Consider the following 45,568-nt stretch of genomic DNA (forward strand, 5'->3'; position numbering starts at 1 on the left):
GGCAGTCGCCACCCATCTTGTGGCCTTCCAGCAGGACCACATCGGCGCCCATCTGACTGGCCCCGGCGGCAACCGACAGGCCTCCGGACCCGGCTCCGATCACCAGGATATCGGTTTTCAGTTCGGTCATGGATCAGCTGTCCTTTTTGCCGCGCAGGGCTTTGATCGCAATCGGCAGAGCGGCCAGAAGGCACAGGCCAAGGATGGGGCCGATCACGAACGGTTCCCACAGCAGCGAGACATCCGGCGTTTCGCCCCGGTCGAATACGCCGCCCAGACCGACGCCGATCCAGGTGTAGACGATCCCGCCGGGAATGATGCCCAGCGCCGTGGTCAACAGGAAGTTGCGGAACTTTACGCCCACCAGCGCAGGCACCAGATTGGCCACGAAGAACGGCACGACAGGCACGAGACGCAGCAGGAACAGCACTGAAATCTCGTTTTCGCGCAGGCCGTCTTTCAGCTTTTTGACCGTGCCTTCCGAGGATTCCAGCCGCGCGGTCAGCGACTCGCCCAATCCCCAGCGTGCCGCCAGAAAGATCGCCGATGCGCCAATAGTGGCGGCGACAACGTTAAAGACAGTGCCAGCGAACAGGCCGAACAGGAACCCTCCGGTCATCGAGGCGACGGCCGCGCCGGGCAGGGAAAAGGCCACGATCACGATGTAAATACCGACAAAAGCCGCCGCCATCGCCCAGTAATGTCCGTCGCGCCAGGCCAAAAGCGCCTCGCGGTTGTCGCGCAGGGTCTCGAAGGTCAGGTAATCCCCAAGGGTGAAGAACCCGACGGCGGCGACCGTCAGGATAATCAGCAAGGGAATATGGCGCGCAATCCCGCTGCGCGGCGCCTGGGTGGTATCGCTCATGTCGCCGTCCGGCTTTGTCAGTTTCATCTCCACCACAAGATGCGCCGCCTGGGCATCAAGCAACAGAGGCTTCACGCGGCCTTGATCCATGTGTCGGTTAATGTGAGCGTTTCCGTGTGGAACACACCGATTCTGAAATCTTTTGGCCCGCCCGGTTACAGAATTGTTGCAAATAGCGACAAAACCCCCACCTAGGGGTTTGACTTACCCTGCCCTTAGCAGTAGAGGACGGGCTTCGAACACTAGGGCCAGGCGAATCCGCGCCGCACCCCACCGCTATAGATTGGAGACGGAGCGATGAAACGCACCTATCAGCCTTCGAACCTGGTTCGCAAACGCCGCCACGGTTTCCGCGCGCGCATGGCCACCAAGGCCGGCCGCAAAATCCTGAACGCGCGCCGCGCACGTGGCCGCAAGTCGCTGAGCGCATAAGCCTCTCGACCTTTCAGGTTATGAACATGACGCCGCCGGAGGCCCCTGAGGATGGTAACAACCAGCCGAGGGTGACGCCCCCGGCGGCGTCCGTTTGTTCGCGTGACACTCTGACCGTTCTGCAGAAACGGTCAGATTTTCTGAAAGCTGCGCGGGCGCGCAGGCAGGGCACATCCTCGATGATGGTACAGGCCCGCAAACGTGCGCCCGATGAAACCCCCGGTATTCGGGTGGGGTTCACCTGTTCCAAGAAAGTCGGCAACGCAGTCGCCCGCAACCGCGCTAAACGCCGGCTGCGCGAGGCCGCGCGGGCCGTTCTGCCTGCGCACGGGCTGGACGGATGGGATTACGTTCTGATCGGACGGGCCGAGGTGACCGACGCCCGCCCGTTTGACGCCTTGCTGGACGATCTGAAATACGCGCTGCGCAAGCTGCACGACACCGGGAAATGACGCTGTTTGCCCATATCCTCGCGCTGCCCGTCCGGGCCTATCGGCTGATCTTCAGCCCCTGGGTCGGGTTCAATTGCCGCTACCAGCCCACATGTTCCGCCTATGCGCTGGAGGCGCTGGAGAAACACGGCCCCATCAAAGGCGCGTGGCTCGCCGCCCGCCGCATCGGGCGCTGCCACCCCTGGGGCGGGGATGGCTATGATCCGGTGCCGGATCGCAAGGACTGAGACGCCTCAGACCAGCGCCAGATTGCCGCGATCCGTGCGCGCCCGGGTCGGAATGACCTCACGGTCCAGCTTGCCCATGAAGGTGTGAAACAGGTCTTCGTAGAACCTCGGCGCGTCGAAATACCAGCTATGCGAGGCGGATTTCCCGTCCGGATAGCTGTCTTTGGTCTTCTTGTAGAACGCGCCGCAATACAGGTTCACCGCCTTGTCCGCCCGATCCTCGGGCAAACCGACCCGCCCGGCCCGGCGTGAGACACCGATACGTTTGATTTCCGAGACCGACAGCGCCTCGTCAAACGGGCTGTAGTAACAGGTCAACCGTGCGCTGCGACGCAACAGGGATGAGGTTTTGGGGTTTCCGTCCCGGAAGGATTTCGACGACACATCCGCCGCCACAAAAGCCACCTGACTGGTTGTCCAACTGGTCTGGGCCGTGGCGTGGTCGTCATCGGCATAATCCATCGCCTCGCGCACCAGATAGGTGCCCATGGAATGCGCCAGAACGTGAATGTTGTACCGACAATCCGCCGTCTGCATGCGCGACAACCGGTTGATACCGTGCACAAACAGCTTGTCCGCCGACCGCCGCGCCTCGGCCCGGTCCGAATTGTAACCCAGAACCGACCCGTCGCTGGGCCAGTCATAGCTGATAACGACGCCCTTGAATCCGTGCGCCTCAAGCCCTTTGCGGATTTTGCGGTGACGTTCCAGCATCTCGAACTGTTCGGTATTGAAGCCATGCACAAACACGACGATATGGCCCTTGCCCTCGTCGGTCGCCCCCGCCGCGGCCTGGACGTCGCGCAGCCAGTCCGAGACCCGGACCTCATGTTTTCGCGCAGGCTGTTTCGCGGTGCCGGGGATCGCCAGATACCGCGCAGCCCCCAGTTTGTTCGAGTAGTGATCGCCCTTGCGGGCACGGACGGAAAAGAAATAGTCCATGAATTCGCTCCTGCCTGAAATGCTGGCTTCCTACCACATCCGGCGCACATCCCCAAACCGGCTGCGTTCAGCCTTGCCCGGGCGCATTGCTCGGTGTACGCACGGGCCCATGTTTGATGACGCAGACGATATCCACCCGCTGTTCGCCGGCGCGCCCTCGACCACCGAGTTCAAGAAGCTGCGCAAGCGCATCGTGCGCCAGACCCGCGAAGCCATCGAGCACTACGGGATGATCGAACGCGGTGAAGGGAAGCCCCCCCGCTGGCTGGTCTGCCTGTCGGGCGGCAAGGATAGCTATACCCTGCTGGCCGTTCTGCATGAGCTGAAATGGCGCGGCCTGCTGCCGGTCGATCTGCTGGCCTGCAATCTGGATCAGGGTCAGCCCGGCTTTCCTGCCACCGTCCTGCCCGAGTTCCTCGAACGCATGGGCGTGCCCCATCGCATCGAATATCAGGACACCTATTCAGTGGTTATGGATAAGGTCCCGCAGGGCCGTACCTATTGCGCGCTCTGCTCGCGCCTGCGGCGGGGCAACCTGTACCGTATTGCGCGAGAAGAGGGCTGTTCGGCGGTCGTGCTGGGCCATCACCGCGACGATATCCTCGAGACGTTTTTCATGAACCTGTTCCACGGCGGGCGTCTGGCGACCATGCCGCCCAAACTGGTGAACGAAGAAGGCGATCTGTTCGTCTATCGCCCGCTGGCCCATGTGGCCGAGGCCGATTGCGAGAAATTTGCCAACGCGATGAACTATCCCATCATCCCCTGCGATCTCTGCGGCAGTCAGGACGGATTGCAGCGCCAGCAGGTGAAACAGATTCTCGACCAGTGGGAAAAGAACAGCCCCGGACGGCGGCAGGTCATGTTCCGCGCGCTGACAAATGCGCGGCCATCGCATCTGCTGGACCCGAAACTGTTCGATTTCGCCAATCTTGCGCTGAAATCCGGTGAAATCGACGAAAATTCAGAAGAAATTCCGCGCTTGCGTTAACGACTGACTCAGAGAGGTTTCCTAGGGTCTGCCTTGTGCGATGTCAGCCAAGGCCCGGAAACTGATGCGAAATTCCCTATTTTTTCGACGATTGGTTCGATCCCTCTCAGGTGTGTTCGACAGCCCTTCCGCGCTGGCCTTTGTGCCCGCGATCAGCCTCGGGGCATTCTGGATAGGCGGGGAACGGGCGCTGGTGGCGGTCGCGCTGGGGCTGCCGCTGATATGGGCGGGTTCCGGCATAGCGGGGTCCCGGCCCAGGGCAAACGGTCGCGAATCATCGGGCGGGCTGCTGCCAAATGATGGCTTTGACGCTGCCCTTGGTGATGTGTTCTCGGCTGCCAATCGCAGCGGCGACGCCTCGGCCTGTATCGCGCTGGCGCTGGACAGCCACAGCCAGATCGTTGATCTGCACGGTCAGGCCGCCGCCGAGCATATCAATCAGCAGGTTTGCGCCCGCGTCCTTTCGGTGATCCGAACCGGGGATTTCGTGACCCGGCTGGACGGGCACAGGATCCTGATCGGTCTCAGCCCTGCGCAGCATCTGGATCTTGAGACCTGCATCCAGTTGACCGGGCGCATCCAGTCCGCAATCGAAACCCCGGTGATGCTGAACGAAGCGGGCGTGTACCTGTCCTGCTCAATCGGGTTCTGCCTCAGCACCAACGCCACGGACGGCACGGCCAGCGACTGGAAAGAAGCCGCATTCAGCGCGTTGTTTGAGGCGCAGCAAAATGGCCCCTCGACCATTCGGGCCTACTCCGCCGAGATCAGCCGCCGGTCGAAAATCAGGACCAACTTGCGCAAGGAATTTGACTCCGCGTTGAACAACGGGGAAATCCGCCCTTGGTTCCAGCCGCAGATCTCGACCGATACAGGGCAAGTGACGGGTTTTGAGGCGCTGGCCCGCTGGGAACATCCCAGCAAGGGCGTCCTCGGGCCGCATCTGTTCCTGCCCTTTGCCGAGCAGGCCGGGCTGATGGAGCGGTTTGGCCAGGCCATCCGCGAACATGCCTTTGCCGCCATGCGCGACTGGGACCGCGCCGGAATGATCGTGCCTCGGATCGGGATCAATTTCTCGTCGGACGAGTTGCGCGATCCCAGCCTGATTGACCGCCTGAAATGGGAGCTGGATCAATTCGACCTGACCCCGGACCGGCTGGCAGTTGAGGTGTTGGAGACCGTGTTCTCGCACCGTCCCGACGACGTGATCACCCGCAACGTCTCGGGTCTGGCGGCCTTGGGATGTTGCATTGATCTGGACGATTTCGGAACCGGCCACGCGTCAATTGCGTCGATCAAACGGTTCAAGGTGTGCCGGATCAAAATCGACCGCTCTTTCGTCACCAAGTCCGATCAGGACCCCAGCCAGCAGCAGTTGGCCAGCGCCATTCTGACCATGGCCGACAAGCTGAATCTTGAGACCCTGGCCGAGGGGGTCGAGACATCAGGCGAACACGCCTTGATGGCCCAGTTGGGCTGCAACCATGTTCAGGGCTTCGGGATCGGCAAACCCATGCCCGTCGAAAAAACCGTCGACTGGATCACCGCCCATCGCAATAAAATCGGGGGCGTCCCCAAAATCGGTCGACAAACCGGGTAGCGGGACGGAATTGCATCACGGAAAGCCTGTGCAAGGCGAATTTACCGGCGATTCCGCTTGACCTTTGGGCCAGCACTCTGTTGAACCCTGCGGGTGTCTTTCACTGCTCAAGGTGGCTGTCCCAGATGGACGATCAGAACAAGAATCTCATCCTCGCAACCGCGCTCAGCTTCATGGTGATCCTGGTTTGGTTCGTCCTGTTCCCTCCGCCGGAACCGGCACCCACAACCGAACAGGCCGAGATCGCTGCTGTCGAGGACACCGATGTTCAGACGCCCAGCGCCTCGGGAACCGGCACTTTGGGCGAGGCAACGACTGCCGCGGAAGAAACCCTGCCCGAAGAACAGGCCCCGCGTGTGCAGATCGACACGCCGCGCCTGAAAGGCAGCCTGTCGCTGTCGGGCGGCCGCATCGACGAGCTGTTCCTGAAAGATTACAAGGTTTCCATTGATGAAGGCGCGCCCATCGTTGAGCTGCTTGCGCCGGTGGGCTCTGAATCCGCTTATTACGCCCTTTACGGCTGGGCCCCCGGTGCCGGGCTGGAAGGCGCAGATGTGCCCGGCCCCAACACCCTGTGGACCCTGGAGCAGGGTAAAGCGTTGGGCGTGGACAGCCCCATCACCCTGCTTTGGGATAACGGCAACGGCCTGACCTTCCGCCGCACGATTTCGGTGGACGCGGATTATATGTTCTCGGTCACGCAATCCGTTGAAAACGGCACACAGGCCGAAGTTGGGATGGCACCGTATGGCATTCTCGCCCGCCATGGGATCGGCGAGGATGGCGATCTGCCCGGTCTGAAAAACTTCTTCATTCTGCACGAGGGCGTGATCGGCATGGCCGACGGTACCCTGTCCGAGGTCGACTACGGCGACGTGCGCGATTTCGACATCGACCCGAACGAACGAGCCCAGGCCGAAGTGTATCAAGTCAAGCAGGACGGTTGGATCGGCTTCACCGATCACTACTGGATGACCACGCTGATCCCCGAACCGGGCTCGGCCTTCAAGGCGGCGGCCAAATACGACTCGCGCCGCAAAATCTACCAGACCGAAACCGTTCTGCCGACGCTGACCGTCGCCCCCGGCGCTACGGAAGAGGTCACGACACGCCTGTTTGCCGGTGCCAAAGAATGGGAGACCATTCGCGAATACCAGAAGGAAGGCGTGCAGAAATTCATCGACAGCATCGACTGGGGCTGGTTCTTCTTCCTGACCAAGCCGATCTTCTGGCTGCTGCACAACATCAACGCCCTGATCGGCAACATGGGCTGGTCGATCATCGGCCTGACCCTGATCATCAAGGCAATCCTGTTCCCGCTGGCGTTCAAATCCTACGTCTCGATGGCGAAGATGAAGGAACTGCAACCGCAGATGGAGGCCCTGAAAGAGGCCGCTGGCGACGACCGTCAGAAGATGCAGCAGGGCATGATGGAACTGTACAAGAAGGAAAAGGTGAACCCCGCCGCGGGCTGTTTGCCGATCCTGATGCAGATTCCGATCTTCTTCTCGCTGTATAAGGTGATCTTCGTCACCATCGAACTGCGTCAGGCCCCGTGGTTTGGCCCGTTCCAGGACCTGAGTGCGCCCGACCCGACCTCAATCTTCAACTTCTTCGGCTTGTTGCCCTGGGCAGCCCCGCAGCCCGAAAGCTTCATGGCGCTGATCTTCATCGGAATCCTGCCGTTGCTCTTGGGTATCTCGATGTGGCTGCAGCAAAAGCTGAACCCGGCGCCAACTGATCCGACGCAGGCGATGATCTTTGCCTGGATGCCGTGGGTCTTCATGTTCATGCTGGGTGGTTTTGCCAGCGGTCTGGTGGTGTACTGGATTGCGAACAACACGATCACCTTCACCCAGCAATACCTGATCATGCGCAGTCAGGGCTATACGCCTGATGTGTTCGGCAACATTAAGTCGGGCTTCAAGAAAACGCCAAAGACGGATGACAAATGAGCGGCGCGGTCACCAGCCTGTGGCGGCACCCGATCAAAAGCCACGGGCGTGAAAGCCTTGATCACGTCACTATGACCCCCGGGCAGACCATGCCCGGGGATCGTGTTTGGGCCGTCGCGCATGAGGCTTCGAAAGCCGATGGCTCGGAATGGGTGCCATGCGCCAATTTCAGCCGGGGGGCCAAGGCACCCCAGCTGATGGCAATCTCGGCGCAGTTGCAGGGCGATACGGTGACGCTGCGCCACCCCGACCGCCCCGATCTGAGTTTTGAGCCGGACACCCAGCAGGACACGTTTCTGGATTGGGTCGAACCCTTGATGCCTGCCGATCGCGCGGCCTCGGCCCGCATCGTCCGCGTCCCCGGACGGGGTATGACGGACAGCGATTTCCCTTCGATCAGCCTGTGTAACATGGCCTCACACCGGGCAGTGGAACAGAAGCTGGGCCACGATCTGTCCATTGTACGCTGGCGCGGTAATATCTGGTTCGACGGCCTGCCGCTTTGGGAAGAGTTCGACTGGCTGGGCCGCGATATCCGCATCGGAGAGGCCGTGTTCCGCGTCCGCGAACGCATCACGCGCTGTCTGGCGACCACCGCCAACCCCGATACCGGCGAACGCGATGCCGATACGCTGGGAGCGTTAAAAAGCTGGGATCATCAGGATTTCGGTGTCTATGCCGAAGTGCTGGAGGGCGGCTTGGTCCGGACCGGCGACAAGGTGCAGATGCTATGAACGCGCTCCCCTTCCCCTTGGCCGAAACCCCCGATGAGTTTGCGGCGGAAACCGGCCGCAAGCTGTTTGCAGGCGAATCCGAGTTCGTCAAAGGCGTCGTGGCCATGGACGGGTTACCCGCCCCCGACCGGTTAGAGGTCTGCTTTGCGGGCCGCTCGAACGTGGGTAAATCCAGCCTGATCAACGCGCTGACCGGCACCAAGGGGCTGGCGCGCGCCTCAAACACGCCGGGCCGCACGCAAGAGATCAACTTTTTCACGCAAGGTCCAGAACTCTATCTGGTCGACCTGCCCGGCTATGGCTACGCCAATGCGCCGGTGAAGGTGGTTGAGAAATGGCAGCGGCTGCTGAAACAGTATCTGAGCGGGCGTCAGACCCTGCGGCGGGCCTTTGTTCTGATTGATTCACGCCACGGGGTGAAACCGGTGGATGATGAGATCATGAAACTGCTGGACACCAGCGCCGTGACCTTTCAATGCGTGATGACCAAGGCCGACAAGGTGAAAGCAAAGGACCGCGCGAAAGTGCTGGATCAGGTGCGCGGCGCGTTGTCCAAACACCCGGCGGCCTTCCCCGAGATCGTGCTGACCTCATCCGAGAAAGGCGACGGCATTCCGATCTTGCGCTCAATAATCGCGCATCTGGAATAGTCACGCCAGTTCCGGTTCTCATTAATAAGACTGATCGCCAATGTCCCAAGAGCGCCGAAGGCTAGGCAGGGCATCGGCGATTCTATGTAAACCGGAACTGCTTTAGGCCCTTGGCAGTGCCGCGCAAAGGTCCTAACACGGACTGTCAGAGGGACCTTAGCCATGAAGACACGAGACATGAACCGGGACTGGATCGCCACCGCCGCAACCCTGAACAGCGCCCTGCCCTATCTGCAGCGCTATGACGGCGCGATTGTCGTCATCAAGCTGGGCGGCCACGCCATGGGCAGCGATGAGGCGATGGACAGTTTCGCACGCGACGTGGTGCTGATGCGTCAGGTCGGCGTGAACCCGGTGGTCGTGCATGGCGGCGGGCCGATGATCAACGCGATGCTGGACAAGCTGCAGATTCAATCCGAGTTCGTGAACGGCAAGCGCGTCACCGACAAGGCGACCGTCGAGGTGGTCGAGATGGTGCTGTCGGGCCTTGTGAACAAGCGCATCGTGCAGGCGATCAACCAGCAGGGCGGCACGGCGGTCGGGCTGTCGGGCAAGGATGCCAATCTGATGACCTGCGATCAGGCCGACCCATCGCTGGGCTTCGTGGGTTCGCCCTCGGAGATGAACCCCAAGGTTCTGCACAACCTGTTCGCCCACGACGTTATTCCGGTGATCGCCCCTCTGGGTGCGGGCCGGGACGGTGAGACCTTCAATATCAACGGCGATACAGCTGCCGGGGCCATTGCCTCGGCGCTGAAGGCGGATCGCCTGTTGCTGCTGACCGATGTCTCGGGCGTCAAGAATGCAGCCGGTGAGGTTGTGACCGAGCTGAAAGCCGGTCAGATCCGTGAGATGACGATGGACGGCACCATTGCGGGCGGCATGATCCCCAAGACCGAAACGGCGCTGGACGCATTGCACAGCGGCGTGCGCGCCGTGGTCATTCTGGACGGGCGCGCGCCGAACGCGGTTCTGCTGGAGCTGTTCACCGAACACGGCGCGGGTTCGCTGATCCGGCCCGACTGACCCGATCTGCGGAGGAGAGATGACCGGACATCCCCCACCCTCCTCTTACATGGCGGCAATCAGCTATGGCTGGGTGGGGCGCGTTGCGCATCAGGCGGGTCTGATCGTCATGGGCGCGACCCATCCACGTATCAGCGGTGCCAAAGGACTGGACGGGGGGACCCTCGTCCTTCTGGGCGCGGGGTCGGCGTTTTGGCCCGTTCTGAAAGACTCGCCCGAATGGCAGCGCCCCGACCCGGTGGACCGCTGGTCCAGCCGTGTTATTGGCGGCATGGCGCAGAGGCTGGGTGCGCAGGCCCATTTCCCCTTTGGCGGACCGCCTTACGCCCCGTTCATCGACTGGGCGCTGAAATCCGGGCGCACCTTCAGCAGCCCGGTCGGCGCATTGGTGCATGACACGGTCGGCATGATGATCTCGTACCGCGGCGCGCTGCACTTTGCGCAAGAGTTCGACATCCCCGAAATCAACGCCCCATCGCCCTGCACAGGCTGCCCAGCCCCCTGCACGACAGCCTGCCCGGTTGGGGCGCTGAATGCCGAGGCTTTTTACAGCGTCGACGCCTGCCACGACCATCTGAACACGCCCGAGGGGCAAAGCTGCATGACTGGCGGTTGCCTGGCCCGGCTGGCCTGCCCGCTCAGCGCCGGGGCGGGCCGCGATCCGGAACAATCCGCCCACCATATGAAAGCGTTCCACCCGACATGACCCGCACACTGATCCTGACCCGCCATGCAAAATCCAGCTGGGACGCGCCGGTTGCCAGCGACCATGACCGCCCGCTGAACAAGCGCGGGCGCAAGTCGGCCCCGGCCATCGGTGCGTGGCTCAAACAAAACGGCTGGCTGCCCGATGAGGTCATCAGTTCCACCTCTGCCCGGACGCGCGAGACATGGGACAGGATGGGCCTGCAGGCCGCCACGGTCGGCTTCACCCGCAACCTGTACCACGCCGGACCGGACGAGATGCTGGCCGTTCTGTCCGGCGCGACCGGGGAAACGGTGCTGATGCTGGGGCACAATCCCGGAATCGCAGCTTTCGCACAGCACATTGTGCGGCAAGGCCCCGATCACACCAGATTCTACGACTACCCCACCTGCGCCACGACGGTGATCCGTTTCGACATCGCGAATTGGGCGGAGGTGACATGGCACAGCGGGACAGTGTTGGGTTTCACCATCCCGCGTGAGTTGCTGGCATAGAAAAAGGCGAGGCCAAGGCCCCGCCTTCCCTCGATCTCAATCGGATCAGTGGCCCAGAATCTGGCTCAGGAACAGCTTGGTCCGCTCGCTTTGCGGGTTGTTGAAGAACTCTTCCGGTTCGTTCTGCTCCACGATCTGGCCGGCATCCATAAAGATAACGCGGTTGGCGACCTGACGGGCAAAGCCCATCTCGTGGGTCACGCACAGCATGGTCATGCCTTCCTCGGCCAGTTCGATCATGGTGTCCAGCACCTCTTTGATCATCTCAGGGTCCAGGGCCGATGTCGGTTCATCGAACAGCATGATGCGCGGCATCATGCACAGCGAACGGGCAATCGCCACACGCTGCTGCTGACCGCCAGACAGCATGCCAGGGTATTTGTCCGCCTGTTCTGGGATTTTCACCTTTTCCAGGAAATGCATCGCGCGCTCTTCGGCCTCTTTCTTGGGCGTTTTGCGCACCCAGATCGGGGCCAACGTGCAGTTTTCCAGAATGGTCAGGTGCGGGAACAGGTTGAAGTGCTGGAACACCATGCCAACCTCGGACCGAATCTTGTCGATGTTCTTGAGGTCATTCGACAGCTCAATCCCATCGACGACAATCGTGCCCTGCTGGTGTTCCTCCAGCGCGTTCAGGCAGCGGATCAGGGTGGATTTCCCCGAGCCCGACGGGCCTGCAATAACGATCCGCTCGCCCTGATTGACGGTCAGATTGATGTCGCGCAGCACGTGGAACGAGCCGTACCACTTGTTCATGCCGTTGATTTCGATGGCGACCTCGTCGCTCACCTGCATTTTTGAGCGGTCGATTTCGCGTTCTACTGCAAGTTCAGACATGTGTTGAACTCCTTAACGATGATCTGTGGCAAGGCGACGCTCGAGCCACTGAGAATATTGAGAGATGCCGTAGCAGACGACGAAGAACAGAAGCGCGGCAAAGCCAAAAAGCTCCCAGTAAATGCCTTGCCACTCGGTCGACGCCAGGATGGGACCCCGGATCATACCCACCAGATCGAACATCGAAATGACCGAAACCAGTGTGGTGTCCTTGAACAGGCCAACGGCCACGTTCACAATCCCGGGGATCGAGATCTTCAGAGCCTGCGGCAGGATGATCAGACGCATGGCCTGCGGGTAATCCAAACCCAGACTGTCTGCTGCCTCGTACTGCCCGCGCGGAAGCGCTGCCAGACCGCCGCGGATCACCTCGGCGATATAGGCGGCCGAGAACATGGTGATCATGATCACGACGCGCAGGAACAGGTCGACCGTGCTGTCAGGCGGGAAGAAATAGGCCAGCATCACCGAAGCCACGAACAGCAGCGTGATCAGAGGCACGCCACGGATGAATTCGATGAAGATGACGCAGACCCACTTGATCAGCGGCATGCTGGACTGACGACCCAGCGCCAGCGCGATACCCAGCGGCACCGACAGCGACACACAAGTCACACCCAGCATCATGTTCAGCATGAAACCGCCCAGGTCACGGCTGGGAACGTAAGTCAACCAGGCGTTTTCTGACGCGCCTTCAGGGATCAGTGCCGCGCCTACATTCCAGATTATCAGTGCAATGACGATGGCACCAAAGAACCCGGCGGCAAAGCTGTTCTTACCCAGTTTCTGGAACACCGCACCCGCAGCGATACAGCCCACCAGCGCAACCAATGGCGCAAGGATGGTACCGCCCCAGATCAGCCAGAAGGCGATGAACGGGTAAAGCGCGGTAAAGATCAGCAGCTTGCGCGGTAGATCGAAGAACAGCACAGGGGCAAAGGCCACCAACATCAGCACAAAGGCCAGATTCGGGCGCCAATATTCCTCGGACGGGTATTTGAAGCCATAGATCAGTTGCGGCCAACGCTCGGTCAGAACGGCGAAACAGGCCCCCGTCTTACCTGCCAGAATCTCGCGACATTCCGCCAGCGAGTTCGCATTCCAAACTCCATTCAAAATCCACGGTAGCGTGTTTTTCAGAATGAGGTAGATCAGGATCAGCGAGATCACCGTCAGGATCGTGTTGGCTACGCCCGAGAACAAGTTCTCGCGCATCCACTTGACCACACCGACCTCGTTTGCCGGGGGCGGTGAAGGGGGGATTGTGCCTTCTGCCACGAAGGCGATCGAATTCGTCGTTTGATCACTCATGGCTCAGCGCTCCTTCAACTTGACGGACGCGTTGTAGATGTTCATCACCATCGAAATCAGCAGCGAGGCCGTCAGGTAGAACAGCATCAGCAGCAGAACACACTCAATCGCGCGACCGGTCTGGTTCAGCGTGATACCACCCAATGTTGCGGTGATATCGGCATAGCCAACGGCAATCGCCAGCGACGAGTTCTTAGTGATGTTCAGGTACTGCGAGATCAGCGGCGGGATGATCACCCGCAGTGCTTGTGGCAGGATCACAAGGTTCATAATCCGTCCGGGACGTAGACCCAGCGCTGCGGCGGCCTCGGTCTGACCCTTGTTGATCGCCTGAATCCCCGCGCGTACGTTTTCAGCAATGAAGGCACCAGTGTAGATCGACAGGGCGAACCACAATGCGATTAGTGGTGCACCGATTTGAAGACCCCCTCGCAGGTTAAAACGGTTTGCCAAAGGATCAGGCAGGTTCCATGACAGTCCCAACGAAAACAGAACAACGATCAGCGGCAAGATCCAAATCGCGGCGTTTACTAATAGGGTATTTGGCCTGACGCCTGTTTCCTCTTGCTTAATCTGAGCGTTTTTATTCACAAATCGCGTAGAGAAATAGGACGCGACCAACACTGCAATTACAAGCAACCAGTTCGCAACGCCGCCAAAACCGCCTGTAAAGTATGGAAGCGGTACGTAAATTCCGCGGTTGGTAAAGGCAAAGAGTCCGAGCACCATTCCACGCTCGGCATCCTCACCCAAATAGGCCCTTGGTGCGGGCATCGCAGCGGTGATGATGAAGAAGATGATAAGAATCCAGATCAGAACCGGAATATTCCGGAAGATCTCGACATAAAACGCCATCAGCTTTGAGATTAGCCAGTTGTTGGACAAGCGTAGAACGCCGGCGATCACGCCAAACACGGTTGCTGTGATACAGGCCAAAAAGGCCACCAGCAGAGTGTTCAGAATGCCGACAACAGCCGCACGTCCATGCGAGGATTGGCTGTCATACTCAATGAGGCGTTGGTTGATATCGTAACCGGACGGATCGCCCAGGAACGAATAGGAAATGTTAAGGCCAGCGGCCCTGAGGTTCTGGATCAGGTTGTTGCCCAGATACCAGATACTAAGCGCAATAACGATTGCCGCAATCACCTGAAATGTCATCGAGCGATAGCGGGTATCGTTTATGAGCATCGACAACCGAAAATCAGCTTTCGGCGGGTCTGTCATAGTCGACATATTTTGGAATCCCCGTAGCCTGTGGACTGCTTTACCCCGGCGAGGTTGTCCCCGCTCTGCACCCGTCCACAGCAGTTATTAGTGAAGAGGGCGCAGGTTGCCCCGCGCCCTCTCCGGTGGATGTCTTAGCGGAACGGCGGCGAGTACAGCAGGCCGCCATCGGTCCACTGCGCGTTCAGGCCGCGTGCCAGACCGATCGGGGTTTCTTCACCGATATTCGTGGCAAACACTTCGCCGTAGTTGCCACCCGCTTTGATCGCCTTGGCAGCCCAGTCGGCATCCAGACCCAGCATCTCGCCCAGCGTACCTTCGGTACCCAGCAGGCGGTTCACTTCCGGGTTGTCGGTGCCCGACTTCAGCTCGTCGATATTCGCCGAGGTCACACCCAGCTCTTCAGCCGAGATCAGCGCGTTCAGGGTCCAGCGGACAACATCGCCCCACTCGTGATCGCCGTGACGGACCAGCGGGCCCAGCGGCTCTTTCGAGATGATTTCAGGCAGCAGGACGTGATCACCGGGGTTTTCGAACGTGGCGCGGGTTGCGGCCAGGCCCGAAGCGTCGGTGGTGTAAACGTCACATGCGCCAGCCAGATACTGCTGCTGCGCTTCGGCGTTGGTTTCGATCGGAACCGGCTCGTAGCTGATGTTGTTGGCACGGAAGAAATCGGCCAGGTTCAGCTCGGTGGTGGTGCCGGTCTGGATGCAGACGGTTGCGCCGTCCAGTTCCTTGGCCGAGCTGACGCCCAGAGCCTTGGGAACCATGAAACCCTGACCGTCATAATAGTTGACGCCCACGAATTCGAACTTCAGGTCTACGTCGCGGCTGAAGGTCCAGGTGGTGTTCCGGGCCAGCATGTCGATCTCACCCGAAGCCAGCGCGGTAAAGCGTGTTTTGCCGGTGGTGGGCACAAACTCTACCGCATTCGCGTCACCCAGAACGGCAGCGGCCACGGCGCGGCACAGATCTACGTCAAAGCCTTGCCATTCACCATTTGCGTCAGGTGCAGCAAAGCCGACCAGACCGGTGGTCACACCGCAGTTCAGCGTACCCCGTGCCTTGACGTCGTCCACAGTACCCGCCACGGCTGCGCCAGCGGCCAGACCGGCAACTGTTGCCGCGCCCAAGATTACGGATTTTTTCATTTTTACCTCTTCCTGATTTTCCGCCCTCACAAAGGAACGGTTCTACCCGGCGATTTAACGCCGGAAAGGTTTCCCCAAAGGTGTCTCCCCTTTAGTGGGCTTGAGTTTGGGCGCATTCATAAACAAACGTCAAGGGCCGGATCAGAGAAAACGATGGGTCCGGCCAACAGGTTTTGGCAGGCCGGTCCCAATTTCTGGGGTAAAGGATCAGACAGATACGTCGAAGAAGCGTTTGGCGTGCAAAAAAGCGGCTTTCTTTGTTTCCGCTGCCGAATGGGCCTCGTCGTCATGGCCCCATTGTTCGATCTGCCAGCGTTCGTCCAGCCGCGAAATTTCCCAGATGACCTCGGCTTCGCGCCAGTTCATCGCTGCTGCAAAGCCCAGAACCAGCGAGCCCGAAAGGCTGACAAGATCGTGGAAGGCAGCCAGTTGGAAGGCATCCATCGCGTGCACCCGGCGGCGCAGCGCGATCAGGGCCTCCTGTGGCTGCGGCTGGTGCAACACCCCGGCGACCGGCAACAGCCGGGCGGAAAGCACCTCGGCCGCCCAGTCCAGCGCCGGGTCCCATTCATCGGTCTGTCGGTTCCGCAATTCCTGCGGATGGGTCGCGCGATAGCACAGCAAATCCGAATCGCCATAGTCAGCCAGCATGTCGGCCACCTCGGCATGCTGTATCCGTACCTTGTCGATCGCCGCATTGGCCGAGCGGGTAAATGGCATCGAGGCCGGGTCGACCTCGGTCTCCTGAGCGTCCCATTCGGCGGCCACAGCCTCGGCCATGGCGCGGGTCGGCAGGATCAGCGCGGCCTTGGCGGGGGTTTTGACCCGGCGTCCGTCCAATTCGACGGTAAAGCCGCACTCTGCCTCAACAACGGCGCTGGTTTTCCAGAAGCGTTTCGGTTTCCAGTCGCTCATGTCGTCAGGTCCAGAGGTTTGCCAGCGCACCGGGCAACTGGTCGAACGTTTCAATCATACAGGTGGCCGAGGTCAGGGCCGTCGGGTCGTGATAGCCCCAGGACACACCGATCCCCCGCACCCCGGCAGCGGCGGCCATATCCATGTCGTAGCTGGTATCGCCGATCATCACCGCATTTGCGGCCTCGACCCCGGTTTCCGCCAATGCGGCTTCCACCATCGAAGGATGCGGTTTCGACGGGTGATGATCCGCAACCTGCCGGGTGACGAAGTAGCGCTCCAGCCCATGCGCCTCGATCAATGCGTCCAGTCCGCGCTGGGATTTGCCGGTGGCAACGCCCAGCAGGATTTCGGGGACAGCGTGTAAGGTTTCGATGGCCTCGCGCGCGCCGGGATAAAGCGGTGAGCTGCCAGCGCCCAGTTCCAACCGGTAGGCATGGAAGGCCTCTTTGTAGCCTTCGACCAATCGCGCCTGCACCGCAGCAGAGTGTTCCGGCGCAAGCCGTGCAATGGCCTGTGGCAGGGACAGCCCCACAATCGACAGGATCGCGTCACGAGACGGTGCCTCGACCGAGGACGCCTGAAAGCTGGTTGTCATGCAATGGACGATGCTGCCCTGACTGTCGACCAGCGTGCCATCGACGTCGAACAGGACCAGCCGCAAAGGTTCGCTCATTGCAGGTCCTCGAACGGGTCGTCTGCGGCCAGATCCTCGGTCCAGCCGAAGGTGTCCCAACTGTGTTTCATATGCTCGGGCAAGGGCGCGACCACGGTGACGGATTTGCGCGTCATCGGGTGCTGAAAAGACGCGCGCCGCGCGTGCAGATGCAGCTTCTTGCTGATGATCCCACCCAATTGCGCACCCCAACCATCGCCAAGGTTCTCCTGACCCGAGCCGCCGTACTTTCCATCGCCGATGATCGGATGCCCGATCGCGGCCATATGCGCCCGCAACTGATGGGTGCGCCCGGTGATCGGCTCCATCGCCACCCAGGCCGCCCGTCCCGCAACGCGGTAGAGCGTGGCATAGTGGGTATGCGCGCGTTTTGCGCCCGGCGTGCTGTCGATCTCATCCATATGTACGGGGATCATCTTTTCCCCTTCGCCGTGCTTGCCGTGACCGGGGGCTTTGACAAGGCCCGTCTTGATCTCACCCAGATATGGCGTGGGCACCCCTGCGACCAAAGCCCAGTAAATCTTGCGGGTATCGCGGTGACGGAAGGCGGCGGTCAGGCCCTTGGCGGCCTCGCGCGTGCGGGCCAGCAACAGGACGCCGGAGGTATCCTTGTCCAGCCGATGCACAAGACGCGGGTTTTCGTCGTAACCAAACCGCAGCGCCTCGGACAGGCTGTCAACGTGGCGGGTCTGGCCGCTGCCGCCCTGCACCGGTAAGCCTTGCGGTTTGTTTAGCGCCAGTACGTGATCGTCGCGATAGATCACGCAGGACTGGATCATCTTGGCATCCGCGTCGGAAATCCGGCGCTTCACCTCAGCTGGTTTGTGATCCGCATCCGGCAGCGGCGGCACCCGCACAACCTGCCCGGCCTCAAGCCGGGTCGAGGCTTTGGCCCGGCTGCCATCGACACGCAATTCGCCCTTTCGGCACATCTTTTCGATCCGGCCCTGGCTGACATGCGGGAACAGGCGGCGCAGCCAGCGATCGACACGCTGGTCTCCGTCCCCTTCAGCAACTGTAATCATCTGCACGCCACTCATGCCATTGCCCCTTGTACCGTGCGGCTGACCCGCCCGGATTGCACCCTTGTCAGTGTCCCTGAAAACTTGCGCGTCTGTGGCCCGCTGGGGGCCAAGAGTCAAGCCGGGCCTACCGCGCGTTTCGCTGCGCCCGCAGTTTCGAGAAATAGTCCAGCCGCTTTTTCAACTCGCGCTCGAACCCGCGCTCGACCGGTTGATACAACTCGGGCCGCTCCATCCCGTCGGGGAAATAATTCTGGCCCGAAAACCCATCCTCGGCATCGTGGTCATAGGCATAGCCCTTGCCATAGCCCTGATCCTTCATCAGCGAGGTCGGCGCGTTCAGGATGTGCTTTGGCGGCGGCTCGCTGCCCGATTGCTTGGCCAACCGCATCGCCGCCTTAAAGCCCACATAGGCCCCGTTCGATTTCGGCGCCAGCGCCAGATACACCAGCGCCTGCGCCAGAGCCAACTCGCCCTCGGGTGAACCGAGGCGTTCGTAAGTCTCCCAGGATTGCAGGCAGATCGCCTGCGCCTGCGGGTCGGCGAGACCTATGTCCTCGACCGCCATCCGGGTGATCCGGCGCGCCAGATAGCGCGGATCCTCGCCCCCGGTCAGCATCCGGGCAAACCAATAGAGCGCCGCGTCCGGGTCAGACCCGCGCACCGATTTATGCAGCGCCGAGATCAGGTTGTAATGCTCATCCCCCGACTTGTCGTATTTCGCCGCGCGCCGCATCAGGCGGGTCGAAAGCGCATCGGGGTCCAGCGCGGCGTCAGTTTTCCAGGCCGAGACCTGCTCGATCAGGTTCAGCAGCGCCCGCCCGTCGCCATCAGCCATCTCCTGCAGCGCATCGCGCGCCGCAGGCGTCAGCGGCAGCGCCCGGCCCAACTCTTTCTCGGCCCGCTGGGTCAGCCGTTCCAGATCACTCAGGCTGAGGCGTTCCAGCACCAGCACCTGCGCCCGGCTGAGCACAGCGGCGTTCAGCTCGAACGAGGGGTTCTCGGTCGTGGCCCCCACCAGCAGGATCGTCCCATCCTCCATATGGGGCAGGAACCCGTCCTGCTGTGCCTTGTTGAACCGGTGGATCTCGTCGACGAACAGCAACGTCCCCTGCCCGTTCTGGCGTCGGATCTTCGCCGCCTCGAACACCTTTTTCAGGTCGGGCACACCGGTGAAAATGGCGCTGATCTGCACGAAATGCAGGTCCGTTTCCTGCGCCAGCAAGCGCGCGATGGTGGTCTTGCCAACCCCCGGCGGGCCCCAGAAAATCAGACTGGACAGGCTGCCCGAGGCCAGCATGACGCCCAAAGGCGCATCCGGGCCCAGTACCTGATCCTGTCCAATCACCTCGGCCAGCGTTTGCGGGCGCAAACGGTCGGCCAGCGGGCGGTGCGGGGCTGGTGCGGGCGCGGCGGCCCCGGTATCGAACAGATCGCTCACGGTATCACAAACGGAACCGCAGCGACATGGTGCGACTGCCGCGCTGAATATCCATCTGCACCCTGCGCCCCGGATCAGTCAGCGCGTCCACCACATCTGCGGGGCGCTGCATGTCGTCGCCATTGATGGCGCTCAGAACATCCCCGGCCCGCAGCCCTGCGCGCGCGCCGTAAGGGCCGGGATCGACAACGACGACGCCAGTTTGCGACAACAGCAGACCCAAGCGACTGATCACCGCCGGATTGACGCCCGAAACCGTCAGTTCCGGCAGCACGGTTTGGTCATCCAACGTCGTTTCCTCGGCCGCCGGGGTTTCCGGCGCCTTGATCAGCGCCACCTCGACCTCGTCACTCTGTTCACCACGCAGCCGGGTCAGGACCGAGGTTCCGCCGACCCCGGCAACCGACATGCGAAACTTCATCTCAGCGGGTGAGTTGACCTCATCCCCGTCCACATGCGTGACTACATCGCCAACCTTCAGGCCCGCATCGGCCAGCGGGCTGAGGTCGTGCAGATCGGAAATCACCACGCCAAGCGGAATGACCAGACCCAGCGACTCGGCGATGTCCGCGCTCATGTGCTGGCCCGACATCCCGGCCCAGGGGCTGACGAAACCCTCATTGCCCGCTTGCGCCTGCCGCAGGAACTCGGCCACCAGATTGGCGGGGATGGCGAACCCGATCCCGTTCGACCCGCCCGAACGTGTCAGGATCGAGGTGTTGATCCCGATCAGATCGCCGTTCACGTCAATCAGCGCCCCGCCGGAATTGCCGGGATTGATCGCCGCGTCAGTCTGAATGAAATACCCGCGCGCATTCCCGGTCGCCGTCCCCGTGCGCGCCAGACCCGAGATGATGCCCGACGACACCGTCTGCCCCACGCCAAACGGGTTGCCGATGGCCAGCGCCAGTTCGCCGACCTCAACCTGATCTGAATCGCGCAAACTCAGGAAGGGCAGATCGTCCGCCTCTTCCAACCGTAGAATGGCGATGTCGCTTTCCTCATGGCCCAGAACGACCCGGGCGGAAAACTCGCGCCGGTCGGTGGTGACAACGCGAATTTCGGTTGCCGAGCCCACCACGTGATAGTTGGACACCACATAGCCATCCCCGGACAGGATCACGCCCGAGCCCAGCGAGTTCTGCACCCGTTGCTGCGGCTCGCCAAACCCCCGGCCAAAGAAATCCCGAAAGAACGGGTCCGAGAACAAAGGCCGTGCGCGGCCCTGTCGGACGATCTTGGCGTAGATGTTCACGACCGCAGGCGCGGCTTGTTTCACCACCGGGGCAAAACCCAGCGATATCTCGGCTTGTGACTGGGGCACCCGTGTTTCCGCATAGGCGAGGGATGCGCAAGCGAGGGAAAAAGCGAAAAGGGTCGCGCGGAGCATTCAGACCTCAAACTTCTGTGGCCTGTTGGATATGCGTCCACGCGATCCGTAATGCAATGGTGGTTTACCCATCCAGCGGCGCGTGCAGGCGGGTGCCCTTCGTGATGATGCCGCCCCGTTTGCCGATCTCAATGGTGCCATAGCGCTGTTTGAACACCTCGGGTAGTTCCCGGTCACCGTCGGGCGACAGCCACAAGCGCAGCAGATGTCGCCGCTGGGCTGGGTCGGGCCAGTCAACGAAGCCGGTGCGGTCATGCAGTTGTGCATGGTTATAGACAAACTGCATGTCCCCGGGTTGCAGCCGCATCAGGAGGTACAGCGCGGGATCGTTGGCCAGCGCGTCGAACCTGTCCAGCGCGGCCACGTGGTCCGAGGTCAGGTGCATCGCCTCGGGGAACCTTTGCGCGCTGTCGATATATTGGCGCTGGTAGAACACGGTCAGCTTGCCCTCATGCCAGGAAAAGGGAGGGATGGTCATGAAGGGCTGCATCCCTTCGGGCACCTCTCCCCTCCGATCGGTTGCAATCGGGTCGAACAGGCGGGCCAGCAGGTCCGGGCATTCGGCGCGCATCCGATTGTAGATCGCCTCAGCGCTGACCAGCAGCGAGTCGCCGCCTTCCTTGGCCTCGCGCAGGCAAAGCAGCCCGACGATGTCGGCGCTGTCCGTGTGGAAGGTCTGGCGCTCGTGGGTCTGGTAGATGCGCGTATTCGGATCACTGGCATCCGCGCCGATATCGCGCACATGGCCCAGAATATGGCCCTGCGCATTCTGGGATCGGGCCGAGCCCAGATGCGCACCCACGCCGCAAAAGATCGTTGCCGCCATTTCCTGTGTGTAGCGCTGAACCGGCAATCCCCTGATTACCTCGAAACCGATGCCGTTGATCAGCTTGTCGCGCAGGGTTTCCAGATGCTTACCAAAGTCTGCCAATGGAAAATCGGCCTTGGTAATTTCCCCGATGTCGCGCCCCAAAGTCAAATAGTGCAGTGCGGCTTGCTCCAGGTCCTCGATATCGCTTTGGGTCAGATCGACAATCCACTCACCCTGCCGCGCGGCCATCTCGCGCCCGGTCCAGACGGACGGGCCCGTCAGTTCGACTGGGATTTTCGAAAGCACATCTGTCATATCGCCCTCCTCGTTTGCAGTTCAGAGTCGCGCCAGGAGGGGCGGGTTTCATCGTCTCAAATCATCGGAAATCGCCCAAAAACGACATAAGCGCCATCAATTGGGCGACCCTGACGCACGCGCAGAGCAAATCACTCGGCCACGGACCAGTCCGGGCCGGGGTCGTATTCCGAAATCTCCGCCGTGCGGTCGAGCGTTTCAGGGCCAAAGTCGGCCTCGTAGATGATCCCGTTTTCGCCGATCAGGAACGTGTGGATACCGGTCTCGCCATATTCTGCGGGAACCGCCAGCAAGGCATGCCCAGCCACCATCTGATCGCCTGCGAAATAGGAGTGCGCGCCGCCGGGCGCGTTGGCACCCTGCCCCTGCAGGATGGTGTAGTAATAGCCCAGGAAGGGTTCCGGTTCGTAATCCTGTTCCCCGTCGCTCCACCCCGAGGCCGCAGCCCGCGCCAAGGCAGCCCCGACAAGGCTGTCCTCGCCCGGCCAGAACAGCCCATCGCGGGTGTCGGGACCCGAGATGATCGTGCGCGCAAACTCCATCACCCCGTCGCCATTGTGATCGACCAGACGGAATGCGGCCTGCAAATCGACATAGGCTTCGAGCAGGTCCATGACATCCAGCTCATTCAACCCGATCTCGCGCGCGGCAAGCTCTTCTATCCCGGCGTCCAGATCGAATTGCCATTGCGCACCGTCCCGAGTGATCGGGATCGGGAAGGGCCAGCTATCTTCGCCCATCAAGAGGATGACGCCGTTTTCCTCGGGCTGAAAGCGATAGCCTTCGGCATACATGGCCAGAACCTCTTGCCGGCGGGACCGATCTTCCTCCGGGTCGCCGGTTGCCAACAGGTCTTCGGCCTCGGGCCCGAAAATCTCCAGCAGTTTGCCCTGATCTTCCGTCTCCAACGCGCCTATGAACGCGTCCAAAGCCGATTGCGGTGTGTCGAAGCGCGCACCGTCTGACAGCGCTGGCACAACCGTTGCGAAAACGAAAGCGGATGAAATCAAAAACTTGCGCATCTTACCGTCTCCGCTTTCCTTTGGACGCATGGCCCCGCTTCGAGGCCGAGTGCGTTTTGTGACCCGAGGCTTTCTTCTTCATGGCCTGCCCTTTTTGGGCCGAGGGCTTACGCTGCGCCGTGGCCTTCTTGGCCTGAGGCTTCTTGGCCGTCTGCGCATTGCGTTTGACAGGCTTCTCTGTCGTGTCTGGCCGTTGCTTGGTGCGGTCTATTGCATTTTGCTTGGCCGCGGCCTTGTCCCGATCCACGCCACCGGGATTGAGCGGTGGCAGCTGTTTTTTCGCGCCGTCACGATTGGCCAGCGCGCCACCCGCGACCGCACCGGCCCCAGCGCCTGCGGCCAAAGCAGCGGCACCCGACCTATCACGGCTGATGTCTGCGGCACCGGAGTCCCGGCTGAGTTTGGCGCGCAACTCGTCCGTGCGCCCGTCCGGTCGGGTCACGGGCAGATCGCCACGACCGCCTTCGGGCCGTTTGTGATCTGCGATCTTGTTGCGGGCATCCTCTTTCCGTCCGGGGTCCGGTTTCCAGCCAATATCGGTCCGGTCGCCCAGATCAATCTCGTTGCCGATATTGACGTTGCCATCCACATCGATGTCGATATCGGGGTTTCGAACGATGGGATTGCCATTCCAGCCGCCGCAATTCCGGCAACCCCAGTAATCGTACCAATCGTCGTCATCGTCGAAAATCTCGTCAATCAGCGCCACGGTGCCAAAGGTCAGCAGGGCCGCACCGATCACGTCGCCGGTCGAAGGGCCGGTGTAGACCGTCTGGTAGTCATATTGCGGCACATAGACGGTTTCGGGATTTGTCGGAACAATCGTGACGGTATCATCTTCGGCCACTTCGACGGTCTGTTCCTCGCCCGAGATAAGCGCACCGCTATCAATCGCCTGATCCCGCATGACCTGAACCGCATCCATCACGTCGTCGGATTGGGCCAGCATTGCGGTGCCCATCGTCTCGGTCCAGTCGATATGGGTTGCCATCTGGCCCACAACCTCGGGGAAGGCCGTCGCCAGCACGGTAACCGAGGGGTCCCAGCCCATCGCGTCGATCTCGGGCTCAAGCTCTGCCGGGTCACGATCCGCGTTATCCAGCAAGTACCGCTCGGCCTTAACGATTTCCAGCGGCTGCGTGGCCGCAACGAATATCTGGATCAGCAGCGTGTCGGGGTATAGGGCGACCGGTGCAACCAGCGTTTGCAGTTCGGCATCCGTCAGCAGGTCGGCGGATGCATCCTCGGTCGTCTCGCCGGACGTGTCCTGCGCGTAAAGCGCACCGCCTGCGCCGATCAGAAGCGCAAAAATCATATATCTAAACATATTGCGATCCTTCAATTTCTTTAAAGATCGCCGAAGTTTACGATTCTGGCAACACAGAGCCGAACACGCCGTGCGTCACTAAAAAGAAAACCCCCACGCCGCAAGGCGTGAGGGTTCCAAGTTTAACTGACGATAGCCAGTCTTATTCTTCTGCGGCCTCTTCGGCTGCAACGCGGGCTTTGTCAGCCGCCCCTTTTGCGTCGACGTCACGATCCACGAATTCGATGATCGCCATCGGGGCCATGTCGCCATAGCGGAAGCCAGCCTTCAGGATGCGGACATAACCGCCCTGACGTTCGGCATAGCGGGGGCCCAGAACTTCGAACAGCTTTGCGACGTCTTTGTCTTCTTTCAGCTGTGCTGCGGCCTGACGACGGGCGTGCAGGTCGCCGCGCTTGCCCAGAGTGACCAGCTTTTCGATGATCGGGCGCAGTTCTTTTGCCTTGGGCAGAGTTGTTTTGATTTGCTCATGCTCGATGAGCGAGCCAGCCATGTTCGCAAACAGAGCCTTACGGTGCTCATGAGTACGGTTCAGGCGGCGGTAACCACGTGCGTGACGCATTTTCTAATTCCTTCTTTCGCGTTTTGCTTTGTCTGGCCGGCGATGCGTGTCACCGGCTCTCCTTGGGGCGGAAGTGCCCATATAGTCCCCGGCAACCCGGGCATTGGGGAAGACGCGTTTAGAACGCGTCTTCGAATTTTTTCGCCAGATCTTCGATGTTGTCGGGCGGCCAGTCCTCGACATCCATGCCGAGGTGCAGACCCATGCCGGACAGCACTTCTTTGATCTCGTTCAGCGACTTGCGGCCGAAGTTCGGGGTGCGCAGCATCTCGGCTTCGGTTTTCTGGATCAGATCGCCAATGTAAACGATATTGTCGTTCTTCAGGCAGTTTGCCGAACGGACCGACAGTTCCAGCTCGTCCACTTTCTTCAGCAGAAGCGGGTTGAACTCCAGACCATCGTCCTCGTCCTGGCGACCAGCCGATTCCGGCTCGTCGAAGTTGACGAAGATCGACAGCTGATCCTGCAGGATGCGCGCGGCAAAGGCCAGTGCGTCTTCCGGCGTGATCGAACCATCGGTTTCGATCTTCAGGGTCAGCTTGTCATAGTCCAGAACCTGACCTTCACGGGTCGGCTGAACGTCATAGGCAACCTTTTTGACCGGCGAATAGATCGCGTCGATCGGGATCAGGCCAATGGGTGCATCTTCGGGCTTGTTCTTCTCAGCCGAGACGTAACCCTTGCCAGTGTTGACGGTCAGTTCCATGAACAGGTCGGCGCCATCGTCCAGGTGACAGATGACGTGATCGCGGTTCAGAACCTCGATACCGGCGCTTTCACTGATGTCGCCAGCGGTGACAACGGCGGGGCCTTTGGCATTGATCGACAGGCGCTTGGGGCCTTCGACTTCCATGCGCAGCGACACACCCTTGAGGTTCAGGATGATGTCGGTGACGTCTTCACGAACGCCCGCGACCGAGGAGAACTCGTGCAGCACGTTGTCGATCTGAACGCTGGTGATGGCCGCACCTTGCAGGCTGCTCATCAGAACGCGGCGCAGCGCGTTGCCCAGGGTCAGACCAAAGCCACGCTCCAGCGGTTCAGCAACCAGCGTTGCCTGACGCGCAGGGTCGTTGCCCGGCTTGCCGTCCAGCTGGGTCGGCTTGATCAATTCTGCCCAATTCTTGTGGATCATGTAATCCCTCCATTCCTGTCCGCGCCCCATGACCAACAAGGTGCAGACGCCCGAGGTTCAAAATGACGTGCTGGGGCCGTGCAAAAACACACAGCCCCAGCCAAATTCCAAATCGCTTAGACGCGGCGGCGCTTCGGCGGGCGGCAGCCGTTGTGAGCGATCGGCGTCACGTCGCGGATCGACGTGATGTTGAAGCCCACTGCAGCCAGCGCACGCAGAGCCGATTCACGGCCCGAACCGGGACCCTGAACTTCGACTTCCAGCGTCTTGACGCCATGTTCCTGCGCCTTCTTGCCTGCATCTTCTGCAGCCATCTGAGCGGCATAAGGCGTCGATTTCCGCGAACCCTTAAAGCCCATGGTACCGGCAGACGACCACGAGATGGCGTTGCCCTGTACGTCCGAGATCAGGATCTTGGTGTTGTTGAAGGTCGAGTTCACATGGGCAACGCCCGATGCGATGTTCTTACGCTCTTTGCGTTTAACGCGAGTCTTGTCACGTGCCATCGGTCAGACCCCCTCTTATTTCTTCTTACCGGCAATGGCCTTTGCGGGGCCTTTGCGGGTACGAGCATTGGTGTGGGTACGCTGACCGCGAACCGGCAGGTTGCGGCGGTGACGCAGACCGCGATAGCAGCCCAGGTCCATCAGGCGCTTGACGTTCATCTGAACTTCACGGCGAAGGTCACCTTCGACGGTGAAGTTTGCATCGATGTGCTCGCGGATGGCCAGAACTTCGGCGTCGGACAGTTCGTTGACGCGACGGTGCGCTTCAATGCCCACGGCTTCGCAGATCGCTTTGGCCGAGGTGTTTCCGATACCGGTGATATATGTGAGGGCGATAGGTACCCGCTTTGCAGTCGGGATGTTTACGCCGGCAATACGTGCCACGTGTCACTTTCCTTTTCGTTGCGGTTCCGTAACTCCAGAACCTTTTTTCACAACGCTTAACCGTGGCAGTGCCGCCAGAGGGTTCAGCATTATTCGAGGTGGTCGGGGCGGTTGGGACGAATCCCGCACGCGGTCTTGATTCCCTTTGGGGATGGGGGTCGATATGGGCTTTTGGCACTGCCGTCAAGCCCATTCCTTCGTTGCTGGAAACTCAGCCGTTTCCGGTCGCATCGCCACCCTTATCCAGGACGGCGGCGATGGAGCTTTGAACCTCGTCAATCTCGCCCAGACCATCGACCCAGGACAGGTTGCCCTTGGCATGGTAATAGCCGATCAGCATCGAGGTTTTCTTGTAATACTCCATGAGACGGGTCTTGAGGCTTTCCTCATTATCGTCCGCGCGGCGTTTGAAGTCGTTTTCCTTGCCGCAATTGGTGCATTTACCATCCGCTGGGATCGGTTTGGTGATGTCGTTATAGACCTCGCCACAACCACCACAGGTCGACCGAGCCGTGATGCGCGAGACCAAAGCGTCGTCATCGACCTCCATCGCTATGACTGCGTCCAGCGTCTCGCCAGTGCTGTCGAGCAAATCTCCCAGCGCATCCGCCTGCGCCAAGGTACGTGGGAAGCCGTCAAAGATGAAACCGCCCTTGGCACCCTGTTCCAGCTTTTCGCGGATCAGACCGATCACGATCTCATCGGTGACCAGCTCACCCTTGGCCATCACCTCGGCCACGCGGTTGCCCATTTCGGTGCCGCTGTCCTTGGCCTCGCGCAGCATGTCGCCGGTGCTCAGCTGCACCATGCCCCGGGTTTCAACCAAATGCCGCGCTTGCGTGCCTTTGCCTGCCCCCGGGGGGCCAAGAAGAATGATGTTCATCGACGAGCAGCTCCCTTTCTGCCGCGTTTCTTGCTTTTGCCGCGCAGTTGGGACTTTTCGATCAGCCCTTCATATTGATGCGCCAGCAGGTGGCTCTGGACCTGTTGGATCGTGTCCATGGTCACCGAGACGATAATCAGAACCGACGTACCGCCGAAATAGAACGGGATGGCGAACTGACCGCGCAGGATTTCCGGCAGCAGGCAGACGGCAGCCAGATAGGCCGAGCCCAGAACCAGTACGCGGTTGACCACGTATTCCAGATATTCAGCGGTTTTCTTGCCCGGACGGATACCCGGCACAAAACCGTTCTGCTTTTTCAGGTTGTCCGCCACATCGTCCGGTTTGAACGACACGTTGAACGTGTAGAAATAGGCGAAGAACACGATCATCGAGGCGAAGAACAGCAGGTAGAGCGGCTGTCCGGGGCCAAAATTGGCGAGCAACCACGACATCACCGGCCCGTTTGCAGCCCCCGACGAGAAGGTCGAGATTGTCACGGGCAACAGCAGCAGTGAACTGGCGAAGATCGCCGGGATCACGCCCGCCGGGTTTACCTTGACCGGCAAATGGCTGGAGCCGCCTTCATAGACCTTCATACCGGCCTGACGGCGTGGGTACTGGATATGGATCTTGCGCAGGGCACGCTCCATGAAGACCACGAAGGTAATCACAGCGATAACCATGACGATCACGCCAACGATCACGGCGGGGCTGATTGCACCGGAACGGCCAGAGGCGAAGAACTGGGCCAGCGCCGCCGGAACCTCGGCGATGATGCCGACGAAAATGATCAGAGAGATACCATTGCCGATGCCGCGCGCGGTGATCTGTTCGCCCAGCCACATCAGGAACATGGTGCCGCCAACCAGCGTGATCATGGTCGACATGCGGAAATACAGTCCCGGATCGGTCGCCAGATCGCCCGACTCCAGCGAAACCGCCAGACCATAGGCCTGAACGGTGGCCAGCGCCACGGTGCCGAAACGGGTGTATTGGTTGATCTTCTTGCGGCCCTGCTCGCCCTCTTTCTTGAGCTGTTCGAGCGCGGGCACCATCGAAGTCAGCAGCTGCACGATGATCGAGGCCGAGATGTAGGGCATGATGCCGAGGGCAAAGATACCCATCCGCCCCAGCGCCCCGCCGGTGAACATCGAAACCATGCCGCCGATGCCCTGCCCCGCTTGCTCCATGAACTCACGCAATGCCTGCCCGTCAATGCCCGGCACCGGAATGAAGGTGCCCAGACGATAGACGATCAGCAAGGCCAGCGTGAACAGGATGCGGTTGCGCAGATCGGTGGCTTTGCCCAAAGCAGCCCAGCTTGTGTTGGCTGCCATTTGTTCTGCTGCTGATACCATAAATCGGTCTCTCTTATGCAAACACCGCCCGGAACCGTTTTCCGGCTCGGGCGGCGTCTTGGAAAACTCTGAGGTCTATGTAAGCGGGTCTTGGCCCGCTCACAAGCGCTTACTCTGCCGCAGCGGCTTTTGTGACCGTCAGTGAACCGCCCGCTTTTTCGACTGCCTCTACGGCAGACTTCGAAGCGCCAGTAACTTCCAGGTTTACTTTGGCGCTGATTTCGCCCTTGGCCAGAACTCGGACACCGTCCAGCTTGCGGCGCACCAGACCGGACGCAACCAGAGCGTCCTCGGTGATCGCAGCCTTGGCGTCCAGCTTGCCGGCGTCGACGAATTTCTGGATCAGGCCCAGGTTGATAACGGCAAACGCCTTGCGGTTCGGCTTGTTGAAGCCACGCTTGGGCAGGCGCTGATACAGCGGCATCTGGCCGCCTTCGTAGCCATTGATGGCCACACCCGAACGGGATTTCTGGCCTTTGATACCACGGCCACCCATTTTACCCTTGCCCGAGCCGGGACCACGGCCAACGCGGGTCCGTTTCGGTGCGGCGCCGGGATTGTCGCGCAGTTCATTCAGTTTCATGTCGCTTCTCCTTCGCCGGAAATGACCCCGAAGCGTGATGGGTCAGACACGGCATTTCTTGGTTTTGATTCTCGTGGACGGAAATCCACCGGAGCGCCTTACAGCGTTGCGCATCCCGTTGCAAGCTCTGTTACGAACAGCGCTGCCTCAAACGTAAAAGAGGTGCCGCATCGGGCACCTCTTTTTTACGTGAGTGGTGGGTCGCCTTAGGAGCAATAAACATGCTCGCGCGCGATATCCGCGATATCGCAACGGCGGATGCCGATATCGTCCAGTTCGCGATTGCTCAGATTCTGCAGTTCCGAATAGGTGCGGTGGTATTCGGCCGCAAGGGCGCGCGATTCCTTGAACCGCTCAACCAGCCAGGCGATCCGGGCGCTGAAGTTAAAACCGGTATGTGTCAGAGTAGCTGCGTGTGCCATATCTCATTTCCTTTCTGTGTCTAGGGCGTATTCCCCGACGATCTCATTAGGGTTCCTTGTTTGGACAAGGTTGAAATAGGCCTTTGCGATACCGCTAACAACTGGAGTTTTGGGTCTAGCCGTTATGCATTTAGTGAATGGCGTGGGCACAGTTTGCCTCAAGAATACGGCATGCACGCAAACTCTGGGCTGCTATATTTCTTCCGAATTCAGCCAGGCCTGCGCCAGTGCCTCTGCCCGTGCTATTTCGTTCGGGGTCATCGTCTTCGACACGTTATGAAGATGCTTCGCAATCAGCCCGGCTTGCTGCTCGGACGCAATTCTGAGCCACTTATAGGCCTGAATTTTGTCTTTCGGTACGCCGGTTCCGTTCAGATGCATGTAGGCCAGATCATGCTGCGCGAAAGCATGGCCGCGCTGCGCCGCGCGCTCGTACCACTGTGCGGCCAGGCCAGGGTCGCGGGGGACACCCCATCCGTTGTCATGGAAAACGCCCAACCTGTATTGCGCTTCCGTCATATTCTGCTCGGCTGCTTTCTTGTACCAACTCGCGGCCTCTGCATCATCGCGGTCCAATCCATGCCCGTACTCGTACATCATCCCCAAAGCATGCTGCGCATCCCGATCACCGGCCTGTGCAAGGGGCTGCCATTCGTCCAGCGCTTGCTGCATTTCCCCGGCGCGGAAGGCCTTGAGCCCGGTTTCGAAATCACCCGCCCAAACGGGGGCGGATGCGGAGATAAATGCAACAGTTATGAGAGATGCCGCTTTGTCGCGCAGTCTCGAGCAAGCATTCGCAAGGCTTCTATTCATCGCTGGTAGCACTTTATCCCCTCCGCTTTTTGGTCCGGCAATGGATCAAGGAGTGCTTCCAACCATAGGACAGCGCCGGAGACATAGGAAATCACGAATACTGGCGCCTGGTTTGGATGGATCGCGGGGCTGCCGGACCGGGTCGGCACGTCGCCCGTGAAAGCCTCGGGTCACCCCGTCCCGGAAAACGACGACAAACAGAAAACCGCCGTTCAGAAACGAAAAACGCCTCCGACCAAGTCGGGGGCGTTTCAAATTCTCGTCGAAGTCGCGCTTAGCCGCGCTCTTCGATGATCTCGACCAGATGCGGGATCTTGTTGACCATGCCGCGGACCGAAGGAGTATCTTCCAGCTCACGGGTCTTGTGCATCTTATTCAGGCCCAGGCCAATCAGGGTTGCGCGCTGTTCGGCGGGGCGGCGGATCGGGGAACCGATCTGCTTGACGACGATGGTTTTTGCCATAACTCGCTCTCCTTACGCTTCGGCTTCGGCCGGCGCTTCGTCCCGCTTGGGCAGGATGTCGGCAACTTTTTTGCCACGACGCTGTGCGACCGAACGCGGGCTCTGCTCTTTCTGCAGGCCGTTGATGGTGGCGCGGATCATGTTGTACGGGTTCTGCGAGCCCAGCGACTTGGACACAACGTCCTTCACGCCCAGCATTTCGAACACGGCACGCATCGGACCACCGGCGATGATACCGGTACCTTCAGGTGCGGTGCGCATAACCACTTTACCAGCGCCATGACGGCCCTCGATGTCGTGGTGCAGGGTCCGACCTTCGCGCAGCTGCACGCGGATCATCTGGCGCTTGGCTTGTTCAGTCGCCTTGCGGATGGCTTCAGGTACTTCTTTCGCTTTACCTTTGCCAAAGCCCACGCGGCCTTTCTGATCGCCGACAACCACCAGAGCGGCGAAGCCAAAGCGCTTACCGCCTTTTACGGTTTTCGACACGCGGTTGATTGCGACTAGACGATCTGCAAATTCCGGTGCTTCTTCACGGTCGCGGCCACGGCCCCGACGGTTTTCACGTTCTGCCATTTGGCATCCCTTTTCTCATGTGGCGCTTGTGACGCCGTTTTCTTCAATCGAAGTGGGCCGGAAAGCCCCCCGATCATCGAGGCGGGCGGACCCGCCTTCAGGTGCCGAAGCCGGGCTGAAGCCCGGCCTACGGCGTCGTCTTTGGTAGGCCGGGCTTCAGCCCGGCACACCATCAGATCTTCAGACCACCTTCACGCGCGGCGTCGGCTACTGCCTTCACCTTGCCGTGGAACAAGAAGCCACCGCGATCGAAATAGGCCTCTTCGACGCCTGCCTTCTTGGCACGCTCGGCGATGGCCGCGCCCACTTTGGTGGCCGCTTCGACGTTGTTCTTGCCAACAACACCCAGATCTTTTTCCAGGGTCGAGGCTGCAGCCAGGGTCACGCCACGAACGTCGTCGATCAGCTGAACGCTGATGTTCTTGTTCGAACGGTGAACCGACAGGCGTACACGGCCCGCGTTGACTTTGCGAAGTTTGTTCCGAACGCGCAGGCGGCGCTTCAGAAACAGGGTTCTTTTGCTGTTTGCCATTGTCTGCGTCCTTACTTCTTCTTGCCTTCCTTGCGGAAGATGAACTCGCCTTTATAGCGGATGCCCTTGCCTTTATACGGCTCGGGACGGCGCCATTCACGGATTTTGGCCGCGACTTCGCCCACCTGCTGCTGGTCGATACCTTCCACAACGATCTCGGTCTGCTTCGGCGCGGTGATGGTGACACCTTCCGGAGCAGTGAAATCAACATCGTGGCTGTAACCCAGGTTCAGCTTCAGGGTGTTGCCCTGCATCTGAGCCCGGTAGCCAACACCCTGAATCTCCAGCTCTTTTTTGAAGCCGTTTGTCACGCCTTCAACAAGATTGGCGACCATGGTGCGGCTCATGCCCCACTGCTGGCGCGCACGCTTGGACATGCCGCGAGGGTTGATTTGCACAACGTTGTCTTCGACCAACAGCGTGACGTCATCAGTTGCGGTGAAGCTGCGGGTGCCTTTCGGCCCCTTCACTTCGATGGTCTGACCCGACACAGAGGCAGAAACGCCGCTGGGCAGCTCGACCGGTTTTTTACCAATACGAGACATTGCAGACCCTCCTTAGAAGACGGTGCAGAGCACTTCGCCGCCAACATTGTTGGAGCGAGCGTTTGCGTCCGACATCACACCTTTCGGAGTGCTGACAATCGACACGCCCAGACCCTGACGGACCTGTGGGATGTCATTGACGCCCATGTAGACGCGACGGCCAGGTTTGGAAACCCGCTTCAGCTCGCGAATGACAGGGGTGCCTTCGTAGTATTTCAGGCTGATTTCGATGGCCGGATGACCGTTTTCGCCGGTCGTCTTTTCATAGCCACGGATGTAGCCTTCGTCCGCCAGCACGTCCAGAACCCAACCACGCAGCTTGGATGCCGGGGTGGAAACGGTGGACTTGCCGCGCATTTGCGCGTTGCGGATACGGGTGAGCATATCGCCGATAGGATCATTCATATCTATGTCTCCCTTACCAGCTCGATTTCACCATGCCGGGGATCTGACCAGCAGAACCCAGCTCGCGCAGCGCGATACGGCTGACCTTCAGCTTACGGTAGTAAGCGTGGGGACGACCGGTCAGCTGACAGCGGTTGTGCAGACGGGTAGCCGAGCTGTTGCGCGGCAGTTTCGCCAGTTTCAGACGCGCTTTGAAACGCTCTTCCATCGGGCGGCTCTCGTCATTCGCGATTTCTTTCAGCTCGGCACGCTTTGCGGCATATTTGGCCACCAGGCGTTCGCGCTTTTTCTCGCGTTCGATCATTGCTTTTTTAGCCATGTCTCAATCCTCCCGGCGCTTACGCGTTGAACGGCATGTTGAACGCTTTCAACAGTGCCTTTGCTTCAGCGTCGGTGTTCGCTGTGGTGGTGATTACGATATCCAGGCCCCAGACCTCGTCGACCTTGTCGAAGTCGATCTCGGGGAACACGATGTGCTCTTTCATGCCCATGGCAAAGTTGCCACGACCATCGAACGAGGGTTTCACACCGCGGAAGTCACGGATACGCGGCATCGCGATGGTGATCAGACGATCCAGGAATTCGTACATCCGGTCACCGCGCAGGGTCACCTTGGCACCCAGCGGCATGTCTTCACGGACGCGGAAGCCCGCGATCGACTTTTTCGCCAGCGTTGCAACGGCCTTCTGGCCTGCAATCACGGTCAGATCCTCGACAGCGGCTTTCGCCTTCTTCGAGTCTTTGACAGCCTCAGCACCACATCCGATGTTCAGAACGATCTTTTCCAGCTTGGGCAGCTGCATGTCGTTCTTATAGCCGAACTCTTCTTTCAGAGCGGCCCGGATGGTTTCAGCGTACTGAGCTTTCAGACGCGGGGTGTAGGTTGCAGTATCAAGCATCGATCACGTCCCCCGTGGTCTTGGCGAAGCGGACCTTCTTGTCGCCTTCCATGCGGAAGCCAACGCGGGTTGCTTTGCCGTTCTTGTCCAGCAGCGCCAGGTTCGACAGCTCGATCGGGTTTGCCTGAGGCAGGCGGCCACCCTGGCTGTTCTGGGTCTGGCGGGTGTGACGGATGGCGATGTTGATGCCATCGACAACAGCTTTACCGGCTTTGGGGTCAACCGAGGTGATAGTCCCCTCTTTGCCCTTGTCCTTGCCGGCCAGCACGACGACCTTGTCGCCTTTGCGGAGTTTAGCAGCCATGATTACAGCACCTCCGGAGCCAGCGAGATGATTTTCATGAAGTTCTTGCCGCGCAGTTCGCGAACAACGGGGCCAAAGATACGTGTACCTACGGGCTCGTTGTTGTTGTTCAGGATGACGGCGGCGTTGCGATCGAAACGGATCGCGGTGCCGTCTTCGCGACGGACTTCTTTGGCGGTGCGTACGACGACGGCCTTGCGGACGTCCCCTTTCTTTACGCGGCCGCGCGGGATGGCTTCCTTCACCGAGACGACAATGATGTCGCCGACGGAGGCGTATTTACGCTTGGAACCACCCAGGACCTTGATGCACTGAACTCGGCGTGCGCCGGAGTTGTCAGCGACATCCAGATTGGTCTGCATCTGGATCATGTGGTTTCTCCCGACCTGTGGGGGCTGGTCTTGTTAAATCCCCCAGGGTTTCGACAAATGGAAAAATCCCGGAAGCTTACGCTTCCAGAACTTCCCAACGTTTCGTCTTCGATTTCGGTGCGCATTCGATGATGCGAACGGTGTCACCGACCTTGAAGGCGTTCTTTTCGTCATGAGCCCGGTATTTCTTGGACTTACGAACGGTTTTGTGCAGCAGCGGGTGCTTGAAACGGCGTTCAACCGAAACAGTCACGGTTTGCTCGTTGGCGTCGCTGGTTACTACTCCGGACAGGATACGCTTGGGCATCTGATTACTCCTCGGATGCCGCGGCAGCGGCCTTTTGGTTCAGGATGGTTTTGACGCGGGCAGCATTGCGGCGGGCCGCTTTGATGCCGGCTGTGTTTTCCAGCTGACCGGTTGCCTGTTGAAAGCGCAGGTTAAAGCTTTCTTTCTTCAGGTTGGCCAGTTCCTCGCGGAGCTGGTCCGGGGTCTTGTCACGCAGTTCTTGGGCGTTCATCGCCTTTTTCCTTTGCTCAAAACACCAGAAGGCCCCGTACACGGGTCACCTTTGACCTGGTGGATGAATGATAGACATACGAATCGCCCGACAACGCCGGGAGACCGCAGGATGCCGCCGTATAAGGGTTTGGGGGGTGGGTGGCAAGAGGAAGTTTGGAGGATCGTTGGCTAAGTCAACGCGTCTCGAACTGATCAACGCGCACATGCCTCAAAGGCGACCCACGAGACATATATGGTTGCACACGATATCGCCGCCCAAATGGCGCCCTCAAATCTCGGCAGGTGGTGTAGATGTGATCGCCAAACGACTGCGAGGAGGCTCTCTTTGAGCTTCCAGCCTGAGCGATGCAATGTGATCAAATAAAGAAGGAGAAACCCACCCCAAAAAACTGGCGTGCCAGCGCTCACAGCATCGCCTATGCAGAGGTTATTCCCACTTGTAGTTGAAGCTGACACTAATCCGCTCATCCTCAGCCATGTTCATCGGCACCTCGTGGCGCAGCCAGCTTTCCCACAGCAGAACATCGCCCACCTGCGGCTTCATATAGATGAACGGCTGCAGATCCCGCCGCCCGCCTTTCAACCGCGTCGGCGCGGCCATCATGCGGCCCGAGCGGGGGTCCTCCAGTTTCAGCGCACTCGCCCCTTCGGGCATCGCCACATAGGTGGTGCCCGAGATCACGCTGTGCGGGTGCAGGTGGCTGGAATGCATGCCGCCTTCGGGCAGGATGTTGATCCAGAGGTCCTCCAGCTTTAGCTCGCCCTCGCCCAGATCGAACTCCAGATCCTTGGCGAAGGCCGCCACGTGCTGGTCCAGCGCCGCAACCAGATCGGCGAAGATCGGAAACCGCCAGGGCAGATCGGTCAGCGAGGCATAGCTGGTATAACCGGGATAGCCGTTTTCCTCGCACCAGTCCTGCCCGGCCTCATCATCCTGAGCGATGACACGGCACGAGCTTTCCAACTCGCCCGCATCGATCTTGGGATCGAACTGGGACAAAGCTGCGCGGTAGAGACGGGTGACGAAGAGTGATTCAATCTGTGCCATGGGCCGGGCATACCCCAGCCCTTTCGGCAAGACCAGACGCTTAGGTCTTGATGGGCCCTTTGCCACAGCGCGGGATCGGACGACCGCCATCGGCATAAGCAAGGCACAGCACGATCTCATCCGGTTTCGGCGCGTCCGGAATGTTCAGCGTCATCGTGTCGAAATGGTCGAACGACCACGGATTGTCCTTGTGCCCCAAAGGCAGATCAATCGCGCAACCCGGCGCGCCCAGTTTGGCGTTCGAGGGGATCACCGCCTCACCTCCGCCCGCCGCTGCCCGCATGGGTGCGCCGAGCTTGGGATGGATCACCGCCCCGCCCTGCTCAAGGTCGCCGTTCATGCCGACAATCGCGGCCTTGCCGTATGAGGCCGGCGCGCCATCCAATTGCGAAATCGCTTCGACAGCGAGGTCCGGGCCCAACAGGGCTCCGATCTCAAACAGCTCGGACAGGTCGTCCGAATAACGCCCGGCCAGAGGGTTCTGTATCACGGCCAGCGCCGCAACCCGACTGATCGGCTCACATGGCTGGCCCAGCTGGTCGGTGGTTATGACTTCTTTGACGAACATCTTTTTGCGTAGCTGCACCATAGGGCCCTCCCATTCCTGCAGGTTAACGTAGGGGCGGCGCAGTGAGACGTCGACTATTTTGACCGGCTGGCAGATCACAAGAGGTCGACCCAAAAGAAAAACCCCCGCCGGTGTCCCGACGGGGGTTTCAAATCGTAGGGTGGGGTTTTACCCCACCGCCTTACCAGTCTTCGCGGATCACGACGCGGGTCTTGATCGGCAGCTTCATCGCGGCCAGGCGCAGGGCCTCGCGGGCGATGTCGTCATTGACGCCGTCGATCTCGAACATCACACGGCCAGGCTTGACCTTGCATGCCCAGCGGTCGACCGAACCTTTACCTTTACCCATACGAACTTCGATCGGCTTGGCCGTGACCGGAGTGTCGGGGAAGATGCGGATCCAGACGCGGCCCTGACGCTTCATGTGACGCGTCATGGCACGACGAGCAGCTTCGATCTGGCGTGCAGTTACACGCTCAGGCTCAAGAGCTTTCAGGCCGTAAGTGCCAAAGTTCAGATCAGAGCCGCCTTTGGCGAGACCCTTGATCCGGCCTTTGTGCATCTTGCGGAATTTAGTACGCTTTGGTTGAAGCATATCTTTCCCTCCTTAGCGACGACCGCCACCAGCACCACGAGGTGCAGGGCCGTCCTGGAGTTCCTGTGCTTTACGGTCACGTGCCTGCGGATCGTGCTCCATGATCTCACCTTTGAAGATCCAGACCTTGATCCCGATGATCCCGTAAGGAGTCATCGCTTCGGCATGTGCGTAATCGATGTCGGCACGCAGAGTGTGCAGAGGCACGCGGCCTTCGCGGTACCACTCGGTCCGTGCGATTTCGGCGCCGCCCAGACGGCCAGCGACGTTCACCCGGATACCCAGGGCGCCCATGCGCATGGCGTTCTGAACCGAGCGCTTCATTGCGCGACGGAACGAAACACGACGTTCCAGCTGCTGAGCGATGGACTCGGCAACCAGCTGCGCGTCAAGCTCGGGCTTGCGCACTTCGACGATGTTCAGGTGCAGTTCGCTGTCGGTCATACGAGCAAGCTTTTTGCGCAGAACTTCGATGTCTGCACCTTTCTTGCCGATGATGACACCGGGACGTGCAGTGTGGATCGTAACGCGGCACTTTTTGTGCGGACGTTCGATGATCACACGGGCAACACCGGCCTGCTTGCACTCTTTGTTGATGAACTCACGGATCTTGAGGTCTTCCAGCAGAAGATCACCGTAGTCCTTGGTGTCGGCGTACCAGCGGCTGTCCCAGGTGCGGTTGACCTGCAGGCGCATGCCGATCGGATTTACTTTATGACCCATTAGGCTTGCTCCTCAACTTGACGCACCTTGATGGTGATCTCCGAGAACGGCTTCATGATCTTGCCGAAACGGCCACGGGCACGCGGACGACCGCGCTTCATGACCAGGTTCTTGCCAACCCATGCTTCGGCGACGATCAGCTCGTCAACATCCAGGTTGTGGTTGTTTTCGGCATTCGCGATTGCGGACTGCAGGCATTTCTTGACGTCCTGCGCGACACGCTTGTTCGAGAAAGTCAGGTCGGTCAGAGCCTTCTCAACTTTCTTGCCGCGGATCATTTGCGCAACCAGGTTCAGTTTCTGCGGGCTGGTGCGAAGCATGCGGGTTTTCGCCATTGCTTCGTTTTCAGCCACGCGGCGGGGGTTCTTTTCCTTGCCCATGACTTACTTCCGCTTCGCTTTTTTGTCTGCGGCGTGGCCATAATAGGTACGGGTCGGCGAGTATTCACCGAACTTCTGACCGATCATGTCTTCCGAGACGTTGACGGGGATATGCTTCTGGCCGTTGTACACACCAAAGGTCAGACCCACGAACTGGGGCAGAATGGTGGAACGACGCGACCAGATTTTGATGACTTCGTTGCGGCCCGATTCGCGCGCTGCTTCGGCTTTTTTCAGCACGTAAGCATCGACGAAAGGACCCTTCCAAACAGAGCGAGACATGGATTAACGTCCCTTCTTCTTGGCGTGCCGCGAGCGGATGATCAGCTTCTGGGACGCTTTGTTCTTGTTGCGGGTACGCTTACCCTTGGTGTCCTTACCCCACGGCGTAACCGGCGTACGGCCACCCGAGGTACGACCTTCACCACCACCGTGCGGGTGATCGATCGGGTTCATTGCAACACCACGAACCGACGGACGCACGCCTTTGTGGCGCATACGACCGGCTTTACCGAGGTTCTGGTTCGAGTTGTCGGGGTTGGACACGGCACCAACGGTGGCCATGCATTCCTGACGGACCATGCGCAGCTCGCCCGAGCTCAGACGGATCTGAGCGTAGCCGCCATCGCGACCAACGAACTGAGCGTAAGTACCGGCCGCACGTGCGATCTGACCGCCTTTACCAGGCTTCATCTCGATGTTGTGGACGATGGTACCGATGGGCATGCCCGAAAACGGCATTGCGTTGCCCGGCTTGATGTCGGCCTTGGCGGATGCCACGACTTTGTCACCAACAGCCAGACGCTGCGGAGCCAGGATATATGCCTGCTCGCCGTCTTCGTATTTTACCAGTGCGATGAATGCGGTCCGGTTCGGGTCATATTCGATCCGCTCGACGGTTGCCGCGACATCAAATTTGTTCCGTTTGAAGTCAACGATCCGGTAGAGACGCTTTGCGCCACCGCCGCGGCGGCGTGAAGTGATCCGTCCGGTGTTGTTCCGGCCGCCCGATTTGGTCAAACCCTCAGTGAGAGACTTGACCGGACGTCCTTTCCAAAGCTCCGAACGGTCGATCAGCACCAGCCCGCGCTGGCCCGGCGTCGTCGGCTTGTACGACTTGAGTGCCATGCTTTCTGTCTTCCGTTTAGCAAGTGCAGGGGATTTCCCTGCTATGTGATAGGCCCCCGTAGGTGCCAAGGGTATAGGGCCCCGAAGGTCCCCGGTTACAAATATCAGAGGCCCCGGAACGAATCCGAGGCCGCAAGATTGGGTGCGTGTAACAGGGTTGGGGTTGGGTGTCTATAGGCGCAATAAAACAATTGCTGCCAATAGGAGTTGCACTGGTGTTTGGCTTCCAGTGTGCTAACCTGACGTGCTTGGAGTTGAGCGCTAGCTACGAGTGTGCACAAGCCTCTCCATTTTGGCCACAATTGCATTAGCGGACCTAACAGCCCTTTGTGTCATATTTGATCCAGCAGCACTTGTACCGGCTGAGACAGAAGCCAGCCACTTTCTCCTGAAAATCGCATGTATTGCAAACACTGGCGTTATTAGAAGAAACCTAATGGCGGTCAGTGTCCAAGCCGTGGCAACTACGAGTTTGCGTCCGAATAACCTTTTCAGCGCAGAAGATGTTCTAGGAAGATGGGCCATCGGAGATATGCACCATTCCAACAGACGCGCATACGGGTCCACTTGTGTCCTATAAAGCTCAAATGATCTTCCACGTCCTTCTTTTGCTTCAAGGTACAATGCTGGCGCCTCAACTTTCCTTATTTGAATCAGAGCATCTCGATTGGAGAACTCTGGATCTTTTACTTCATAAGCGGATCCAGAAATTGCTATCGCTGAATGGGCAGTTCCCGACACACGGACGTCCACCAAAAATAGTACCCTAGGCGATACGCGATATAGAAGTGGCCAGCTATAGACGTAAACTCCAAGAGCTTCTCCATTTGGAGACTTTGGATCGTATTCAACCCCCAATCCGAGTAATTTTGGTAGAAGTTGGCCCTGGACTTCCAGCAGTAGTTTTTTGAAGAACGGCTTGCCTTGCAGGTACTCGTTGTCAATGTTCAAGAAACTTTTCCTCAAGCTAAGGTATCAAATGAGTAGATTTTCGATCTTTTCTTTTCTCAGCTTTTGCTCAGAAATATGGCGCGTAATAAAGGCCGAAGGCCGCCGCGCGGGCCACTGCCCGTCCCGGCGGGCTGGCGCTTTGGGGACGTTTGCGCCTCGCTATGAGTTAGGATGTATTCGGCACCGAAAAGCACCCTACTAGGATTGAAGCCTGGCCAAACGAGTATCTTCGGACTGGTACGGAAGTTTCCACGCCATAGGTGGCAACTCGATCGACTTGAAACTTGAATACGCAACGGGTGCGAACGCAAGGAAAGCCAGAACCGAAACGCCTATTGTGACCAGTGGATTGGTGAGTTCGAGAATGTTCTCATCGATATAGGTGGCCGCGTCAAAGACGACGAAGAAATGCAGGATGTAGATCGAGTAGGAGCAGGCCCCAATTTTTGCAACCAGGCCCGAAAGGCCTTGGCTTCTGAATTTGAACGAGCCGTCGTACCACGCGACAAGAAATGCAAACGCCGCGCCGACGATAGTGGGGTAGACAATCCAAATTGGGTTGCCAGTCGGGTATCCCCCGATGCCATAAAATCCACCCAACGTGTCGAAGTACCAGATGAAGGAAAGTATCAGCGCACAAACAATGGCTGCCAGTGCGTGCTTCCCACGTATTAGGTTGCGGCAGTTAAAGGCAAATATGCCAAAAACAAACTGATCGATACCACCCACGATGGTCCAATATGCAAGTGTTTGCACCTGGCCGACCTCTTGCCAGTAGATGTAGCGCCCCAGAAGGAAGACCAGGACAACCAAGAGGATCATTTGCGGCCGCTTTGCCGAGATACTGAGGAGAAGCGGCAAAATAAGATAGAAATGCAACTCGACAGCAATTGACCAGCCACCGTTGGGCCAGACGGGGAAAACGAACCCGCGCAGCAACTGACCCAAATACGGCAGCATTGGCAAACCGCTACTCCAACGTGTCAACCCCTCGATCAGGAATGCGACTATCAACAGCGGAAAAAGCCTTAGGGCTCTGTTCCAGATGAATGCAGAAAAAATGATACGCCGCCCATTAAGCAGTTTTGCAAATAAGTACCCGCTCAAAGTCATGAACAAGGCGACCCCCACATGACCCTCAAGCAGAACCGAAAAAGGAAAAATGGGCGACGACGTCAGGTGGCCATCATTGACGTGAGAGAAGTGCCACGTGAACACAAGAAAAGCCGCCAAAGCCCGAACGTGATCAAGCCCAACGAAGTACTCTCCGGTCGACGATTTCAAAGGCTATCTCCAAGTCAATTCGTTGAAGCGCGCGGATAACGTTTGCGGCGCGGTGCTTTGTACATAAAACCGCCAAATTTCATGCCGCAAAAACGAATTCGGCCCCGGTGATAACATTCACCGGGGCCGAAAAAAGTGCAATCATATCCGATCAGAGACCGGTGGATACGTCGATTGTGTTGCCCTCTTCCAGGGTCACATATGCTTTTTTGACGTCTTTCCGGCGGCCCAGCTGGCCGCGGAACCGCTTGACCTTGCCTTTGGTCACGGTGGTGTTCACCGCTTTGACCTTCACACCAAATAGCGCCTCAACGGCCTCTTTGATCTGCGGCTTGTTGCTGTCGATCGCCACTTCAAAGACAACCGCGCCGTTTTCGGACGCCATGGTCGACTTTTCAGTAATGATCGGCTTGCGGATCACGTCGTAGTGTTCTGCCTTCGCGCTCATTTCAGACGAGCCTCCAGTGCTTCGACAGCCGCTTTGGTGAGCACCAGGGTGTCACGCTTGAGGATGTCATAGACGTTTGCGCCCATCGACGGCAGGATATCCAGACCTTCGATGTTCTTGGACGCTTTCAGGAACCCTTCGTTCACGGTCGCGCCGTCGATGACCAGAGCGCGTTTCCAGCCCAGGTTTGCAACCTGTTTGGCCAGAGCGGCGGTCTTGCCTTCGGCTTCGGCGTTCTCGATCACAACCAGTTCACCTGCCTTGGCTTTGGCCGACAGAGCGTGGCGCAGGCCAAGCTTGCGGAACTTCTTGGGCAGGTCGTGGCCGTGCGAGCGTACGACGGGGCCTTTGTAGATACCACCACCACGGAAGATCGGCGCGTTACGGTCACCATGGCGTGCGCCACCGGTGCCCTTCTGGCGATAGATCTTCTTGGTCGAGTAGCTGGTTTCCGAGCGGGTCTTGACCTTGTGGGTACCGGCCTGCGCATTGTTGCGCTGCCAACGGACCACACGGTGCAGGATGTCCGCGCGCGGCTCGAGGCCGAACAGATCGGCGTTCAGCTCGATGTCGCCGGCTTTGCCGCCGTCCAGTTTGATTACATCAAGTTTCATGCTTCACCACCTTCCGCGGGCGCTTCTTCCGCCGGTGCTTCGGTTGCGGCACCTTTTACGGCTGCCGGGAACGGCAGGCCTTCGGGTGCTTTCTTCTTGACGGCGTCCTTGACGGTGACCCAGCCCGATTTCGGTCCGGGAACAGCGCCTTTGATGAAGACCAGGTTCCGGTCGGCATCGGTTTTGACAACCTCCAGGTTCTGGGTGGTAACACGGGCAGCACCCATGTGACCGGCCATCTTCTTGCCTTTGAACACCTTGCCCGGGTCCTGACACTGACCGGTCGAACCGTGCGAACGGTGGCTGATCGAAACACCGTGCGAGGCGCGCAGACCACCAAAGTTCCAACGCTTCATCGCACCGGCAAAGCCTTTACCGATCGAGGTACCCGAAACGTCAACCTTCTGACCTTCCAGGAAGTGTTCTGCCGAAATCTCGGCGCCCACATCGATCAGGCCATCTTCGGAGACGCGGAACTCGGCCAGCTTACGCTTGGGCTCAACCTTGGCAGCGGCATAGTGACCGCGCATGGCTTTCGAGGTGCGTTTTGCCTTGGCAGCACCGGCACCCAGCTGAACGGCGGTGTAGCCGTCTTTGTCAGCGGTGCGCTGCGCAACAACCTGCAGGTTGTCCAGGTGAAGAACGGTCACAGGGATCTGCTTGCCGTCTTCCATGAACAGGCGGGTCATACCGACTTTTTTTGCGATAATACCAGAGCGCATTCTCATACCCTCCGATTACGACTGCAGCTTGATCTCGACATCCACACCAGCAGCGAGGTCGAGCTTCATCAGCGCGTCAACGGTCTGGGGGGTCGGATCAACGATGTCGAGAAGGCGCTTGTGCGTGCGGATCTCGAACTGGTCGCGGGATTTCTTGTCAACGTGAGGGCCACGGAGAACCGTGAACTTCTCAATCTTGTTCGGCAGCGGGATCGGGCCGCGCACGTTCGCGCCGGTCCGCTTGGCAGTGTTGACGATCTCTTGCGTGCTGGCATCCAGAACGCGATAGTCAAATGCCTTCAGCCGAATACGGATGTTTTGGCTTTGCATAGATACAGCCTTTTTTCAGGCGTTGAGGTTGAGAGGAGGACAGACGCGCATCGCCAACCCTCATCGAACCCAAAAGGCGGGAATCACCCCGCCTTAACGTTCTTATTGAGAACTCGCGCGTATTAGTGGGGTTGGTGGGGTTTGGCAAGGGGAATCGTATGCATAGTTAAAGAACTACGATCATAAAGACCTCCTCCTGCCTCATTGATCTTTAGTCATTCCTCAAGCGGTGGATTTCCCATTGCAGTCGATAGATTTCACTTTGCATCTTTGAAAACACCTCTCGTTCAAAAATGAACTCTTCCAGGATTTCCAACTCGGCAGCCTGATCACGATCAGTCTCCAGAACTTGCTGGAGAGCGATCCCTAAAGGTCCTCTAGCATCAAAAATCAAGCCTCGGGAACAAGGCTGCTGTAGGACGACGAATTCCTGCGGTTCGTGGTTAACGAGTATCGCAGGAACATTTGATTCAGCAGAAGGCATTGATGACAGAGGCGCACGGAGCGCAAAAAATAGCCTCCTGCGACTATCAAAATCCCCTGACAAGCCGAATGTGAACTCACGAGATATCACCACCAGCTTGTTTTCCGGACTCAATCTGGATGACACATCTCCTGTGATAATCTCCTCAACTCTAATTTCGAAACGAACATAACTTGGCCGCGGTCCAAGATCACGAAGTTCCACTTCGACTATCTCATACCTGTCTACGCTACCCACTATAACTGCGTCCGCATTAAGAACGTCGCTCAAATCAGCTTGCTTCGTGTAGCGGCACGCACTTGCTGGGGTAACAACCAAGCAGAATAAAAACGTCAGTGCCCTAAACAGCATAAGAAAACTCAATCTACTAAAAGTTGTTTCTCAATAATAACAAACCGCCCCAAGGTCTACCAACAGTAAAAAGGCCGCCCCATTGGGACGGCCTTCTTTAGTTCGCCGGTGTGGGCTCTCATTGCTTCTTTGAAGCAACTGCCGCCCACCGCTTTCCAA

Annotated in this window: 60 protein-coding genes (1 of these 60 running past the window's edge); 11 read left to right on the forward strand and 49 right to left on the reverse strand. The window is 59.3% G+C overall.

Features of this window, described 5'->3' with window-relative positions:
- Together ACR0NJ_RS17180 and ACR0NJ_RS17185 are read right to left on the reverse strand one after the other, a co-directional pair.
- On the reverse strand, window positions 1-130 hold the start of the coding sequence (locus ACR0NJ_RS17180) for a dihydrolipoyl dehydrogenase family protein (protein WP_480818344.1). It extends 1,289 nt beyond the left edge of the window; the window shows 130 of its 1,419 coding nt (coding positions 1-130); the start codon lies at window positions 128-130; its stop codon lies beyond the left edge, outside the window.
- A gap of 3 nt (window positions 131-133) precedes the next feature.
- Window positions 134-865, reverse strand: coding sequence for a TVP38/TMEM64 family protein (locus tag ACR0NJ_RS17185; RefSeq protein ID WP_480818345.1), 732 nt, complete (start codon window positions 863-865; stop codon window positions 134-136).
- A gap of 297 nt (window positions 866-1,162) precedes the next feature.
- Between ACR0NJ_RS17185 and rpmH the strand changes: the two genes are divergently transcribed.
- From rpmH to yidD, 3 genes are read left to right on the forward strand one after another with little or no spacing between them, the layout of a single operon-like run.
- On the forward strand, window positions 1,163-1,297 hold the full coding sequence (rpmH, locus tag ACR0NJ_RS17190) for a 50S ribosomal protein L34 (RefSeq protein ID WP_005980833.1): 135 nt from the start codon (window positions 1,163-1,165) through the stop codon (window positions 1,295-1,297).
- A gap of 26 nt (window positions 1,298-1,323) precedes the next feature.
- Window positions 1,324-1,749: a ribonuclease P protein component gene (gene rnpA / locus ACR0NJ_RS17195; RefSeq protein WP_480818346.1), complete on the forward strand. Its 426-nt coding sequence runs from the start codon at window positions 1,324-1,326 to the stop codon at window positions 1,747-1,749.
- A complete protein-coding gene (gene yidD, locus ACR0NJ_RS17200; RefSeq protein WP_480818347.1) occupies window positions 1,746-1,976 on the forward strand; it encodes a membrane protein insertion efficiency factor YidD in 231 nt (76 codons plus the stop codon). Before rnpA ends, yidD begins: the two co-directional genes overlap by 4 nt.
- Window positions 1,977-1,982: 6 nt before the next feature.
- Here yidD and ACR0NJ_RS17205 read toward each other — a convergent pair whose 3' ends face one another.
- Complete coding sequence (locus ACR0NJ_RS17205) at window positions 1,983-2,918, reverse strand: alpha/beta fold hydrolase (RefSeq protein ID WP_480818348.1); 936 nt, start codon at window positions 2,916-2,918, stop codon at window positions 1,983-1,985.
- A 109-nt stretch (window positions 2,919-3,027) separates the two neighbouring features.
- On the opposite strand from ACR0NJ_RS17205, the gene ttcA reads away from it, so the two are divergent.
- The 8 genes from ttcA to ACR0NJ_RS17245 all read left to right on the forward strand — a co-directional run bounded on the left by ttcA (window position 3,028) and on the right by ACR0NJ_RS17245 (window position 11,074).
- The gene (ttcA, locus tag ACR0NJ_RS17210; RefSeq protein WP_480818349.1) at window positions 3,028-3,909 is read left to right on the forward strand and encodes a tRNA 2-thiocytidine(32) synthetase TtcA; all 882 of its coding nucleotides are present in this window, start codon (window positions 3,028-3,030) and stop codon (window positions 3,907-3,909) included.
- 64 nt (window positions 3,910-3,973) lie between these two features.
- Window positions 3,974-5,509, forward strand: a complete 1,536-nt coding sequence (locus ACR0NJ_RS17215) for a putative bifunctional diguanylate cyclase/phosphodiesterase (RefSeq protein ID WP_480818350.1) — start codon at window positions 3,974-3,976, stop codon at window positions 5,507-5,509.
- A 125-nt stretch (window positions 5,510-5,634) separates the two neighbouring features.
- On the forward strand, window positions 5,635-7,464 hold the full coding sequence (gene yidC / locus ACR0NJ_RS17220) for a membrane protein insertase YidC (protein ID WP_480818351.1): 1,830 nt from the start codon (window positions 5,635-5,637) through the stop codon (window positions 7,462-7,464).
- Window positions 7,461-8,198, forward strand: a complete 738-nt coding sequence (locus ACR0NJ_RS17225; RefSeq protein ID WP_480818352.1) for an MOSC domain-containing protein — start codon at window positions 7,461-7,463, stop codon at window positions 8,196-8,198. The genes yidC and ACR0NJ_RS17225 overlap by 4 nt, the downstream gene beginning before the upstream one ends.
- Window positions 8,195-8,848 (forward strand): ribosome biogenesis GTP-binding protein YihA/YsxC, encoded by a 654-nt coding sequence (gene yihA / locus ACR0NJ_RS17230; protein ID WP_480818353.1) that lies wholly within the window; start codon window positions 8,195-8,197, stop codon window positions 8,846-8,848. Before ACR0NJ_RS17225 ends, yihA begins: the two co-directional genes overlap by 4 nt.
- 162 nt (window positions 8,849-9,010) lie before the next feature.
- On the forward strand, window positions 9,011-9,874 hold the full coding sequence (argB, locus tag ACR0NJ_RS17235) for an acetylglutamate kinase (protein ID WP_480818354.1): 864 nt from the start codon (window positions 9,011-9,013) through the stop codon (window positions 9,872-9,874).
- A 19-nt stretch (window positions 9,875-9,893) separates the two neighbouring features.
- The gene (locus ACR0NJ_RS17240) at window positions 9,894-10,580 is read left to right on the forward strand and encodes a ferredoxin (protein ID WP_480818355.1); all 687 of its coding nucleotides are present in this window, start codon (window positions 9,894-9,896) and stop codon (window positions 10,578-10,580) included.
- Window positions 10,577-11,074, forward strand: coding sequence for a SixA phosphatase family protein (locus ACR0NJ_RS17245; protein ID WP_480818356.1), 498 nt, complete (start codon window positions 10,577-10,579; stop codon window positions 11,072-11,074). The genes ACR0NJ_RS17240 and ACR0NJ_RS17245 overlap by 4 nt, the downstream gene beginning before the upstream one ends.
- Window positions 11,075-11,119: 45 nt before the next feature.
- Here ACR0NJ_RS17245 and ACR0NJ_RS17250 read toward each other — a convergent pair whose 3' ends face one another.
- The 46 genes from ACR0NJ_RS17250 to ACR0NJ_RS17475 form a co-directional block, all read right to left on the reverse strand.
- Window positions 11,120-11,911, reverse strand: coding sequence for an amino acid ABC transporter ATP-binding protein (locus tag ACR0NJ_RS17250; RefSeq protein WP_480818357.1), 792 nt, complete (start codon window positions 11,909-11,911; stop codon window positions 11,120-11,122).
- Window positions 11,912-11,923: 12 nt separating this feature from the next.
- Window positions 11,924-13,222 carry an amino acid ABC transporter permease gene (locus ACR0NJ_RS17255; RefSeq protein WP_480818358.1) on the reverse strand — a complete coding sequence of 433 codons (1,299 nt, stop codon included), beginning with the start codon at window positions 13,220-13,222 and terminating at the stop codon, window positions 11,924-11,926.
- Window positions 13,223-13,225: 3 nt separating this feature from the next.
- On the reverse strand, window positions 13,226-14,458 hold the full coding sequence (locus ACR0NJ_RS17260; RefSeq protein WP_480818359.1) for an amino acid ABC transporter permease: 1,233 nt from the start codon (window positions 14,456-14,458) through the stop codon (window positions 13,226-13,228).
- 125 nt (window positions 14,459-14,583) lie between these two features.
- Window positions 14,584-15,600 carry an amino acid ABC transporter substrate-binding protein gene (locus tag ACR0NJ_RS17265; protein ID WP_480818360.1) on the reverse strand — a complete coding sequence of 339 codons (1,017 nt, stop codon included), beginning with the start codon at window positions 15,598-15,600 and terminating at the stop codon, window positions 14,584-14,586.
- A 207-nt stretch (window positions 15,601-15,807) separates the two neighbouring features.
- On the reverse strand, window positions 15,808-16,515 hold the full coding sequence (locus ACR0NJ_RS17270) for an ATP12 family chaperone protein (RefSeq protein ID WP_480818361.1): 708 nt from the start codon (window positions 16,513-16,515) through the stop codon (window positions 15,808-15,810).
- Window positions 16,516-16,519: 4 nt separating this feature from the next.
- Window positions 16,520-17,191 (reverse strand): HAD-IA family hydrolase, encoded by a 672-nt coding sequence (locus tag ACR0NJ_RS17275; RefSeq protein WP_480818362.1) that lies wholly within the window; start codon window positions 17,189-17,191, stop codon window positions 16,520-16,522.
- On the reverse strand, window positions 17,188-18,231 hold the full coding sequence (locus ACR0NJ_RS17280) for an RluA family pseudouridine synthase (protein WP_480818363.1): 1,044 nt from the start codon (window positions 18,229-18,231) through the stop codon (window positions 17,188-17,190). The genes ACR0NJ_RS17275 and ACR0NJ_RS17280 overlap by 4 nt, the downstream gene beginning before the upstream one ends.
- A 109-nt stretch (window positions 18,232-18,340) precedes the next feature.
- The gene (locus tag ACR0NJ_RS17285; RefSeq protein ID WP_480818364.1) at window positions 18,341-19,654 is read right to left on the reverse strand and encodes a replication-associated recombination protein A; all 1,314 of its coding nucleotides are present in this window, start codon (window positions 19,652-19,654) and stop codon (window positions 18,341-18,343) included.
- A 4-nt stretch (window positions 19,655-19,658) separates the two neighbouring features.
- Window positions 19,659-21,044 (reverse strand): trypsin-like peptidase domain-containing protein, encoded by a 1,386-nt coding sequence (locus tag ACR0NJ_RS17290; protein ID WP_480818365.1) that lies wholly within the window; start codon window positions 21,042-21,044, stop codon window positions 19,659-19,661.
- 64 nt (window positions 21,045-21,108) lie between these two features.
- A complete protein-coding gene (locus tag ACR0NJ_RS17295; protein WP_480818366.1) occupies window positions 21,109-22,170 on the reverse strand; it encodes a TauD/TfdA family dioxygenase in 1,062 nt (353 codons plus the stop codon).
- Between the two features lie 131 nt (window positions 22,171-22,301).
- The gene (locus ACR0NJ_RS17300) at window positions 22,302-23,192 is read right to left on the reverse strand and encodes a DUF2950 family protein (protein ID WP_480818367.1); all 891 of its coding nucleotides are present in this window, start codon (window positions 23,190-23,192) and stop codon (window positions 22,302-22,304) included.
- 1 nt (window position 23,193) lies between these two features.
- The gene (locus ACR0NJ_RS17305) at window positions 23,194-24,519 is read right to left on the reverse strand and encodes a DUF3300 domain-containing protein (RefSeq protein WP_480818368.1); all 1,326 of its coding nucleotides are present in this window, start codon (window positions 24,517-24,519) and stop codon (window positions 23,194-23,196) included.
- Between the two features lie 142 nt (window positions 24,520-24,661).
- Complete coding sequence (rplQ, locus tag ACR0NJ_RS17310) at window positions 24,662-25,081, reverse strand: 50S ribosomal protein L17 (RefSeq protein WP_170334079.1); 420 nt, start codon at window positions 25,079-25,081, stop codon at window positions 24,662-24,664.
- A 118-nt stretch (window positions 25,082-25,199) separates the two neighbouring features.
- Window positions 25,200-26,216: a DNA-directed RNA polymerase subunit alpha gene (locus ACR0NJ_RS17315; RefSeq protein ID WP_039525561.1), complete on the reverse strand. Its 1,017-nt coding sequence runs from the start codon at window positions 26,214-26,216 to the stop codon at window positions 25,200-25,202.
- Between the two features lie 116 nt (window positions 26,217-26,332).
- Window positions 26,333-26,722 (reverse strand): 30S ribosomal protein S11, encoded by a 390-nt coding sequence (gene rpsK, locus ACR0NJ_RS17320; RefSeq protein WP_008757289.1) that lies wholly within the window; start codon window positions 26,720-26,722, stop codon window positions 26,333-26,335.
- 15 nt (window positions 26,723-26,737) lie between these two features.
- Complete coding sequence (rpsM, locus tag ACR0NJ_RS17325) at window positions 26,738-27,106, reverse strand: 30S ribosomal protein S13 (RefSeq protein ID WP_008757392.1); 369 nt, start codon at window positions 27,104-27,106, stop codon at window positions 26,738-26,740.
- Between the two features lie 211 nt (window positions 27,107-27,317).
- Complete coding sequence (locus ACR0NJ_RS17330; protein WP_480818369.1) at window positions 27,318-27,989, reverse strand: adenylate kinase; 672 nt, start codon at window positions 27,987-27,989, stop codon at window positions 27,318-27,320.
- Window positions 27,986-29,350, reverse strand: a complete 1,365-nt coding sequence (gene secY, locus ACR0NJ_RS17335) for a preprotein translocase subunit SecY (protein ID WP_480818370.1) — start codon at window positions 29,348-29,350, stop codon at window positions 27,986-27,988. The genes ACR0NJ_RS17330 and secY overlap by 4 nt, the downstream gene beginning before the upstream one ends.
- A 109-nt stretch (window positions 29,351-29,459) precedes the next feature.
- Window positions 29,460-29,933 carry a 50S ribosomal protein L15 gene (rplO, locus tag ACR0NJ_RS17340; RefSeq protein WP_480818371.1) on the reverse strand — a complete coding sequence of 158 codons (474 nt, stop codon included), beginning with the start codon at window positions 29,931-29,933 and terminating at the stop codon, window positions 29,460-29,462.
- A gap of 206 nt (window positions 29,934-30,139) precedes the next feature.
- Complete coding sequence (locus ACR0NJ_RS17345; protein WP_480818372.1) at window positions 30,140-30,355, reverse strand: DUF1127 domain-containing protein; 216 nt, start codon at window positions 30,353-30,355, stop codon at window positions 30,140-30,142.
- A gap of 192 nt (window positions 30,356-30,547) precedes the next feature.
- A complete protein-coding gene (locus tag ACR0NJ_RS17350; RefSeq protein WP_480818373.1) occupies window positions 30,548-31,168 on the reverse strand; it encodes a tetratricopeptide repeat protein in 621 nt (206 codons plus the stop codon).
- A gap of 274 nt (window positions 31,169-31,442) precedes the next feature.
- Window positions 31,443-31,631 (reverse strand): 50S ribosomal protein L30, encoded by a 189-nt coding sequence (gene rpmD / locus ACR0NJ_RS17355; protein ID WP_008757946.1) that lies wholly within the window; start codon window positions 31,629-31,631, stop codon window positions 31,443-31,445.
- A 12-nt stretch (window positions 31,632-31,643) separates the two neighbouring features.
- Entirely contained in the window at window positions 31,644-32,207 is a 564-nt protein-coding gene (rpsE, locus tag ACR0NJ_RS17360) for a 30S ribosomal protein S5 (RefSeq protein ID WP_170798222.1), read from the reverse strand.
- A 172-nt stretch (window positions 32,208-32,379) separates the two neighbouring features.
- Window positions 32,380-32,739, reverse strand: coding sequence for a 50S ribosomal protein L18 (rplR, locus tag ACR0NJ_RS17365; protein WP_170356678.1), 360 nt, complete (start codon window positions 32,737-32,739; stop codon window positions 32,380-32,382).
- A gap of 11 nt (window positions 32,740-32,750) precedes the next feature.
- Entirely contained in the window at window positions 32,751-33,284 is a 534-nt protein-coding gene (gene rplF, locus ACR0NJ_RS17370; protein ID WP_480818374.1) for a 50S ribosomal protein L6, read from the reverse strand.
- Window positions 33,285-33,296: 12 nt separating this feature from the next.
- Window positions 33,297-33,689 carry a 30S ribosomal protein S8 gene (gene rpsH / locus ACR0NJ_RS17375; protein ID WP_068340741.1) on the reverse strand — a complete coding sequence of 131 codons (393 nt, stop codon included), beginning with the start codon at window positions 33,687-33,689 and terminating at the stop codon, window positions 33,297-33,299.
- A 13-nt stretch (window positions 33,690-33,702) separates the two neighbouring features.
- On the reverse strand, window positions 33,703-34,008 hold the full coding sequence (gene rpsN / locus ACR0NJ_RS17380) for a 30S ribosomal protein S14 (protein ID WP_068340744.1): 306 nt from the start codon (window positions 34,006-34,008) through the stop codon (window positions 33,703-33,705).
- A gap of 19 nt (window positions 34,009-34,027) precedes the next feature.
- Entirely contained in the window at window positions 34,028-34,588 is a 561-nt protein-coding gene (gene rplE, locus ACR0NJ_RS17385; RefSeq protein WP_480818375.1) for a 50S ribosomal protein L5, read from the reverse strand.
- Window positions 34,581-34,892, reverse strand: coding sequence for a 50S ribosomal protein L24 (gene rplX, locus ACR0NJ_RS17390; RefSeq protein ID WP_170440482.1), 312 nt, complete (start codon window positions 34,890-34,892; stop codon window positions 34,581-34,583). The genes rplE and rplX overlap by 8 nt, the downstream gene beginning before the upstream one ends.
- A gap of 2 nt (window positions 34,893-34,894) precedes the next feature.
- Complete coding sequence (rplN, locus tag ACR0NJ_RS17395) at window positions 34,895-35,263, reverse strand: 50S ribosomal protein L14 (protein ID WP_008757934.1); 369 nt, start codon at window positions 35,261-35,263, stop codon at window positions 34,895-34,897.
- Window positions 35,264-35,339: 76 nt separating this feature from the next.
- Window positions 35,340-35,570, reverse strand: coding sequence for a 30S ribosomal protein S17 (gene rpsQ / locus ACR0NJ_RS17400; protein WP_152459158.1), 231 nt, complete (start codon window positions 35,568-35,570; stop codon window positions 35,340-35,342).
- Between the two features lie 4 nt (window positions 35,571-35,574).
- Window positions 35,575-35,781, reverse strand: a complete 207-nt coding sequence (gene rpmC / locus ACR0NJ_RS17405) for a 50S ribosomal protein L29 (protein WP_039538276.1) — start codon at window positions 35,779-35,781, stop codon at window positions 35,575-35,577.
- A 429-nt stretch (window positions 35,782-36,210) separates the two neighbouring features.
- Window positions 36,211-36,831 (reverse strand): 2OG-Fe(II) oxygenase family protein, encoded by a 621-nt coding sequence (locus ACR0NJ_RS17410; RefSeq protein WP_480818376.1) that lies wholly within the window; start codon window positions 36,829-36,831, stop codon window positions 36,211-36,213.
- Window positions 36,832-36,871: 40 nt separating this feature from the next.
- A complete protein-coding gene (locus tag ACR0NJ_RS17415; protein ID WP_480818377.1) occupies window positions 36,872-37,420 on the reverse strand; it encodes an amino acid synthesis family protein in 549 nt (182 codons plus the stop codon).
- A gap of 160 nt (window positions 37,421-37,580) precedes the next feature.
- Window positions 37,581-37,994: a 50S ribosomal protein L16 gene (rplP, locus tag ACR0NJ_RS17420; protein WP_010437070.1), complete on the reverse strand. Its 414-nt coding sequence runs from the start codon at window positions 37,992-37,994 to the stop codon at window positions 37,581-37,583.
- A gap of 12 nt (window positions 37,995-38,006) precedes the next feature.
- The gene (gene rpsC / locus ACR0NJ_RS17425) at window positions 38,007-38,717 is read right to left on the reverse strand and encodes a 30S ribosomal protein S3 (RefSeq protein ID WP_008758042.1); all 711 of its coding nucleotides are present in this window, start codon (window positions 38,715-38,717) and stop codon (window positions 38,007-38,009) included.
- Window positions 38,717-39,097, reverse strand: coding sequence for a 50S ribosomal protein L22 (gene rplV, locus ACR0NJ_RS17430; protein ID WP_039538267.1), 381 nt, complete (start codon window positions 39,095-39,097; stop codon window positions 38,717-38,719). The genes rpsC and rplV overlap by 1 nt, the downstream gene beginning before the upstream one ends.
- Before the next feature lie 3 nt (window positions 39,098-39,100).
- Window positions 39,101-39,379, reverse strand: coding sequence for a 30S ribosomal protein S19 (gene rpsS / locus ACR0NJ_RS17435; RefSeq protein WP_005980699.1), 279 nt, complete (start codon window positions 39,377-39,379; stop codon window positions 39,101-39,103).
- Between the two features lie 3 nt (window positions 39,380-39,382).
- The gene (gene rplB, locus ACR0NJ_RS17440; protein ID WP_008757664.1) at window positions 39,383-40,225 is read right to left on the reverse strand and encodes a 50S ribosomal protein L2; all 843 of its coding nucleotides are present in this window, start codon (window positions 40,223-40,225) and stop codon (window positions 39,383-39,385) included.
- Between the two features lie 261 nt (window positions 40,226-40,486).
- Entirely contained in the window at window positions 40,487-41,176 is a 690-nt protein-coding gene (locus ACR0NJ_RS17445; protein WP_480818378.1) for a hypothetical protein, read from the reverse strand.
- 198 nt (window positions 41,177-41,374) lie between these two features.
- Window positions 41,375-42,460: an acyltransferase family protein gene (locus ACR0NJ_RS17450; RefSeq protein WP_480818379.1), complete on the reverse strand. Its 1,086-nt coding sequence runs from the start codon at window positions 42,458-42,460 to the stop codon at window positions 41,375-41,377.
- Window positions 42,461-42,611: 151 nt separating this feature from the next.
- Entirely contained in the window at window positions 42,612-42,908 is a 297-nt protein-coding gene (locus ACR0NJ_RS17455; protein WP_008757532.1) for a 50S ribosomal protein L23, read from the reverse strand.
- Complete coding sequence (rplD, locus tag ACR0NJ_RS17460; RefSeq protein WP_008756644.1) at window positions 42,905-43,522, reverse strand: 50S ribosomal protein L4; 618 nt, start codon at window positions 43,520-43,522, stop codon at window positions 42,905-42,907. The genes ACR0NJ_RS17455 and rplD overlap by 4 nt, the downstream gene beginning before the upstream one ends.
- A complete protein-coding gene (gene rplC, locus ACR0NJ_RS17465; RefSeq protein WP_039538255.1) occupies window positions 43,519-44,244 on the reverse strand; it encodes a 50S ribosomal protein L3 in 726 nt (241 codons plus the stop codon). The genes rplD and rplC overlap by 4 nt, the downstream gene beginning before the upstream one ends.
- A 15-nt stretch (window positions 44,245-44,259) precedes the next feature.
- Window positions 44,260-44,574 (reverse strand): 30S ribosomal protein S10, encoded by a 315-nt coding sequence (gene rpsJ, locus ACR0NJ_RS17470; RefSeq protein ID WP_008756422.1) that lies wholly within the window; start codon window positions 44,572-44,574, stop codon window positions 44,260-44,262.
- A gap of 211 nt (window positions 44,575-44,785) precedes the next feature.
- Window positions 44,786-45,328 carry a hypothetical protein gene (locus tag ACR0NJ_RS17475; RefSeq protein ID WP_480818380.1) on the reverse strand — a complete coding sequence of 181 codons (543 nt, stop codon included), beginning with the start codon at window positions 45,326-45,328 and terminating at the stop codon, window positions 44,786-44,788.
- Between the last annotated feature and the right edge of the window lie 240 nt (window positions 45,329-45,568).

The sequence above is a fragment of the Ruegeria sp. F11 genome, assembly GCF_056533855.1.

What these genes read in the sequence shown, in the direction of transcription:
- ACR0NJ_RS17185 (WP_480818345.1), bottom strand. Translation starts at nt 865, where the DNA reads ATGAGCGATACCACCCAGGCGCCGCGCAGCGGGATTGCGCGCCATATT.
- rpmH (WP_005980833.1), top strand. Translation starts at nt 1,163, where the DNA reads ATGAAACGCACCTATCAGCCTTCGAACCTGGTTCGCAAACGCCGCCAC.
- rnpA (WP_480818346.1), top strand. Translation starts at nt 1,324, where the DNA reads ATGACGCCGCCGGAGGCCCCTGAGGATGGTAACAACCAGCCGAGGGTG.
- yidD (WP_480818347.1), top strand. Translation starts at nt 1,746, where the DNA reads ATGACGCTGTTTGCCCATATCCTCGCGCTGCCCGTCCGGGCCTATCGG.
- ACR0NJ_RS17205 (WP_480818348.1), bottom strand. Translation starts at nt 2,918, where the DNA reads ATGGACTATTTCTTTTCCGTCCGTGCCCGCAAGGGCGATCACTACTCG.
- ttcA (WP_480818349.1), top strand. Translation starts at nt 3,028, where the DNA reads ATGTTTGATGACGCAGACGATATCCACCCGCTGTTCGCCGGCGCGCCC.
- ACR0NJ_RS17215 (WP_480818350.1), top strand. Translation starts at nt 3,974, where the DNA reads ATGCGAAATTCCCTATTTTTTCGACGATTGGTTCGATCCCTCTCAGGT.
- yidC (WP_480818351.1), top strand. Translation starts at nt 5,635, where the DNA reads ATGGACGATCAGAACAAGAATCTCATCCTCGCAACCGCGCTCAGCTTC.
- ACR0NJ_RS17225 (WP_480818352.1), top strand. Translation starts at nt 7,461, where the DNA reads ATGAGCGGCGCGGTCACCAGCCTGTGGCGGCACCCGATCAAAAGCCAC.
- yihA (WP_480818353.1), top strand. Translation starts at nt 8,195, where the DNA reads ATGAACGCGCTCCCCTTCCCCTTGGCCGAAACCCCCGATGAGTTTGCG.
- argB (WP_480818354.1), top strand. Translation starts at nt 9,011, where the DNA reads ATGAAGACACGAGACATGAACCGGGACTGGATCGCCACCGCCGCAACC.
- ACR0NJ_RS17240 (WP_480818355.1), top strand. Translation starts at nt 9,894, where the DNA reads ATGACCGGACATCCCCCACCCTCCTCTTACATGGCGGCAATCAGCTAT.
- ACR0NJ_RS17245 (WP_480818356.1), top strand. Translation starts at nt 10,577, where the DNA reads ATGACCCGCACACTGATCCTGACCCGCCATGCAAAATCCAGCTGGGAC.
- ACR0NJ_RS17250 (WP_480818357.1), bottom strand. Translation starts at nt 11,911, where the DNA reads ATGTCTGAACTTGCAGTAGAACGCGAAATCGACCGCTCAAAAATGCAG.
- ACR0NJ_RS17255 (WP_480818358.1), bottom strand. Translation starts at nt 13,222, where the DNA reads ATGAGTGATCAAACGACGAATTCGATCGCCTTCGTGGCAGAAGGCACA.
- ACR0NJ_RS17260 (WP_480818359.1), bottom strand. Translation starts at nt 14,458, where the DNA reads ATGTCGACTATGACAGACCCGCCGAAAGCTGATTTTCGGTTGTCGATG.
- ACR0NJ_RS17265 (WP_480818360.1), bottom strand. Translation starts at nt 15,600, where the DNA reads ATGAAAAAATCCGTAATCTTGGGCGCGGCAACAGTTGCCGGTCTGGCC.
- ACR0NJ_RS17270 (WP_480818361.1), bottom strand. Translation starts at nt 16,515, where the DNA reads ATGAGCGACTGGAAACCGAAACGCTTCTGGAAAACCAGCGCCGTTGTT.
- ACR0NJ_RS17275 (WP_480818362.1), bottom strand. Translation starts at nt 17,191, where the DNA reads ATGAGCGAACCTTTGCGGCTGGTCCTGTTCGACGTCGATGGCACGCTG.
- ACR0NJ_RS17280 (WP_480818363.1), bottom strand. Translation starts at nt 18,231, where the DNA reads ATGAGTGGCGTGCAGATGATTACAGTTGCTGAAGGGGACGGAGACCAG.
- ACR0NJ_RS17290 (WP_480818365.1), bottom strand. Translation starts at nt 21,044, where the DNA reads ATGCTCCGCGCGACCCTTTTCGCTTTTTCCCTCGCTTGCGCATCCCTC.
- ACR0NJ_RS17295 (WP_480818366.1), bottom strand. Translation starts at nt 22,170, where the DNA reads ATGACAGATGTGCTTTCGAAAATCCCAGTCGAACTGACGGGCCCGTCC.
- ACR0NJ_RS17300 (WP_480818367.1), bottom strand. Translation starts at nt 23,192, where the DNA reads ATGCGCAAGTTTTTGATTTCATCCGCTTTCGTTTTCGCAACGGTTGTG.
- ACR0NJ_RS17305 (WP_480818368.1), bottom strand. Translation starts at nt 24,519, where the DNA reads ATGTTTAGATATATGATTTTTGCGCTTCTGATCGGCGCAGGCGGTGCG.
- rplQ (WP_170334079.1), bottom strand. Translation starts at nt 25,081, where the DNA reads ATGCGTCACGCACGTGGTTACCGCCGCCTGAACCGTACTCATGAGCAC.
- ACR0NJ_RS17315 (WP_039525561.1), bottom strand. Translation starts at nt 26,216, where the DNA reads ATGATCCACAAGAATTGGGCAGAATTGATCAAGCCGACCCAGCTGGAC.
- rpsK (WP_008757289.1), bottom strand. Translation starts at nt 26,722, where the DNA reads ATGGCACGTGACAAGACTCGCGTTAAACGCAAAGAGCGTAAGAACATC.
- ACR0NJ_RS17330 (WP_480818369.1), bottom strand. Translation starts at nt 27,989, where the DNA reads ATGAACATCATTCTTCTTGGCCCCCCGGGGGCAGGCAAAGGCACGCAA.
- secY (WP_480818370.1), bottom strand. Translation starts at nt 29,350, where the DNA reads ATGGTATCAGCAGCAGAACAAATGGCAGCCAACACAAGCTGGGCTGCT.
- rplO (WP_480818371.1), bottom strand. Translation starts at nt 29,933, where the DNA reads ATGAAACTGAATGAACTGCGCGACAATCCCGGCGCCGCACCGAAACGG.
- ACR0NJ_RS17345 (WP_480818372.1), bottom strand. Translation starts at nt 30,355, where the DNA reads ATGGCACACGCAGCTACTCTGACACATACCGGTTTTAACTTCAGCGCC.
- ACR0NJ_RS17350 (WP_480818373.1), bottom strand. Translation starts at nt 31,168, where the DNA reads ATGAATAGAAGCCTTGCGAATGCTTGCTCGAGACTGCGCGACAAAGCG.
- rpmD (WP_008757946.1), bottom strand. Translation starts at nt 31,631, where the DNA reads ATGGCAAAAACCATCGTCGTCAAGCAGATCGGTTCCCCGATCCGCCGC.
- rpsE (WP_170798222.1), bottom strand. Translation starts at nt 32,207, where the DNA reads ATGGCAGAACGTGAAAACCGTCGGGGCCGTGGCCGCGACCGTGAAGAA.
- rplR (WP_170356678.1), bottom strand. Translation starts at nt 32,739, where the DNA reads ATGGCAAACAGCAAAAGAACCCTGTTTCTGAAGCGCCGCCTGCGCGTT.
- rplF (WP_480818374.1), bottom strand. Translation starts at nt 33,284, where the DNA reads ATGTCTCGTATTGGTAAAAAACCGGTCGAGCTGCCCAGCGGCGTTTCT.
- rpsH (WP_068340741.1), bottom strand. Translation starts at nt 33,689, where the DNA reads ATGAATGATCCTATCGGCGATATGCTCACCCGTATCCGCAACGCGCAA.
- rpsN (WP_068340744.1), bottom strand. Translation starts at nt 34,008, where the DNA reads ATGGCTAAAAAAGCAATGATCGAACGCGAGAAAAAGCGCGAACGCCTG.
- rplE (WP_480818375.1), bottom strand. Translation starts at nt 34,588, where the DNA reads ATGCTTGATACTGCAACCTACACCCCGCGTCTGAAAGCTCAGTACGCT.
- rplX (WP_170440482.1), bottom strand. Translation starts at nt 34,892, where the DNA reads ATGGCTGCTAAACTCCGCAAAGGCGACAAGGTCGTCGTGCTGGCCGGC.
- rplN (WP_008757934.1), bottom strand. Translation starts at nt 35,263, where the DNA reads ATGATCCAGATGCAGACCAATCTGGATGTCGCTGACAACTCCGGCGCA.
- rpsQ (WP_152459158.1), bottom strand. Translation starts at nt 35,570, where the DNA reads ATGCCCAAGCGTATCCTGTCCGGAGTAGTAACCAGCGACGCCAACGAG.
- rpmC (WP_039538276.1), bottom strand. Translation starts at nt 35,781, where the DNA reads ATGAACGCCCAAGAACTGCGTGACAAGACCCCGGACCAGCTCCGCGAG.
- ACR0NJ_RS17410 (WP_480818376.1), bottom strand. Translation starts at nt 36,831, where the DNA reads ATGGCACAGATTGAATCACTCTTCGTCACCCGTCTCTACCGCGCAGCT.
- ACR0NJ_RS17415 (WP_480818377.1), bottom strand. Translation starts at nt 37,420, where the DNA reads ATGGTGCAGCTACGCAAAAAGATGTTCGTCAAAGAAGTCATAACCACC.
- rplP (WP_010437070.1), bottom strand. Translation starts at nt 37,994, where the DNA reads ATGCTTCAACCAAAGCGTACTAAATTCCGCAAGATGCACAAAGGCCGG.
- rpsC (WP_008758042.1), bottom strand. Translation starts at nt 38,717, where the DNA reads ATGGGTCATAAAGTAAATCCGATCGGCATGCGCCTGCAGGTCAACCGC.
- rplV (WP_039538267.1), bottom strand. Translation starts at nt 39,097, where the DNA reads ATGGGCAAGGAAAAGAACCCCCGCCGCGTGGCTGAAAACGAAGCAATG.
- rpsS (WP_005980699.1), bottom strand. Translation starts at nt 39,379, where the DNA reads ATGTCTCGCTCTGTTTGGAAGGGTCCTTTCGTCGATGCTTACGTGCTG.
- rplB (WP_008757664.1), bottom strand. Translation starts at nt 40,225, where the DNA reads ATGGCACTCAAGTCGTACAAGCCGACGACGCCGGGCCAGCGCGGGCTG.
- ACR0NJ_RS17455 (WP_008757532.1), bottom strand. Translation starts at nt 42,908, where the DNA reads ATGAGCGCGAAGGCAGAACACTACGACGTGATCCGCAAGCCGATCATT.
- rplD (WP_008756644.1), bottom strand. Translation starts at nt 43,522, where the DNA reads ATGAAACTTGATGTAATCAAACTGGACGGCGGCAAAGCCGGCGACATC.
- rplC (WP_039538255.1), bottom strand. Translation starts at nt 44,244, where the DNA reads ATGCGCTCTGGTATTATCGCAAAAAAAGTCGGTATGACCCGCCTGTTC.
- rpsJ (WP_008756422.1), bottom strand. Translation starts at nt 44,574, where the DNA reads ATGCAAAGCCAAAACATCCGTATTCGGCTGAAGGCATTTGACTATCGC.